The organism is Chloroflexia bacterium SDU3-3 (assembly GCA_009268125.1).
GTDB lineage: Bacteria > Chloroflexota > Chloroflexia > Chloroflexales > Roseiflexaceae > SDU3-3.
This window is the reverse complement of record WBOU01000008.1, coordinates 1-57,671: the sequence shown is the minus strand read 5'-3', so window position 1 is coordinate 57,671 and position 57,671 is coordinate 1. Positions and strand designations below refer to the sequence as shown.

The window sequence follows — 57,671 nt, the reverse complement described above, 5'->3', positions numbered from 1 at the left end:
TGGCAGTGGTATGTGTTTGGTGAGTGGATGCCCTGCGCGGGCGGCGCCGAGGGGCCAGCCCCTCGGAACCCCGCCAGGGGGCTACGCCCCCTTGGAACCTCCAATTTTGAGCGTTCCTCTGCTGAAAACTGGCAACTGGTGTTTGTGCATATGGCCATCAAAACCTTAGCGGCACCTTTGCCGCATGGGTCAGGTGGATAAGATTCCGATCTCGGGTGCTGCGCATGGCCTGGCACCCGAGATGGTGTAGTTTGTTACTTCCAGATACCTTGCCCAAATGGGATGGGAAGATTCCCTCGTTTCCCTTCGCGTCTTCGCGCCTTCGTGGTATTCGTTCTCTTGCGTTCTTGGTGATGAATTAACCCTGCCAGGCGCTGCGCCAGCCTGCGCTGCGCGCCACCAGCACGCGCAGCAGCACCAGCGCCGCCACGGCGATCACCGCCAGCACCACGAAGGCTGGGCCAAACGAGCCGCCCTGCTGCTTGGCGATGCCCAGCAGGTTGGGCAGCATGAACCCGCCCACACCGCCGACCGCGCCGACCACGCCGGTGGCCACGCCGATCTGGGCCTGGAAGCGCTGCGGCACCAGCTGGAACACCGAGCCGTTGCCCATGCCCAGGCAGCCGACGCCCACCACCAGCAGGCCCACCATCAGCGCCAGCGGCGGCAGGCTGGATGCGGCCAAGTAGGCCGCCGCGATGCCCACCAGCAGCACGGTGAGCAGCCGCACGCCGCCCACGCGGTCGGCCACGTAGCCGCCCACCGGGCGCAGGCCGCTGCCCACAAACGAGATCAGCGCGGTGTAGAGGCCGGCCTGCACCGCATCGACGCCGTACTGATCGTGGAAGAAGGTGGGCAGGAAGGTGCCCAGGCCCACGTAGCCGCCAAACGTCACGCTGTAGAGCAGGCAGAACCACCACATGTCGCTGGAGCGCAGCGACTCCAGGTAGGTGCGCAGCGGCAGGCCGCGCCCGCCGTCGGGCTTGTCCTTGGCCATCAGGGCGAAGGCCACCAGCACTAGGGCCAGCGGGATCATGGCCAGGCCCAGCACGCCGTGCCAGCCGGTGTAGGGCGCGATGCGCGGGGCGAACAGGTTGGCCAGCACCGTGCCGCTGTTGCCTGCGGCGGCGATGCCCATCACCAGGCCCTGGCGGCCCGCCGGGTACCAGCGGCTGGCCAGCGGCAGCGCCACCGAGAACGACGCGCCCGCCGTGCCCAGCAGCAGGCCGATGGCCAGCAGCTGCGGCAGCGAGGTGCCAAACATCCAGCCCGCCCCCAGCGGCACAAACAGCACCAGCAGCATGATGATGCCCACGCGCTTGCCGCCGTAGGTGTCGCTCAGCAGGCCCAGCGGGATGCGCAGCAGCGAGCCGCTGAGCGTGGGGATGGCAACCATCAGGCCCTTCTGCGCGGGGCTGAGGCCAAGATCCTGCGAGATAAACACCCCGAGCGCGCCGAGCAGCACCCAGAGCATGAAGCACAGGTCGAAGTGCAGAAACGAGGCGATCAGCGTGGGCAGGTGGCCTTCCTTGGCGCGGGCGATGGGCGCAGTTGTTGCGATCTCCATGACGGGTTTCCTCCATGGCGGGGCCGCGCCGTGGCGGGGTGCCACGCGCTGCGGCGGGGGGTGGATAACAGGGAGACGTAGGCCGAGGGGGCGGGCGCACAGGGCCGCGCGCCGCGACGGGCGCAGCCCCAGGCGATCTTCAGCTGCGCCGCTGAAGCCAGCACAGAGCATGGCTGAGAAGGGCGGGCCTTCTCAGCAATAGGGAAGCTCTAGGTGAGAGAAAAGGTGGGCGCTAGGCGCTGCGCAGCTCGCGGCGAACCTCGCGGGGCGAGCAGTGGTAGATCTGGCGGAACGCGGTGCTGAAGTGGGTCACGCTCACATAGCCGAGCGACGTGGCGATGGTCGAGACCGGCAGGGCCGTCTCGGCCAGCAGGAAGTTGGCCTCGCTGAGCCGCATGAGGTTGAAGAAGCGCAGCGGCGAGAGGCCAGTGTAGGTCAGAAAATCACGCTGGAGCTGGCGCGGGCTGACGCTCAGCGACTCGGCGATCTTGGCGATGTTCATGGGGTTGGCCATGCACTCGGCCATCACCGATTGGGCGCGCTCGACCCGCCGCCGCTGCTCCTCGTCGACCCGGCGGGGGGTGGCGAACTGCAGCCGGGCCAGCACATCCACCAGCAGCGCCGCCTGGTTGGCCAGCGCCGCCTCGGGCACCGGGTCGCGCTCGGTGAGCGCGATCATCTGGCGCAGCACGTGCAGCAGCTGCGGCGGGGCGTGCTGCAGGTAGAATCCCCCGCCGCCCAGCGGCGCGGCGTTCAGCTCGGCAAACTGCGGGTGGGTGAGCAGAAAGCTGCGCCAGCTGGCGTGCGACCATGTCACATCCACCACATCCGAGCTAGTGCCAGGCAGCCAGGATGCGCGGGCCGGATCTTTCAGCGGGCCGCTCCAGCAGATCGTGTTCGGCGCGAGCGTCGAGCGCTGCTGCTGGTAGGTGAGATAGCGCGTGCCGCCCAGCGTGATGCGCATGCGCCAGTGGTTCCAGGGCGTCAGCTCGGGTAGAATGGCGTGCTGATCGAAGCGCTGGATCCGCTCGATGCGCATCCCGCTGCACAGCTGCACCAGCGTGGTGTTGATCTGGTGATCATTATGACGAAAGCGAGCCATGGTCGTATTTCACGTGAAACGCTGCGAGGCGCAGGGCCGCTGGCGACCTAGACCTCCAGATACCCGATATCAAGAACAAGCGTCCCGGAACCTTCACCCGCCGCGTGGATCTCGATCAGCGAGCCGCTGGCGATCTCTTCGACGATAGCGAGCGAGATGTGGATAGCGCTGTTGGGCGCGATGGGGAAGTAGCGCATCAGCTTGCCGTCGCGCAGCACCGAGATATTGACCAGGCCCGATACCGTGCTGCCCGCCCGGAAGTAGAGCATGCCAGCGGTGCGGCCCTTCGGCACGCGGTAGCGGAGATCAAGCGGCGTGGGGCTGGCGAGGCCGCGCCCCTCGAAGGTGACGATGGCCTGCAGCAGCACCGGGGTGCCCTCGCTCATGAATGCGCCCATGTGAACACTTTCTTTCCTCAGAGCGCTGCGGGGCGGCGCTGCCACCGCAGGCTCTGGCGGCCTAGCTCGCCGAGCAGGGCGCGGGTCTTGCTCCACCCGTGCGCCGCACCACAGCAAGCATATGGAAGATCTGGTGTGAGTCCGGTCCGAGGCTTCATTGCGTGGCCGCTGCCGTAGCGGGGGTCGCTGGGAGGGGCTGGGCAGGTCAGTGTTTGCGCCCTGCACCTTAGACATTTTATCCTAATATCTAGCCCTCTTGCGATATCTAGAGTATATCACACCTTTCCAACACTCGGACAGGCAGAACACCATTGTACGTTTCTTACAACCGATATATGCTGTTAAAGTGCGGCAAACATGTCGCTTTTTCGAAGGTTGGGGGCATACCGCCACAGCTACACCGCGCTGCGATGGCCTAGACACCCACCTCGGCGGACTCGTCGATCAGGATGGAGATCTCGCCATCTGCCGCCAGCGATACCGAGAAGGCGCGCACCGCGCAGCTGCCGTTGGCGGTCTCGCCAGTGCGCAGGTCGAACTTCCAGCCGTGCAGCGGGCAGATCACCGTCTCGCCGCCCACCAGGCCATCGGCAAGCGGCCCGCCGCGATGCGGGCAGACCGCATCCACCGCGTAGACCTGGCCCGAGCGGGTGTGGAACACCGCGATCTTGCGGCCATCTAGATCAAATGTACGGCCCTCGCCCGCAGGTATTTGTGCAATAGATCCAATAGTGTGGACTTGCGGTATCGACATTACAGGCTCCCTTCATGCGCGGCCACCAGCGGGATGGTGGAGGCAAACTGGTTTGCGGTCTTGGGGCGGTGGGCCTCCAGCCAGGGATCGGTGTAGGCATCCACCGAGTGCTGCATCGCCGCATCCAGCCGCTCGGCAATGCCCTCGGCATCATCCACCACCACGGCGCGGATCTTGGCGATGCCCACGCGCTCGACAAAGCCGTAGGTGCGCTCAAGGTACTTGGCGTTCTCGCGGTAGTACTGGATAAAGCGCCCGGCATACTTCAGCACATCGGCGTGGGTCTCCACGGTGCACAGCAGGTCGCCCTTGCGCACATGCGCGCCGCCCGCGCCGCCCACGTACAGCTCCCAGCGCCCGCCCTCGATCGCCACCGCGCCGACATCCTTTATATAGGCCTCGGAGCAGTTGCGCGGGCAGCCGGTGGTGCCCATCTTGATCTTGGCCGGGCTTTCCAGGCCGTGGAAGCGCTGCTCGATCTCCTTGGCCAGGCCCATGCTGTCGCCCAGGCCGTAGCGGCAGAAGTCGGTGCCGACGCAGCTCTTGCAGGTGCGGAACGACTTGGCGTAGGCGTAGCCCGAGGGCATGCCTAGGTCGGCCCAGACATTCGGCAGGTCGTCCTTGCGGATGCCCAGCAGGTCGATGCGCTGCCCGCCGGTGAGCTTGACCAGCGGCACCTGGTACTTCTCGGCCACCTCGGCGATCCGGCGCAGGTCGGCGGGCGTGGTGACGCCGCCGGGCATCTGGGGCACCACCGAGAAGGTGCCATCGCGCTGGATGTTGCCGTGCACGCGGTCGTTGATGAAGCGGGCGTCGCGCTCATCCTCGTACTCGGCCCCCCAGATCGTCTTGAGCAGCGAGGCCAGGCCGGGCTTGCTGGCCGGATCTTCGAGGCCGCCAGCCAGCGTGGCGAACACGGCGGAGACCGAGCGCAGGCCGCGCGCGGTGATCGCCTCGACCAGCTCGGGCTTGGCCAGCGGCACGCCGGGCACGTAGTAGTGCGCCGAGGGATCCTCGACCATCTCGCCCTCGCAGAAGTGCTCGACCAGCTTGGCCACATTGGATTTACACGAGCCGCAGCCCATGCCTGCGCGGGTGGCGTCCATCACGGCCTTGGGGCTGCGCTTGCCCGCCAGCACGCAGGCGCGGATCGCGCCCTTGCTCACGCCGTTGCAGTTGCAGATCTGGGTGTCGTCGGGCAGGTCGCCCACGCTCTGCTGGGCCGCCTGGCCCAGGTCGAACAGCAGCGCCGCGCGGTCCTCGGGCAGCGGCGTCTCGCGGTCGAACATCTGCATCAGGCTGCCGGCCTTGGCCGTGTCGCCCAGAAGGATGGCCCCGGCCAGCCGGTTCTCGCGGATGATCAGCTTCTTGTAGCGCCCGCGCCGTGGCTCGGAGAACTGCACCACCTCGTCGCGGTCGTCGCGCGGCTCGACCACGCCCATGGAGGCCAGCTCCACGCCCATCACCTTGAGCTTGGTGGCCAGCTTGGAGCCGAGGTAGGCGGCCTGCGGGTTGCGGCCTGTCAGGTGCTCGGCCAGCACCTTGGCCTGCTCCCACAGCGGCGCGACCAGGCCGTAGACCACGCTGCGGTGCTGCACGCACTCGCCCACGGCGAAGATCCGCGAGTCGCTGGTGCGCAGCTGGTCATCCACCATAATCGCACGGTCGACCATCAGCCCGGCATCCTTGGCCAGATCGACATTCGGGCGGATGCCAGCCGAGATCACCACCATATCGCAGGCCAGCTTGCTGCCATCTTTGAAGGCCAGGCCCTCGATCCGCTCCTTGCCCAGCAGCTTCTCGGTGGCCACGCCCACATGCACGTGGATGCCCATCTGCTCCATGCTGTACTTGAGCATGGTGCCAGAGGACATGTCGAGCTGCTGGTTCATCAGGTAGGGCATGATCTGAATGACGTGCACATCGCAGCCGTAGGTGGTGAGGCCGCGCGCCGCCTCCAGGCCCAGCAGGCCGCCGCCGATCACCACGGCGCTGCGGCTCTCCTGCGCCCACTCGGCGATGCGGGTGCAGTCGTCGATGGTGCGGAACACGAACGCGCCGGGCTTGAGCTTGCCATCCGGCGTGCGCAGGCCATCCATGGGCGGCACGAAGGGGCTGCTGCCGGTGGCGATCAGCAGCTGGTCGTAGGGAACCTGGGTCTTATCGGCCAGCTCCACCGTGCGGGTGGCGCGGTGGATGGCGGTGGCGCGCACCCCGGCCAGCAGGCGCACCTGGTTGGTCTCGTACCACTCCAGCGGGTTGAGGAAGATCTCCTCGGAGCGCTGGGTGCCGTTCAGCACGTTGGAGAGCAGGATGCGGTTGTAGTTGCCATACGGCTCGTCGCCGATCATCGTGATCTCGAATATATCGTTGCCGCCGCGCGCCACGATCTCCTCGACGGCGCGAGCGCCCGCCATACCATTGCCGATCACCACAAGCTGTTTTTTCTGCATCATACCTTTCCTTTCTATGCACTCACGCTCGAACTATCGTCAGGCAAGGTCAGCTTCTCAACGCGCACCGCGCAGACTTTGAACTCGGGCATACGCGATATGGGGTCGAGCGCGGGGCTGGTGAGCAGGTTGATGCTGCCCGCGCCGCCCCAGTGAAATGGTGCGAACACCGTATCCATGCGGATGTCGGGGCTGAGCCGCGCGCGCAGGGTGGCGCGGCCACGGCTGCTGGCCACCACCACCAGGTCGCCGCTGGCGATGCCCAGGCTGGCGGCCAGCGCGGGGTGCAGCTCGACAAAGGGCTGCGGCTCGGCCTTGGCCAGCGCGGCGATCCGGCGGGTCTGCGCGCCCGACTGGTACTGGGCCATCACCCGCCCGGTGGTAAGGATGAGCGGGAAGGCGGCGGATGGCTCCTCGGCGGCGGGGCGGTGCTCGACCGCGTGGAAGCGGGCCAGGCCGTCGTCGGTGGCGAAGCGGTCGAAAAACAGGCGGGGCGTGCCGGGGTGGTCGGGGGCGGGGCAGGGCCAGAACACGCCGTCCTCGGCGGCGATGCGCTGGTAGGTGATGCCGCTATAGTCGGCCACGCCGCCAGCGCTGGCGGCCCGCAGCTCGTGGAAGATCGCCTCTGGCTCGTGGGGGAACATGTCGCCGCAGCCCAGGGCCGCCGCCAGCGCCGCGATGATCTCGGTGTCGGTGCGCACGCCCTCGGGCGGGCGGCAGGCGGCCTGGCGCAGCAGCACGCGGCCCTCTAGGTTGGTCATGGTGCCGGTCTCCTCGGCCCACTGGGCGGTGGGCAGCACCACATCGGCCATGGCGGCGGTCTCGGAGAGCACCATGTCGGCCACCACCAGCATGTCGAGCGACTCCAGCCGCTGGCGGATGTGTCCCGCGTTGGGTGCCGAGACCACGATGTTCGAGCCGAAGACCAGCAGCGCGCGCACGCCGCCCGGCCCCAGCGCATCGAGCAGCTCGTAGGCCGAGCGGCCCGGCGGCGGCAGCAGCTCGGGGTCGGTGCCCCAGACGCGGGCGACGTGGGCACGGTGCGCGGGGTTGGCCAGGCTACGGTAGCCCGGCAGCTGGTCGGCCTTCTGGCCGTGCTCGCGCCCGCCCTGGCCGTTGCCCTGGCCGGTGAGGCAGCCGTAGCCGCACAGCGGGCGGCCCGCCTTGCCCAGCGCCAGCGCCAGGTTGATGTAGGACAGCACCGTGTCCACGCCCTTGCTCTGCTGCTCGGGGCCGCGCGCGGTGAGCACCATGGCCGTGCTGGCCTCGCCCAGGATGTGGGCGGCCTGCTCCAGCTGGCGCACCGGCACGCCGGTCAGGCGCTCGACGCGCTCGGGCCAGTACGCGCCGACCACGCGGCGCAGCTCGGCGAAGCCGCTGGTGCGCCCGGCGATAAAGGCCTCGTCGACGAGGCCGTCGCGCAGGGCGATGTGCAGCAGGCCGTGGGCCAGGGCGATGTCGCTGCCGGGGGTGAGCTGGATGTGCAGCGTGGCCTTCTTGGCGGTAGGCGTGGCGCGCGGGTCGACCACGATCAGCCGCCCGCCGCGCTGGAGCTGGGCGTCGAAGTACTGCATCACCGGCGGCATGGTGGCGGCGGCGTTGCTGCCGATCAGCAGGATGGCATCGGTATGGGCGATATCAGCCAGCGGGAAGGGTAGGCCGCGATCCATGCCCAGGGCGCGGATGGAGGCCGCAGCGGCGGAGGACATGCAGAAGCGACCGTTGTAGTCGATGTTCGGCGTGCGCAGCGCCACCCGCGCGAACTTGCCGAGCAGGTAGGCCTTCTCGTTGGTCAGGCCACCGCCGCCGAACACGCCCACCGCCTGCTGGCCGTGGTGCTGCTGGGTGGACAGCAGCCCTGCCGACACGCGGGCCAGCGCCTCTTCCCAGCTGGCAGGGCGCAGGGGGCCGCCCTTGGCATCGCGCACCAAGGGCGTGGTGATGCGGTCGGGGTGATCGAGCAGGTCGGCGGATGTCCAGCCCTTCTGGCAGAGGCCGCCGTTGTTGGTGGGGAACATGCGCGGCGCGACCGTGATCGAGCCGACATGGGGGGCAAGCTCCATCCCACACTGAAGCGCGCAGTACGGGCAGTGAGTCGCAGTCATGGCGTTGTCCATGGCTTGGGCCAGCGTGCCGCCGCCGCGTGGGCGGGGCGCGATATGGCCTAGTGCTGCGGTTGGGCGCTGCGACGCGCTGGGGATGCTGCCCTAGCATTGGGGTGGGTGGAGCAGGGCTACTGTAGCAGGCGTGGGCGGGGCAAGATCGGCGGCATTGTGGCGCGGCGCATCCTGGCGGCATGCGGCGCGGCCAGCCATGTCGCAAAATCGAAACTCGGGGTCCGAGGTCGGGTGGAAAAATCGGGCGCAGGGCCGATACGGGCGCAGATGACACTTTTGTTAACCCTATTATCAAACCTCTATTTTTTTGCTACCATCCCGTTTTAATAGCTGCAGAAACTTTCACAATGAATAGCCGGTACGTTCTACCACAAAGGATCGCGCCATGACGGCCCACGACCAAGCTGTCCCTGATCTGCCGCAGATCAGCCGTAGGGTGTTCCTCCGCCGGGTCGGCGCATCATTGGCTGGCGTCGCAGCCGCCGGGCTGCCCTTCGCCAGCACCCAGGCGGCCCCAGCCGCATCGCTTCCGATCGCTGTAATTGTTCCCGAATCACCTCGTGTTGTTGGAATCGGCACGCAGCTGCTGCGCGGGATGTCCGCTGCCAGCCCCGAGCTTGCGATCACCCCGTTCACCTACCAGCGGCCCACGCAGGCCCTCGGGGCCGCCCGCGAGGCCGCCGCATCCGGCCAGTTTGCCGCCGTCGTCGGCATGCTGAGCCACCACCACGCCGCCGACATCGGCCCCGCGCTGCAGGCCAGCGGGGTGCCGCTGATCGTGGCCGACATGGGGGCCAACATGCCCCGGCCCGGCCAGGATGCGCCCTACGTGCTGCGCAGCTCGCTGGGCATGTGGCAGGCCGCATGGGCCTTGGGCAGCCACGCCGCCCGCACCCAGGGCCGCGAGGCCATCGTGGCCAGCAGCCTGTACGAGAGCGGCTACGACCTGCTGTTCGCCTTCCGCCAGGGCTTCGAGCAGGCGGGCGGCACAATCGTGGCCAGCCACGTGACCCACGTGGCCGGGCAGGATGGCCTGGGCGCGCTGTACGAGCGCGTGCGCGCCGAGCGCCCATCCCTGGTGGCGGCCTTCTACTCGGGCAGCGAGGCCGAGGCGTTCGTGGCTGGCTACCGCGAGGCCGGGCTGGCCACCCCGCTGGTGGGGCTCGCCCCGCTGGCCGAGGCCGCCGCGCTACCCGCAGGCACGCTCACCGCCGCCACGTGGTCGCCCGACCTAGCCAGCGGCGGGGCGGCCCAGTTCCAGCGGGCCTACCAGGCCGCCCACGGCCATGCCCCCGACGCCTACGCCGCGCTGGGCTACGACACCGCCAAGCTGCTGGCCCACGCCCGCCGCCAGGGCGGCGCGCTACGCGACAGCCTGGCCAGCATATGGCTGACCGGCGCACGCGGGCCGCTGGCGCTGGCCCACCAGGGCGCGGCTGGCACGCTGCCGATCTTTCTGCGCGCCACCGACGGCGTGCACACCACCACCATCGGCCAGCTGGCCGCACCCGCCGAGGCCGCCGTGGCCCAGGCGCTCGCGGGCATCGGGGCCAAAACCGGCTGGCTCGGCGCATACCTCTCCCTCTAGCAAACAAACGAATACACGCGCTGCTGCGGAACACTGCCCCAGCGGCGCGTGCAAAGGCGCACCGCTATGAGCACACCAGCATTCACCCTGCGGCCCATCGTATCAGGCGACACGCCCTTTCTGCAGCAGCTCTACGCCAGCACCCGCGATGATCTAGCGCTGGTGCCGCACTGGACTGAGCAGCAGAAGCAGCTGTTCTGCCACATGCAGTTCAGCGCCCAGCACCATCACTACATGCAGCACTTCCCCCACGCCAGCTATAGCGTCGTGGAGGTGGGCGGGCAGCCGGTGGGGCGCTGGTATGTGGACCCGCGCGACGGCGCGCTGCACGTGCTGGATGTGGCCCTCCTGCCCGCGTGGCGCAGGCGCGGCATCGGCGGGCAGCTGATGCGCGGCCTGATGGATACGGCGGCGGCCAACGGCATGCGAGTGAGCCTGTATGTCTACGCCGAGGGCAACCCGGCGCGGCGCTTCTACCGGCGGCTGGGCTTTGTAGAGGGGAAGCTAGACGGCATGCACATGTTTATGGACTGGGCACCGCAGGAGAAGGAGTAGTAATATGGCAACCCCCTATATCGGCGAGATCCGCATGTTCGCAGGCAGCTTCGCCCCCGCCGGGTGGGCGTTCTGCGACGGCAGACTGCTTGCGATCTCGGAGAACGACGCCCTGTTTAACCTGATCGGCACTACCTACGGCGGCGATGGGCAGAGCACCTTCGCCCTGCCCGACCTGCGCGGGCGCGCGCCGGTGCACTTTGGCACGCTGAGCGGCGGGCAGACTTACATCATCGGCCAGCAGGCCGGAGTAGAGCAAGTCACCCTGATCACCACGCAGATCCCCGCGCACACCCACGCGCCCCAGGCCACCACCAACAACGGCGATACCGACTCGCCCGAGGGCGCGCGCTGGGCGCGCGTGACCAACAACCCGCCCTACCGCGACCAGGACCCCAACGTGACCATGGGCACAGCGGGCACGGCGATCAGCGGCAGCGTGGGCGGCTCGCAGCCGCACGACAATATGCAGCCCTACCTGACGATCAGCTTCATCATCTCGCTGTACGGCATCTTCCCAAGCCAGACATAGGCGCACGAAAGGACCACCACGATGTCCGACCAATTCCTTGGCGAGATCCGCATGTTCGCTGGGAACTTTGCCCCAGTGGGCTGGGCCTTCTGCAATGGCCAACTGATGCCGATCTCGCAAAATACTGCCTTATTTTCGCTGCTGGGCACCTACTACGGCGGCGATGGCAAGAGCACCTTCGCCCTGCCCAACCTAATCGGGAACGTGCCCATCCACCAGGGCCAGGGGCCGGGCCTCTCAGAGCACTATCTCGGCGAGGCGAGCGGCACAGAGAGCGTCACGCTGCTAACAAGCGAGATACCCGCCCACACCCACACTACCCAGGCGCAGTCAAATCCTGGCGGGGTCAACTCGCCCACCAATATGGCGTGGGCGGCCCAGCGCAGCGCGGCAAACTACATCAGCAGCGCAAACGTGAACATGGCCGCCGACGCGCTGGCGCTCGCCGGCGGCTTCCAGCCCCATAACAACATGCAGCCATACCTTGTGGTGACCTTCATCATCGCGCTGCAGGGCATCTTCCCGCCACGAGGCTAGCCGCCAACAAGGAGCAAACCGATGTCCGAGCCATATCTCGCCGAGATCCGCGTGGTCTCGTTTAACTTTCCGCCAAAGGGCTGGGCCTTCTGCAACGGCCAGCTGCTGTCGATCAACCAGAACCAGGCGCTGTTCTCGCTGCTGGGCACCACCTACGGCGGCAATGGCCAGACCACCTTCGCCCTGCCCGACTTCCGAGGCCGTGTGCCGATGCACTTTGGCAACAGCTGGACGCTGGGCCAGCGCGCTGGCGAGGAGTTCCACACGGTCACGCTGCCCGAGATGCCGACGCACAGCCACCAGCTGCGGGCATCCAGCGCGCCCGCCGACACGCGGGTGCCCACCAACAACTACTGGGCCAGCATGAGCGGGGCTTACAGCACCGGCGCGGCCAACACCCTGATGCGCAGCAACGACATCGGCAGCACCGGCGGATCGCAGCCCCATGAGAATCGCATGCCATTCCTAACCGTTACGTTCATCATCGCCCTTCAGGGGATCTTCCCGTCGCAGAGCTAGCACCATATGGATAAAACGCTCACCATCGGCGTGCTGACGCCGCCAACCGCAAGATCGCCGATCGGCGAACGGGTGCTTGCTGGCATCCGCAGCCTGGGCGCGCAGATCGACCACGCCGAGCTGCCGCCGGGGCACGCCCCCGCCGTGCAGCATGCCGAGCGTCTGCTGGCGCATGGCGGTGCCGACATCCTGGTGGGCGTGCTGCACGCCGGCCTCACCGCCGAGGTGGCCGAGATCTGCCAGCGGCACGGGCGGCTGCTGATCGCCATCTCGCTGGGCGAGAATATCGCCCGCTACCCCGAGCTGCACCCATACTGCTTCCAGATCACGCTGGGCCTGTGGCAGGGCCAGTGGGCGCTGGGCAGCTGGGCGGCGCAGAAGCTCGGGCGGCGCTGCGCCAGCGTGCTGGATTTCTACCACAGCGGGTACGACGCCTGCGCCGCCTTCCAGACGGCCTTCGCGCAGGCGGGCGGCAGCGCGCAGGGCACCCTGCTGGTGCACACGCCAACCGGCGGCTGGGATGCCGACCAGGCCCGCCGCATGATCGCCAGCGCCAGCCCCGACATGATCTACGCGGGGCTGCGCGGCGGTGCCGCGCGCGACTTCCTGCGCTTCTACGCCGAAGAGGAGCTGAGCATCCCGCTGGTCGGCACGCCGAGCCTGGCGCTGGCCGCCCGCTCGCTCGGCATCGCCGCCGCCACCGCCGCAGGCTGGCCCGCCGAGTGCGAGCCGTGGGCTGCGCTCGGGCAGCAGGCCGCCCAGCTGGTGACGATCGGCATGGCGGCGGCGGATGGCGACCCTCAGCAGATCCAGCAGATCGGGCTGGCCATGGCGGAAGCGCGCTGGGAAGGCCCGCTGGGGCAGGCGCGCATGGAGCCGCGCACCCAGTGCGCCGAGCCGCCGCTGCTGCTCTGGGCGGGCAATGATGCGCACCAGCGGCTCGCTGGGCCAGCCGAGGTATCAGCTGCCCTGGCCGAGCTGCGCGACGGCCCGCGCTCGGGATGGCTGGATAGCTACGAGAGCTTCGAGAACTAGTCGTTGCCCACCGGCCACCCCACGGCGCGGGCGGCCACACTACAAAAGGTACTCATTGGGAAGGGCTGGCCATTCCAGCCCGAAAGGCATGTATGCGCAGACAATTCACTTTGTCGCTGGTGACTCTGCTATCGCTGCTCTCACACGTTATTCCGCCCACCGCCCAGCCGGTACAGGCCCAGCCAGCCACGGTCGCCGCCACACCCGCGCGCAGCCCGATCATCGCGGCGGGCGGCGGCTACCAGATCGTCAACGCCGACCACACCGCCCAGTTCGCGGCGGATGGTCTTGACTTTATCCCCCGCCACGGCGGCACGACGTGGTCGTGGCGGCTGGGCGCGGTGCGCTCCGGCGCGGGCGAGGCGCTCGCGGGCGTCAGCACGCGCCCGGTGGCCCCGAGGCCGCTAGACACCACCACCGTGGGCTACGACCGCGGCGGCATTGTCGAGCAGTATGTGGCCCGCCAGCGCACGGTCGAGCAGCAGTTTGTGCTGCCCGCCCCCCTGGCGCTGGGCGGCGACGACCTCGTGATCGAGGGCAGCGTGGCCAGCGCAGGCGCGTTCGCCACCACCAGCGGCGGCTGGCGCTGGGCCGACCCCAGCGGCGGCGTGAGCCTGGGCCAGGTGTATGTCTACGACGCCACGGGCGCGAGCATCCCGGCCAGCTTCGACGTGCAGGCCGACCGCACCACGCTGCGCGTGGACGGCGCGGCGCTGGCCCAGGCCGCCTACCCTGTGACCATCGACCCGCAGATCGGCACCGACGACGTGCGCCTGAGCACCATGGGCACCGACGGCGATGTGAACACCCAGGCGCTCGCACCCGCCATCGCCTACAACAGCACCGCCAAGGAGTACCTGGTGGTCTGGTCGGGCGACCCCACCGACACGGGCAGCGACGAGCAGCTGCAGATCTGGGGCCAGCGCGTAGATGCCGTGAGCGGCGCGCCGATCGGGGGCGACTTCCTGATCGGCTACAATGGCACCCTGGACGATGTGAACTATGACGCCCGCGACCCCTCGGTGGCCTACAACCCGGCGACGAACCAGTACCTGGTGGTCTGGTCGGGCACGCGCATCTTCTGGAGCGCCTTCGGCACACAGGAGCCGGAGATCTACGGCCAGCTGGTGAGCGCCAACGGCACGCTCAGCGGCAGCATGACCCGATACTCGCAGATGGATGACGCCGCACAAGATGGCACCGACGCCCGCTACCCCGACGTGGCCTACAACTCGATCAGCGGCGAGTACCTGATCGCATGGGCGGGCCAAGAGGTCTTTCTGGATGACGAGATCTACATCCAGCGCGTCACAAGCGCCGGAGTCGAGACCGGCACCAACGATCAGCAGATCAGCCTGATGGGCAACCCCGCCGCGCCAGACCCCAGCGTCTTCTTCGCCGACAAGCCAAAGATCGCCGTGGACACCATCACTGGCTCATCTCTGGTGGTGTGGGCGGGCGACGACCTGGACACCAGCGGATCGCTGATCACCGAAATCTACAGCCAGCTCCTCACCTCCGCCGGGGCCGAGACCGGCACCGACGACCAGCAGATCAGCATGATGGGCAGCTCGGCCATCGATGGGTTTACCGCCGTCGACCCCGATGTGGCCTTCAACTCGACCACCGGGTCATACTTCGTCGTGTGGTCAGGCGAGGACACCGGCACCGACGGCGAGTTCGAGATCTACGGCCAGCGGCTCTCGAACGCTGGGGCCGAGGTTGGCACCGACGACATGCGGCTCAGCTTCGCAGGCAGTACGGGCAACACCACCTACCAGGCAAAAGATCCGACGCTGGCCTACAACCCCACGGCCAACGAGTACCTCGTGACCTGGAGCGGCGACGACTCGCTCAACACCACGCGGGCCGACGGCACCAGCGACAACCTGATCGACAACGATACCGAGATCCTCGGCAAACGCCTGAGCGCCACGGGGGCGACGGTGGAGGACACCTTCCGCATCAGCACCATGGGCAACATCGGCAGCACAGCCGGCAATGCCCTAGCCCCCGCCGTGGCCTACAGCGAGGCCAGCAACAACAGCTACTATACCGTCTGGCAGGGCAGCGACAACCCAACCCTAACAGATGTGGAGATCTATGGACAGCAGGTCGCGCCATGGGCCGACCTCCAGGTCAGCATCGCAAAGACCGGCACCGGACTGCCGGGCAGCGCGGCCAGCTACACCATCACCTACAGCAACGCCGGGCCAGACCCCATCCCCGGTGTGCGGATCATGGCCACGCTGCCTGCCACGCTCACCTCGCCCAGCTACACATCCAGCCCCACGGTGGGCACGGTGGCAGGCGCGCCCTACACCTTTGACATCGGCTCGCTGGCATCCGGCGCGAGCGGCACGATCACGATCAACGCCACGATCTCGCCCTCGGCCAGCGCAGGCACCGCCGTGACCGTGGCCCCCACGATCGGCGCGACCTCGCTGTACAAGGAGCTGGACACCGCCAACAACACCGCCAGCGCCACCATCACCGTGGTTGCCCCCGAGCTGCAGACCGTCACCACCATCACCACCGCCACGGGCGGCGTGGATGCGGGCGACAGCGTGCGCTACCAGATCCGCGTCAGCCACACCACCAACAGCAACGCCGGCGCCTACAATGTGGATGTGAGCGACACATTCCCTGCATCGCTCCAGAACTTCACGCTGGTGAGCGCGATCGTCAGCGACGGGGCGACCAGCACCAATGTGAGCGGCAACTTCTCGCTCGGCGGCGGCGCGCTGAGCACCACCGGCGCGATCAACCTGCTGCAGGATACCAATGGCAGCAACGACCAAGTGCTGACGGTGATCGTGCAGGGCAAGGTGAGCGACAGCATCGCCCCCGGCGCAACTATCAGCAACAGCGCCACCGCCACCTGGGAGAACAGCCTGGGCAACCAGGCCGCCAACTACACTTCTACCGGCAACGCGCCAAATATCACCGCAGCCACGGCCTTCAGCCTGAGCAAGAGCGTGAGCACCGCCACCGCCAAGATCGGCAACACGGTCACCTATGAGCTGAGCATCACGATGATGGAGGGCACCACCAGCAACCTCAGCATTGTGGACACCCTGCCCGCAGGCGTGACCTACAACACTGGCTCCTCGGCAGTCAGCGCAAACGGCATGACGATCGCGACGATCATCGTCTCGCGGGTCGGCCAGACGCTGACGTTCAGCACGGCCAGCGTCACCAACCCCGGTAATGTCGATAACGCATCGGCGACCGACACGGACACCTTCACGATCAGCTACAGCGTGACGGTGAACAACGGCCTGGCCGACGGGGCCACGCTGGTGAACGACGCCGACGGCAGCGCCACCGGTGTGACCGCCGACAACAACAACACCGCCACCATCACCGTCTCGAACGACGCGCCGACGGTGAGCGGCAGCAGCGCCGCCAACGTGGCCAACCCCCAGAATGGCGACACCACCTACGACTTCACCGTGACCTACAGCGATGACGCCGCGATCAGCGCGGCCACGCTGGGCAACGGCGATGTGCTGGTGACCGGCTCCAGCAGCTTCAGCCAGGCCGCGACGCTGGTGAGCTTCACGCCTACCGGAAACGGCTCGCCGCGCACCGCCACCTACCGCATCACGCCACCCGGCGGCGCGTGGGACGATGCCGACAACGGCACCTACACCATCAGCGTGGTCGCAAACGAGGTCGGCGATGTCGGCACGCGCTTCGTGGCGGCGGGCGATGTCACCACCTTCTCGGTGTTTATCGATGTGACCCCGCCCGACACCACCATCGACAGCCAGCCAACCAACCCGACCAACAACCCTAGCGCCACCTTCACCTTTAGTGGCAGCGACAATGTCACACCCGCAGGAAGCCTAACGTTTATGTGCTCACTGGATGGCGCTGCCGCCACCAGCTGCACCAGCCCACAAAACTACCCCGTCCTGGCCAATGGCAGCCACACCTTCACGGTCTACGCCGTGGACGGCCTGGGCAATGCCGACCCGACGCCCGCCAGCTCCAGCTGGACGATCGACACCACCGCGCCCGACACCACCATCGTCAGCGGCCCGCCCGCGCTGGTCAGCAGCTCCAGCGCCACGTTTGACTTCAGCGCCACCGAGACCGCCACCTTCCAGTGCAGCCTGGACGGCGGGGTCTACGCCACCTGCACCGATCCGGTCACCTTCAGCGGCCTGAGCGACGGCAGCCACACCTTCAGCGTGCGCGCCATCGACACGGCGGGCAACACCGACCCGACGCCCGCCACCTACAGCTGGACGGTCGACACCACCGCGCCGGATACCACCATCGATAGCCAGCCCGCCAACCCGACCACCAGCACCAGCGCCAGCTTCAGCTTCAGCGCGAACGAGACCGCCACCTTCGAGTGCAAGCTGGATAGTGGGGCCTACGCCGCCTGCACCAGCCCGCAGAGCTACACCGGCCTGAGCGAGGGCAGCCACACCTTCAGCGTGCGCGCTACCGATGCGGCGGGCAATGTCGACCCCACCCCGGCCACCTACACCTGGGTGATCGACACCACTGCGCCGGACACGACCATCGACAGCCAGCCGACTAACCCGACCAATAGCACCAGCGCCACCTTCACCTTTAGCGGCAGCGACAATGTGACGCCCGCCGCCAGCCTGAGCTTCATGTGCTCGCTGGATGGTGCTGCCGCCACCAGCTGCACCAGCCCGCAGAGCTACCCCAGCCTGGCCAACGGCAGCCACACCTTCACGGTCTACGCCGTGGACGGCCTGGGCAACGCCGACGCGACGCCCGCCAGCTACAGCTGGACGGTCGACACCACCGCCCCCGATACGACCATCGTCAGCGGCCCGCCCGCGCTGGCCAGCAGCGCCAGCGCCACGTTTGACTTCAGCGCCACCGAGACCGCCACCTTCCAGTGCAGGCTGGATGGCGGACCCTACGCCGCCTGCTCCGACCCGGTCACCTTCGCAAGCCTGAGCGATGGCGCTCACACCCTGAGTGTGTTCGCTGTGGATGCGGCGAGCAATGTCGACCCCACCCCGGCCACCTACGCCTGGACGGTCGACACCACCGCGCCCGACACCACCATCGACAGCCAGCCCGCCAACCCCAGCAACAGCACCAGCGCCACGTTCGACTTTAGCGCGAGCGAGAGCGCCACCTTCGAGTGCAAGCTGGATGGCGAGGCCTACGCCGCCTGCACCAGCCCACAGAGCTACACCGGCCTGGCCGATGGCAGCCACACTTTCAGCGTGCGCGCTACCGATGCGGCGGGCAATCTCGACCCCACCCCGGCCAGCTACACCTGGCTGATCGATGCGAGCGCACCGGACACCACGATCGATAGCCAGCCCGCCAACCCCAGCAACAGCGCCAGCGCCACGTTCGACTTTAGCGCGAACGAGACCGCCACCTTCGAGTGCAAGCTGGATAGCGGGGCCTACGCCGCCTGCACCAGCCCGCAGAGCTACACTGGCCTGAGCGAGGGCAGCCATACCTTCAGCGTGCGCGCCACCGACACGACCGGCAATGTTGACCCCACCCCGGCCAGCTACACCTGGACGGTCGACACCATCGCGCCGACCGTGACCTTCGCGCAGGCCCCGGCCCAGGCCGACCCGACCGGCAGCGCGCCGATCAGCTTCCTGGCCACCTTCAGCGAGCCGGTGACCGGATTCATCACCAAGAGCATCGACCTGAGCGCCAGCACCGCGCCTGGCCCGCTGGCGGCCACCATCACCGAGATCGCACCCAACGACGGCACCACCTACAGCGTCACCGTGAGCGGCATGACCGGCGGCGGCGATGTGGTGGCCGCGCTGAACCCAGGGGCGGCAAGCGACGCGGCGGGCAACTTCAGCGGCGCGCCTGCCCCCGCCGACACAACCGTGACCTTCGACCCGGTCGCGCCGGTCGTCACAGGCGTGATCCGCCTGGATGCCGACCCGACCAACGCGGCGAGCGTGCAGTTCCAGGTCACCTTCGCCAAGGCCGTGACGGGCGTGGACGCGGGCGACTTCGCCCTAACCGTGTCCAGCATCACCGGCGCGAGCGTGACCGGCGTGAGCGGCAGTGGCACCACCTACACCGTGACGGTGGGCACTGGCACGGGCGACGGCACGCTGCGTCTGGATGTGCTGGCCAACGGCAGCATCGCCGATTCGGCGGGCAACCCGCTGGCGGCGGGCTACACCGCTGGCGAGCACTACACCCTGGATCGCACCGCCCCGGCGACCACGCTGGCCCTGGCGGCTGGCCAGCTGCCCACCACGCTGCTCGCGCCGGTGGAGTTCACCGCCGTGTTCGGCGAGCCGGTGAGCGGGCTAGACGCATCCGATGTCGACCTGAGCGCCAGCACCGCGCCTGGCACGCTGGTGGCCGCCGTCACCGAGATCGCACCCAACGACGGCACCACCTACCGCATCAGCGTGAGCGGCATGGCCGACACGGGCAAGGTCGCTATCGCCCTGCCTGCGGGCGCGGCGGTGGATGCGGCAACCAACGCCAGCGCGGCATCCGCCGTGGCCAGCGTGGACTACGTCAACCCCGACGGCGATGAGGATGCCGACCATGTGAAGAACAGCGCCGAGGATCTGAACGCCGACCACAACCCCGCCAACGACGACACCGATGGCGACGGCATCCCCAACTACCTGGATGCCGATGACGACGGCGACGGCATCCCCACCATCGACGAGGACACCAACGGCGATGGCGACCCGACCAACGATATCGGCAGCAGCGGCAAGCCCGCCTACCTCGAAGGGGTGTTCCGCACCTTCCTGCCGCTGGTGATGACCGCCGCAGCCGACCTGATGCCCGACCTGGTGGTGCAGGAGATCCGCGTGGCCAGCGGCGCGGTGGAGGTGGTGGTGAAGAACCAGGGCGACGGCCCGGTCAACGATCCGTTCTGGGTCGACCTCTACGTCAGCCCGACCACACCGCCCACCAAGGTCAACCAGATCTGGCAGACCCAGGGCGGCGGCGGGGCGGCCTGGGGCGTCACCGGCACGGCGCTGCCGCTTGCGCCGGGGGCAACCCTGACTCTGCGGGTGGGCGACGCCTACTTCCGCGCCGACATGAGCGAGCTGCCCGTCAGCCTGCCCGCAGGCACCGCGCTCTACGCCCAGGCCGACTCGGCCAACACCGAGACGACCTACGGCGCAGTGCTGGAGCGCCACGAGCGCGACGGCGGCCCGTACAACAACATCGCCTCGGCCAGCGTGCCCGCCAGCACAGCGCTGGGCAGCGCGCCGCGCGCAGCCGCTGGCGCGGCGGTGACCGCCCTGCCCAAGCGACCGGCCAAGTAGCAGCTACGCCATCGCCCTGGCCGCGCGCCAGGGCGATGGCCCCAGCGACACCAGCGCAACAGCGAGGAGCGAGACATATGCCAGACAACCAGCGGGCATGGGGAAGATGGATCGGCGGCGGCGCCATCGCGGCGGCGGCCCTGATCGCCCTGTGCGCCCAGCCGGCGGGCGCGCAGGATCTGCCGCCCCGCCCCACCGCCGAGGCCACGGCGGCACCAACCGCCGCGCCCACAGCCCGCCCCAGCACCACCGCCAAGCCCAGCCGCGAGCACCGCACCGCCGTGCCTGCGGGCGGGCGCATCACCGGCACCGTGATCGACGCCACCACCGGCGCACCCGCGTCGGGCGTGGTGGTCGACCTCGGCGGCATCCTGATGCTCTCCGACGCCAACGGCAGCTACGACCGCAGCGGCCTGCCGCCCGGCACCTACCAGGTGCGCCTGGTGCTGCGCGACGACCAGGGCAGCGCCGACCAGCCGCCGATCGACATCGCCCTCACATCCGGCGCGACGGTGGTGCAGCATCTCAGCTTCCACCAGCCGCGCTAAGCCCCGGCGCTGGCGCATGGGGCAGGCCCATGCGCCAGCGCAGCCCGCTGCTTGGGCCTTTCTCCCCATTCTAGTCGTACAAACTATCTAAAGCCTTCATCTGATCGAGATAAAACCACCCCCAGAAATCTAGCACCTCGGGCTATAGCACCAGACTCCCCGGCTCGCATACACTAGCCTCATATCCCACAGACACGCCAACGGCACGATGGTACCGCGAGATATTTAGGCAAAGTAGCCTACAGCGGCCCTGCTCCACGCTGCTCACACCCCTACGGCTGGGTTGAGAACACTCGGTGTCACGCCGAATGATGAAGGGTTTCGCATGGAACGTGCTGCTGCCTTCGATTTCGACCTTGCCCCAGCGGTTCGCGACATACTGGCGCAGGATGCGGTGCCGATGCTGATCGGCGGCGAGTGGCTGGGCGCGGCCTCGGGCAGGGCCTTCCCCACCTACAACCCCGCCAGCGGCGCGGTGCTGGCCCATATCGCCGAGGGCGACGCCCAAGACATCGACCGCGCGGTTGCAGCGGCCCGCGACGCCTTCGAGCGCGGCCCCTGGCCCGCCATGTCGCCCGCCGAGCGCGGCGAGACCCTCTGGCGGCTGGCCGACCTGATCGAGCGCGACGCGGCCATCTTCGGCCAGCTTGAGACCCTGGACAACGGGCGGCCCTACAGCCTGACCATGGGCCGCGACGCCCGCAGCAACGCCCGCCACTTCCGCTACCACGCGGGCATGGCCACCAAGATCACCGGCCAGAGCATCCCCGTCTCGGTCCCCGGCCAGTTCGTCTACACCCGCCGCGAGCCGATGGGTGTCTGCGGCGCGATCATCCCCTGGAACTTCCCCCTGAACATGGCCACCTGGAAGACCGCCCCCGCGCTGGCGGCGGGCAACACCGTGGTGCTTAAGCCCGCCGAGCAGACCCCGCTCACCACGCTGCACCTGGGCCGCCTTGCCCTGGAGGCCGGAATCCCCCCCGGCGTGCTGAACGTGGTGCCCGGCTACGGCCACACCGCCGGGGCCGCGCTAGTGGCCCACCGTGGCGTCGACAAGGTGGCCTTCACCGGCTCCACCGAGGTGGGCCGCAGGATCATGCAGGCCGCCGCAGGCAACCTCAAGCGCGTCTCGCTGGAGCTGGGCGGCAAGTCGCCCAACGTGATCTTCGCCGACGCCGACATCCCCACCGCCGCCCGCCAGGCCGTCTGGGCCATTCTGGTGAACTCGGGCCAGAACTGCTGCGCCGGGTCGCGCCTGTTCGTGCAGCGCGCCGTCTACGACCAGGTGATGGACGAGCTGGTGAAGGCCATGCGCGAGGTGCGCGTGGGCGTCGGCTTCGACCCGCAGTCCCAGATCGGCCCGCTGATCTCGCAGGAGCAGCTGGCCCGCGTGGCGGGCTACGTGCGCGCCGGGCAGGACGCGGGCGCGCAGCTGCTGGCGGGCGGCGGACGCCCCGAGGGCGTGCCCGACGGCGGCTACTTCCTGGCCCCCACCGTGTTCGGCGGCGCGACCGACGACATGGCCGTGGTGCGCGAGGAGATCTTCGGCCCGGTGCTGGCCGCCCTGGTCTTCGACGAGTTTGACGAGGTGGTGGCCCGCGCCAACGACACGCCCTACGGCCTGGCATCCGGCGTGTGGACCAGCGACATGGCCAAGGCCCACCGCTTCGCCGCCGCGATCAAGGCGGGCACCGTGTGGGTCAACGGCTACAACCTGTGGGATCCGGCGGTGCCCTTCGGGGGCTACAAAGAGAGCGGCTATGGCCGCGAGCTGGGCGAGGCCGTCTACGAGCTCTACACCCAGACCAAGACCGTCTGGATGGGCATCGGCTAGCGGCGCAGCCAGGCCACGACCGCCGGGCGCGCCGCGCAGGCACCAACGTATCCAACCCTAACCCAAGGACGATCATGAACGAGCAGCTCCCCAACTTCATCAACGGCACCTGGCAGCCCTCCAGCGCCACCGCGCTGCTGGATGTGCGCAACCCCGCGACCGCCGAGATCCTGGCCAGGGTGCCGCTCTCGCCTGCGGCGGAGGTGGACGCCGCCGCGCAGGCCGCGCAGGCGGCCTTCCAGGAGTGGCGGCGCACCCCAGTGACCGACCGCATCCAGTACCTGTTCAAGCTCAAGGCGCTGCTTGAGGCCAATATCGACGACATCGCCCGCACCATCACCATGGAGTGCGGCAAGACCTACGGCGAGAGCGTGGCCGAGCTGCGGCGCGGGATCGAGAACGTGGAGACCGCCTGCGGCATGCCCAAGCTCATCCAGGGCTACAACAACGAGGACATCGCGCGCGGCATCGACGAGCACATGTTCCGCCAGCCGCTGGGCGTGGTCGCCGCGATCACCCCGTTCAACTTCCCCGGCATGATCCCGCTGTGGTTCCTGCCCTACGCCGTGGCCTGCGGCAACTGCTTCATCCTCAAGCCCTCCGAGAAGGTGCCGCTCACCAGCCAGAAGCTCTGGGGCCTGATCGAGCAGCTCGGCCTGCCGCCTGGGGTGCTCCAGCTGGTCAACGGCGGGCGCGAGACCGTGGACGCCCTGCTCGACCACCCGCTGGTGCGGGCGATCAGCTTTGTCGGCTCCACGCCCGTGGCCAAGTACGTCTACAGCCGCGCCACCGCCAATGGCAAGCGCGCCCAGTGCCAGGGCGGCGCGAAGAACCCCGTGGTGGTGATGCCCGACGCCGACATGGACATGACCACCCGCATCCTGGCCGACTCGGCCTTTGGCTGCGCGGGCCAGCGCTGCCTGGCCGCCTCGGTGGCGATCACGGTGGGCGCGGCCCGCGAGCTGTTTGTCGAGCGCATCGCCGAGGCGGCGGCCACCCGCAAGGTGGGCTATGGCCTGGATGCGGGCGTGGAGATGGGGCCGGTGATCAGCGCCGAGAGCAGGCAGCGCATCGAGGGCCTGATCGCCAAGGGCGCTGCCGAGGGCGCGGAGCTGCTGGTGGATGGCCGGGGCCGCGCGGCCAGCGGCTACGAGGGCGGCTCGTTCGTGTTCCCCACCATCCTCGACCGCGTCGACCCCGCCAGCGAGATCGCGGCCACCGAGATCTTCGGCCCGGTGCTCAGCATCATCCACGCCGACACGATCGAGCGCGCCGTGGAGATCGTCAACGCCCGCCGCTTCGGCAACATGGCCTGCATCTTCACCGCCAGCGGCGCGGCGGCCCGCCAGTTCCGCAGCGAGGCCAGCGCGGGCAATATCGGCATCAACGTGGGCGTGGCCGCGCCCATGGCCTTCTTCCCCTTCTCCGGCTGGGGCGAGAGCTTCTTCGGCGACCTGCACGCCCAGAGCCACCACGGTGTGGAGTTCTACACCGAGACCAAGGTGGTGGTCGAGCGCTGGCCCAAGGAGTGGAGCCGCCAGTTCTAGCACTGCGAGGAGCGCTATGGAAAATGGTGTCGCGGTCGATCTTCGCGCGGTGAGCAAGCGGTTTGGCGATGCGCTCGCGGTCGATAATCTCTCGCTCCAGATCGGCAACGGCGAGTTCTTCTCGCTGCTCGGCCCCTCTGGCTGCGGCAAGACCACCACGCTGCGCATGGTCGCCGGGTTCGAGCTGCCCAGCGAGGGCGAGATCATCATCGCTGGCGAGTCGGTGGGGGCCAAGCCGCCCTACCGCCGCCACGTCAACACGGTGTTCCAGAACTACGCGCTCTTCCCGCATATGACGGTGGCGCAAAACGTGGGCTTCGGCCTGCGCATGCAGCGCGCGCCCAAGAGCGAGGTGGGCAAGTGGGTGAAGGACGCGCTGCAGATGGTGCGGCTGGAGCAGTACGCCGACCGCTACCCCAAGCAGCTCTCGGGCGGGCAGCAGCAGCGCGTGGCCCTGGCCCGCGCCCTGATCAACCGGCCCGCCGTGCTGCTGCTGGATGAGCCGCTGGGCGCGCTCGACCAGAAGCTGCGCAAGGAGCTGCAGCTGGAGCTGCGCGGCCTCCAGGAGCGCCTGGGCGTCACCTTCGTGTTCGTCACCCACGATCAGGAGGAGGCGCTCACCATGTCCGACCGCATCGGCGTGATGTCGGGCGGCAAGCTGCTGCAGGTGGGCACGCCCAGCGAGATCTACGAGCGCCCCAGCTGCCACTTCGTGGCCGACTTCATCGGCGAGACCAACTTCCTGCGCGGCGATGTGCTGGCCTGCGACGGCGGGCGCGCCACCGTGCGCGTGAACGGCGACCTGGTGGTGCAGGGCCTGGCGGCCCGGCCCATGGATGTGGGCTGCGCCGCCACGGTCTCGGTGCGCCCCGAGAAGGCGCTGCTGTGCGACGAGCGCCCCGCCAACACGCCCAACGTGTTCCCTGTGATGGTCTCGCGCGTGGTCTACATCGGGTCCGACACCCGCATCCACGTGCACATGGGCGGCGAGCAGCGCTTCACCGTGCTGGAGGCCAACACCCGCTCGGTGGCCAGCGCCGAGGAGCGCTTCGCCCAGGGCAAGCCCGCCTACCTCACCTGGCCCGCCGAGAGCGCGCTGGTGTTCGCCGAGTAGCCCATCCCGCACACCCCGACCGCCGACCGCCGACGCGATGACGCAGGGCACCCGACCCCGCGCCCCGCGTCGTTTCTGTACGCGGCCCTGGCGCACCGAGAGAGAAGGGAGAACGCACGATGGCCCTAGCCCCCCCGACCGATCTGCACCAGGCGCTGCGCGAGAGCCGCCGCAGGCAGCGCTGGGCCGTCTCGGGCCTGCTGCTGCCCACGCTGCTCTGGCTGGTGGTGTTCTTCACCATCCCGCTGGCGGTGATCGTGATCTACAGCTTCCTCACCCCCGGCCAGCTCGGCGGGGTCGAGTGGCGCTTCACGCTCGACAACTACGCCACGCTGTTCACCAAAGAGCTGTATGTGAGCGCCTACCTGCGCTCGCTGGCCATCGGCCTGCTCACCACGCTGTTCTGCGCGCTGCTGGCCTACCCGCTGGCCCTGGGCATCGTGCTCTCGCCACCGCGCCGCCGCGCCCTGCTGCTGTTCCTAGTGCTCATCCCGTTCTGGACCAACTTCCTGGTGCGCACCTACGCCTGGATGATCATCCTCAGCAACAACGGCCTGCTCAACACGCTGTTCCAGTCGCTGGGGCTGCCCCGCCAGACTATGCTGAACACGCCCTGGGCCGTGCTGCTGGGCCTGGTCTACGGCCAGCTGCCCTTCATGGTGCTGCCGATCTACGCCTCGCTTGAGCGCTTCGACTTCACCCTGATGGAGGCCGCCGCCGACCTAGGGGCCGACCAAGCCCAGGCCTTCGGCAGCGTGATGCTGCCGCTGACCATGCCCGGCGTGGCCGCTGGCGCGGTGCTGGTGTTCATCCCCACCGTCGGCCAGTTCGTCGTCTCCGATCTGCTGGGCGGCGCGAAGGTGGACCTGCTGGGCAACCTGTTCCAGCGCCTCTTCACCCGATCCAACCCGCCCAACTGGCCGCTTGGCTCGGCCATGTCGCTCGTCTTTATGCTGGTGCTCACAGCGGCGGTGGTGTTCTACTTCCGCACCACCACGGAGGAAGATCGATGATGGAAGCAACTGCGCAGACCCAGGCCAAGCCGCGCGCCCAGACCGCCGCCCGCCACGAGCGCAGGCAGATCGGCGCGCGCTGGCTGCTGGATGGCCATATCTGGCTGATGATGGCCTTCCTCTACGCGCCGATCGCGGTGCTGGTGCTGTTCTCCTTCACCACCGACTCGTTCGGGGTGCGCTGGACGGGCTTCACCTTCGACTGGTACGCCAAGCTGCTAGATGACGCCCGCCTGATCACCGCCACGCTCAACTCGCTCAAGGTTGCCGCGATCTCCACCTTCTTCTCCACCGTGCTGGGCACGCTGGGCGCGCTGGCGCTGGAGCGCTTTCGCTTCCCTGGCCGCGCCGCCGTGGACGGCCTGATCTACATGCCGATCATCATCCCCGAGATCGTGATGGGCCTGTCGCTGCTGGCCTTTTTCTCGTGCGTGTTCGACATCATCGAGTTTTTCACCGGCATGAAGCTGAAGATGAGCATGGTCACGGTGGTGCTCGCGCACATCACCTTCAGCATCTCGTTCGTGGTGGTGGTGGTGCGGGCCAGCCTGCGCGGCTTCGATAGGCGGCTGGAGGAGGCCGCCGCCGACCTGGGGGCTGGCCCCTGGCGCACGTTCTGGAACATCACCTTCCCGCTCATCCTGCCCGGTATCATCGGCGGGGCGCTGCTGGCCTTCACGCTCTCGCTCGATGACTTTATCATCAGCTTCTTCACATCCGGCCCGGGCAACCCGCTGCTGCCCACCGAGGTCTACGCCTCGGTCAAGCGGGCGATCACGCCCAAGATCAACGCGATCAGCACGATCATGCTGGTGGTCTCGATCTCGCTGATCGGCCTCTCGCAGCTGCTCCAGCGCAAGCGCACATAGCACCCGGCTGGGTCAAAATGAGGTTCGACCGGGTCAGAATCAACCTCGACCGCTGCAAAATGAGGTTCGACCGGGTCAGAATCAACCTCGACCACTGCAAAATGAGGTTCGACCGGGTCAGAATCAACCTCGACCACTGCAAAATGAGGTTCGACCGGGTCAGAATCAACCTCGACCACTGCAAAATGAGGTTCGACCGGGTCAGAATCAACCTCGACCATAACGACGGATAAGGCACATGGATTCTCTCTAGTTTTGAGGAGCGCCCTGCTATGAGGAAGATGCAGTATCTGGGGGTGGTTGGGGCGGCGCTAGCGCTGCTGACAGCGTGCGGCGGGCAGGGCCAGGCGGGCAGCAGCGCCACCAGCGCGCCCGCGCCCGCCGCCACCCAGGCGGCGGCGCCCACCGCCGATGGCAGCGCCACCGCCCCCGACCAGGCCCCCGGCAGCCTCGCGGTCGACCCCGCCAAGCTCAGCAAGGAGCTGCACATCTACAACTGGGCCGACTACCTCGACCCGGCGGTGCTCGAAGATTTCCAGAAAGAATACGGCGTCGCCGTCACATCCGAGTCGTTCGACAACAACGAGGACATGATCGCCAAGATCAGCCCGGGCAGCTCGGGCTACGACATCGTCTTCCCCTCCGACTACGCCATCGACATCATGGCCAAGGGCGGGCTGCTGGCCAAGCTCGACAAGTCGCTGCTGCCCAACCTCGCGAACATCAAGGCCGACAACCTCGACCTCTACTACGACAAGGGCAATGTCTACTCGCTGCCCTACAACATGGGCATGACTGGCCTGGCCTACGACAGCAGCAAGTTCGACGCGCCGGTGGATAGCTGGGCCGCCGTGTTCGACCCGGCCCAACTGGAGAAGATCAAGGGCCAGTTCACCATGCTGGACGACGAGCGCGAGACGCCGGGCGCGGCGCTCAAGTACCTGGGCCTCTCGCTCAACAACACCAACCCCGCCGATCTGAAGAAGGCCGAGGATCTGCTGAAGGCCCAGAAGCCCGATGTCTCGGCCTACGACAGCAGCAACGTGAGCCGCAAGCTGGCCAGCGGCGAGATCATCATCGGCCACATCTACAGCTACAACGCGCTCCAGGCCCGACTGGGGCTGGATGGCAGCTTCTCGGGCAACCCCAACATCACCTTCGTGGCCCCCAAGGAGGGCTGCACGATCTGGCAGGACAACATGGCCATCGTGGCCGACTCGCCCAACCAGTACACCGCGCACGTCTTTCTCAACTACCTGATGCGCCCCGACGTGGCCGCCAAGAACGCCACCTTCATCCTGGGCGTCACGCCCAACGCCGCCGCCGAGCCGCTGCTGCCCCCGACGCTTCAGGACGCCTACAAGCAGGGCTTCGCCCCCACCGAGGAGATGATGAAGCGGCTGGAGTGGATCGAGCGCAACGACCAGACCAAGGCATTCACCGACCTGTGGACCGCCGTCAAGGGCGAGTAGGTTTTCACCACCAAGACTCCAAGACACCAAGGAACAACGGGAACCGCTAACCACGAAGGCGCGAAGACGCGAAGAGGAAAAACGAACCAATAACCACCAAGACACCAAGACACCAAGGAACAACAAAAGACCTTCGTGCCTTCGTGTCTTCGTGGTAAAAAGAGCGGTCCTCCACCACAACCCGACAGGAGCACAACCATGACCAAATACATCCAGCTCGCCACCGAGCTGCCCGGGCCGCGCAGCCAGCAGCTGCTGGCGCGACGCGACGCGGCGGTGCCCGGCGGGCTATTCAAGGCCACCCCGCTGGCGATCGAGCGCGGCAGCGGCGCGCTGGTGTGGGACGCCGACGGCAACCAGCTGCTCGACCTGGTGAGCGGCATCGGCACGCTGGCCGTGGGCCACTGCCCGCCCGAGGTGGTGGCCGCCATCCAGGCCCAGGCCGCCAGGCTCATCCACACATCCGCGCTGGTGGGCACCTACGACCCCTACATCGAGCTGTGCGAGAAGCTGAACGAGGCCGCGCCGATCAGCGGGCCGTGCAAGACGCTGCTGGGCAACAGCGGGGCCGAGGGCGTGGAGAACGCGATCAAGATCGCCCGCGCCGCCACCGGGCGCAGCGCCGTGATCGCCTTCGAGGGCGGCTACCACGGGCGCACCCTGCTCACGCTCTCGCTCACCAGCAAGGCCGCCTTCAAGAAGTCGTTCGGCCCCTTCGCCCCCGAGGTCTACCGCGCGCCCTACCCCTACGCCTACCAGTGCCTCTCGGGCAAGGTGGCCCGCGCGGCGGGCGCGCCCGAGAGCCACGAGCAGGAGGTACAGCGCAGCGTGGACTACTGCTACGAGCAGCTGGAGCGCGTGCTGCTGGCCCACGTGGGGCCGGAGAACGTGGCCGCGATCATCATCGAGCCGGTGCTGGGCGAGGGCGGCTTCGTGCCCTGCCCGCCCGCGTTCATGCAGCGGCTGCGCGCCCTGTGCGACCGCATCGGGGCCATCCTGATCGCGGATGAGGTGCAGGCGGGCTTCGGGCGCACCGGCACGCTGTTCGCCATGGAGCAGATGGGCGCGGAGCCGGACATCCTGGTGAGCGCCAAGAGCCTGGGCGCGGGCATGCCCATCGCCGCCACCACCGGGCGGGCGCACCTGATGGACGCGCCGCACGTGGGCGGGGTGGGCGGCACCTACGGCGGCAACCCGCTGGCCTGCGTGGCCGCGCTAGAGGTCTTCAAGATGATCGAGCGCGACGGCCTGCTGCAGCGCGCCACAGAGATCGGCCAGCAGATCATGGCCCGCGCCGCCGCGTGGCAGCGCGAGATCGGCCTGGTGGGCGACGTGCGCGGCCTGGGCGCGATGGTCGGCATCGAGCTGGTGGCCGACCGCGCCGCCCGCACCCCGGCAGTGGAGCCGACCGCCGCCACGCTGGCCTGGGCCATGCGCCACGGCGTGCTGGCCATGCGCGCCGGGCTGTATACCAACTGCATCCGCCTGCTGCCGCCCCTGGTCATCACCGACGAGCAGCTGCACGAGGGCCTGGATGTGCTGGAGGAGGGCCTGCGCACCGCCGACGCCGAGCGGGCGGCGTAAGGGAGAAACAGCGTACTGCCATGCGCTTGCAGAAAGCTCTACATTCGCAGGGCGTAGCCCTTTTCCTTGTTTGCCAGGTCGTTCGGCCATAGGCCGAACGACCTGGCAAACAAAAAGATGAAGTTCCTTGCTGCCGCAGGCATTTCGCCCATCTTCGCTTAGGTCGATATTGGTTGCACAAGCGTTGTGGGTGCGTGCTTTGCGCGGGCGGCGACGAAGGGCCAGCCCCTCGTGACCCCACGAGGGGGCATCACCCCCTTCAAGCCCCCAATTTTGGGCGTTCCGATGCCATTGGCTGGCCGCAGGTGTTCGTGATTATGGCCATCAAAACACCAGCAACACCTTCGCCGCATGGGAACGGTGGGTGGGGAACAACTTACAAACCAGCCCTCGTGAATTACCCACAAGAAAGCTGTACATTCGCAGCGCGAAGCCCGTGTCAATCGTTTATCCAATGTCTCGGCCATAGGCCGAGACATTGGATAAACAAAAAAAGAAACTCCCTGCTGCCGCAGGCGTTTAGCGCATCTTCGACAAGGCACACCAGCGCCGCCCAGCTTGCCCCCGCGCCCGAAAGCGCATATAGTAGCCGCGCGGCCAACGCGACAACCTGCCGCACACAACCCAATCGAGCACACCATGATAACCATCACCAACACCCGCCCCGAGCACTTCGCCCAGCTGGAGGAGCTGCAGAAGATCTGCTACCCCTCGCTCGCCGCCGACGAGCTGCTGCGCGTTGAGCACCTGGCCCGCCACCACCAGATCTTCCCCGAGGGCCAGCACGTGGCCCTGGATGGCGACCGCGCCGTGGGCATGAGCGCCACCTTCCGCATCGACATCGACTTCGCCCACCCCGACCACTCGTTCGCCGAGATCATGGGCTACGGCTTCTTTAGCAACCACGACCCGGCAGGCCCCTACCTCTACGGGGCCGACATGTGCGCCCACCCCGACTTCCGGCGGCGCGGCATCGCATCCGGCCTCTACGACGCCCGCAAGCAGCTCATCCGCAGCCTGGGCATGCGCGGCATGGTCGCAGGCGGCATGATCCCCGGCTTCCGCCACCACCGCGACCGCATGACCGTGGAGGAGTACGTGGCCCAGGTGGCGCGCGGCGAGCTGACCGACCCCACGCTCACGCCGCAGCTGCGCAACGGCTTCGTGGTGCGTGGCGTGCTCCACGAGTACCTGCACGACGCCGAGCTAGGCAACGACGCGTCGCTGATCGTCTGGGAGAACCCCGACCTGGTGGCGGCGTGATGGCCATGTTCCCGATCATCGAGGTCTCCGGCGGCCCACGCGAGCGCGGACGCCAGTACGGCCAGCAGGCCGCCGCGCTGGTGCGCCGCAGCGTGGCCAGCTACGCGCGGCTGTTCGCCTTCACGCGCGGGGTGGACTGGCGGCAGGCCCACGGCGAGGCCCTGCGCTACCTGCCCGTGATCGAGCGGCACGCCCCCGACATCGCCGAGGAGATGCGCGGCATCGCCGAGGGCGCGGGCCTGCCCTTCGAGTCGGTGCTGGCGCTCAACTGCCGCACCGAGCTGATCGCGGGCGTGCGCGCCGAGCGGCCCCACGCCCTGTTCGAACAGGCCGTGGCCGCCAACCGCGCGCTGGGCGCGCAGCCCGTGGGCGAGTGCACCGCCGCCGCCGCCCTGCCCGAGGCCACGGCGGGCGGCGCGGCCCTGCTGGCCCAGACATGGGACTGGTACGGCGAGCAGCGCGCCGCCTGCGTGGTGCTGCGCATCGCCGCCCCCGGCGAGCCGGTGGTGGCCACCGTCACCGAGGCCGGGATCGTGGCCAAGCTGGGCATGAACAGCGCCGGGCTGGCTGTGAGCCTCAACATCCTCTACACCGACCAGGACGGCCTGGAGCCGGGGGTGCCCGTCCACATCCAGCTGCGCCGCATGCTCCAGCGCCGCAGCGTGGCCGAGGCCGCCGCGCTGCCCCGCGAGGCCTGCGCCGGGGCCTCCTCGTGCATCACGGCGGTGGATGCGGCGGGCGGCGGGGTGTGCATGGAGATCTCGCCGGGCGGCGTGAGCGCGGTAGCGCCCAGCGCGGGGCTGCTGGCCCACAGCAACCACTGCCTGTGCCCGCCCGCCCTGGGCAGCGAGCGCCCCATCGCCGAGGGCGCGAGCACGGTGCCACGCTACGAGCGCGCCATGGCCCTGCTGCACGCGGCCCACGGCCAGATCGGCGTGGCGCACATGCAGGCTATCCTGCGCGACCACGACGCCGACCCGCTGTGCATCTGCCGCCACCCCGACCCGGCCTCGCCCCTGGCCTACCAGCCCGAGAGCGTGCTGGGCGCGGTGATGGACGTCTCCTCCGGCGAGCTGCACCTGGCCCCCGACATCCCCTGCCTCGTCCCCTTCGAGCGACTGCGCCTGCTGTAGCGCGCCGCACGCGGCCTGCGGGTGGGGGCAGCCCGCCCGCAGGCCGTGGATTTGCCTCGCAAGAGGTAGTAGCCAAATGGGAGGGGAGGGTGTAGAATGGGGGAGAGAAAAGGAAGATATCCCAAACACATCAAATACACACTAAGGGGATTTCACTATGCAGAAATGGGAATACTGCGAGCTTGAAGTGTCTATTGGAGGGCCATTAACTGGAGTCAAAGGCACAGTATGGCTATTTAAGCCTAATGGCAAACACGTCCAAATGAACGGAAACTATGGTGAGCTATGTGCTAAGCTTGGAGAAGAAGGGTGGGAATTAACAGCATCAAGCGCACGTATTGAAACAGGTTTGGGAAGCAAGCACAAAATTAATTATATGTTTAAGCGTCCGATTTCATAAGCAAACAAAGCAGGATATAGCTCTTATGAATAAGACATTTATCAATACTTACCTTGTAACATTAATGTTCATCATATCTTCTTGCGGCAGCCAGGCAAACACCACTGAAATATTGGTCACGCCTACAAAGGTCAAAGACCTAAGATTCTACGCCTCACAAACTAACAATCTCCCAAAGTATTTTCACCTAAAAGATGAAAGCATGCCCTGGAGAATATACCCCAATATACCACACACCAATAATGTTTATTATCATGAAATTATAATGGGCGATGACCCATCAAATGAGGTTGGCCATATTTCTATATTCATATATGATGATACATCCCTTTTGGAAGAAGCATATGAAGCTGTTCGGAGTGAAGCTGAACTATATAAAGAGGTCGAACCTCTCGATATAGGAGAAAAAGGAAGTAAATCTGGCCCAATCCCTAGCTTTAATGCAAGTGATGTATTATTCCAAAAATGCTCAACTATAATTCATATCAGTATCCATGGTGATAGAGTTCAACTCATTACCGACTATGCGCATGATCTTCTGAATAGCATCGAACCAGTAATATGCTCTCCTTAGTCTGATTACCACAATTCATCAAACATCAACATTTTAACTTATAATATAAATATGGTGATTATATGGCACGTTTACCTATAGAAATTGTAGATATAAGCCGTTCCATTCCAGAAGCGCTAGAACAAACTATACAGCTTGCAAACTCTATTCAAGAAGAGTTTTTATTTACTTACCTCCCAAATGATGAAGAACACTACTTTTATCCTTATGATTTCGCAAAATTAAATACAAATGATTTTTTTGAAACCATAAATAAAATCAGACACAGCTTAAGGGGTTATCATCCCTATATAATACCTATAGTTAATTCATTCATTAGTGGGTCAAGGCTCACAAATCTTTTTGGCAGTCACAAGGCCGACCAAGGCATTGCCTTCTTTACAATAAATGGGGTATTTGGAGATATCATACCTTCAGACAGGATACATTGTTATATATTATACTACCTTGCAAGATATTCTTTAAGCTTTGTAGCACCAAAACACAATAATCATGACGAAACCAGATCATGTGTTTTTGATCGTAAAATATCTAAATTAGATATTTTAAAAAGCATGAAAAATCGAGCTTTTTGCGATGATTGCAGAAAATCTCTCATAAAAGACGACAATATTATTACATCTAAACAAATATCAGCACTGGATTCCTTATTTTCAACAACAAAAACCCTCCTAGATCACGGGTATACTATCACAAACACTCCGCACCAACAATCTAATATTGTAATAACTACAAACAATAACCAACATAAACTACAAATAAGCACCAATAACATAATAAAAATTATCGAATCAAAACAGAGAAGGCTTAATATACTTAACATCAACAAATCCATACACGGGTACGATACGCCGCCTCATGTTATCATGGAAATAGAAGACTTAGAAAAAGAAATAAAAGATCTACTGTAAAATAACTCACAGGGTCATATTTCACAGCCTATCAAAAAAATCAAAACCCCCAAAGAAATTTACATTCAAAAATCTATTTCTATTTACCCAACAAAGAGTCCCGCCACCATGTATCAAAACAAAATCACCACACCTTTGCCTGACAGGCAACATCGTACGACCAGCAATGGGGCCGCACCGCCGCGAGCATCGCTGCGATGCACCTCCTGAACTGCCGGCGCAAGCATAAATCAACGCATTAACACCGCCCACACCGCCCCTCCGCGATGTGGGCGGTGTGGGCGGTGTGGGCGGGCATAAAGCCCGCCCCTACGGTGCGCGGGACAATACCCGCAGCGCGGTGCGGTTTGCATCGCTGCATGCGCCCCGCGCTGCCACCGAGCGCTACACCCACATCGCCCGCCAGCCATGATCGCCGCCCCACCCCACCCGCCCGGCCCATGCGGCGAAGGTACCGCTCGCCCACACTGGCCATAATCACCAACACCAGCCGCCAGCGGACAGCATAGGAACGCTCAAAATTGAGGGTTCGAAGGGGGCATCGCCCCATCGCGGGGTTGCTAGGGCTGGCCCCGAGCCGCCGCCCGCGCAGGGCACGCACCAACCAAACAAAAACAACCATCCTCATCGAGGCCGCAATCGGTCGGCCCGACCCCACTCCGGTACGAAAACTCCCGCAGACGTGCTACCATATGGGCGGATCAGCTTCTAGGAATAATCTCTATGCACCAAGACAAGATCACCGCCATCTTCGACCGACAGGCAGCATCGTACGACCAGCAGTGGGGCAGGATCGCCGCGATCAGCGAGGCGCTGCACCTGCTGAGCGGCGCGGTGCTGGCGGGGCTACCGGCGCGGGCGCGCATCCTCTGCGTGGGCGCGGGCACGGGCAGCGAGATCCTGGCGCTAGCCCAGCGCTTCCCCGAGTGGCGCTTTGTGGCCGTGGAGCCATCCGCCGCCATGGGCGAGGTGCTGCTGCGCCGCGCCGAGGAGCGCGGCATCGCGGGGCGCTGCGCCCTGCACGCGGGCTACCTCGACACCCTCCCGCCCGGCGAGCCGTTCGACGCCGCCACCGCCATCCTCGTCTCGCAGTTCATCCTCGACCGCGCCGCCCGCTCGCAGTTTTTCCAGGGCATCGCCGCGCGGCTGCGCCCCGGCGGCACCCTGGTGAGCGCCGACCTGGCGGGCCAGCTCGACGGGGCCGACGCCGACGACCTGCTGGACCTCTGGCGACGCGTGATGTCCGGCGGCGACGCGCCCGCCGACCCAGCGGCGGTGGAGCGCATGCGCCAGGCCTACCGCAGCGATGTGGCCGTGCTGCCGCCCGAGCAGGTCGCCCAGATCATCGCGGGCGGCGGATTCGCGCCGCCGGTGCGCTTCTTCCAGGCCGGGCTGATGCACGCCTGGTGGGCCAGGCGGCCCTGACGGCGAGCGCCCACGACAACCCTTCACCACAAAGGGCGATGCTTTTCGCTGCGGGCGGGCATAAAGCCCGCCCCTACAGTGCGCGGGGCAATGCCCACATCGCCTGTCAGCCATAATTGCTGCTCTACCTTACCCACCCAGCCCATGCGGCGAAGGCGTCGCTGGTGTTTTGATGGCCATATGCATAAACACCAGCCGCCAGCAAGCGGCATCGGAACGCCCAAAATTGGGGGTTCCAAGGGGACAACGCCCCCTGGTGGGGTTCCGAGGGGCTAGCCCCTAGCCGCCGCCCACACAGGGCACACACCAACCATAAAACAGAACCCATTTTCATCGAAGCCGCAGCAGGTCGGGCCGACAGCGCAACGCTGCAAGCATTGCCTACGGTCGGCCCGACGCACCCCAGCGCGCCGCGCCTGCGCGCCGCAGAGCATAATAGGGCCAAAAACGCCCTCTTATACTGCTACACTCGCAGCGAGCACACCGCAGAGAAAAAGGAGCGACCCATGCAGCCACACCCCACGCTCGAAGCGATCTACGAGAGCTGGCGCGGCCACAACCAGAAGCTGCGCGACGCCATCGCCCCGCTCACCAGCCAGCAGCTCGACCTGCAGCCCGCCCCGCACATGTGGCCAGTCGGCCAGCTGGCCCAGCACATCATCGCGGTGCGCGCCGGGTGGTTCGGCGCCACCCTCCAGGAGGCCGACGCAGCCATGGAGGACTACATGAACTGGGGCCAGCGCGGCTCGCCCGAGCGCAGCGGCGCGGAGCTGGCCCGCGCCCTCGACGAGACCTTCGCCTTCATCGAGGAGCGCATGCGGCGCTGGACGCCCGAGGAGTGCGCCCAGACCTTCCCCGACGAGATGGACGGCCAGATCACCATGGTCTCGCGCGCGTGGGTGATCTACCACGTGCTGGAGCACGACCTGCACCACGGCGGCGAGATCTCGCTCATCCTGGGGGCGAACCGCATCCCGAGCATCGACCTGTGAGCGAGATCGGCGCGTGGGCGGCGCGGGCGGCTATACGCTGCGGTGCTATACTCTAGCATTAGCTTTCGCCCTACCCAACGAGGCTCTATGCTTACACGCATCGCCGCCAGCCGCCCCCGCGCGCTGATCTTCGTCCTTGTCCTAGCTCTTGGCTACCCCTACGCGACCGCTGTCGGCATCTGGAGCGGCTGGCTCCAGCCATCGACCCTACCCTTCCCCATGCGCGTCGGGTTCAATATCATCTTCCAGCTGGGCCTGCTCGCGCTACTCGACGGCATCCTGCGCGGGCAGCGGCGCTCGTGGCGGGATCTGGGCCTCGGCTTCTCGTGGCTCGATGTACTGCACGGCCTAGGTCTATGGATAGGCAGCTACCTCCTGTCCGCGCTGGTCTATACCATCGCGTGGTACCTCTCGCTCGCCATCACCGGGCAGCCCCTGGTGCTGCGCCCCAGCAACCTGGAGTGGCTGCACGACGGTCCGTTTGTGATGCTGCTGATCTACACGCTGACGAACCCCTTCTTCGAGGAGCTGATCGTACGCGCGTATGCGATGACCGAGCTTTCCGACATGAGGCTGCCCAGCGACCTGATCGTGCTGCTGAGCGTGCTGGTGCAGACGGGCTACCACATCTACCAGGGCGTGCCCAGCATGCTCCTGCTCAGCAGCACGTTCCTCCTGTTCGCCCTGTACTACGCCGCCACGCGCCGCGCGCTGCCGATCGTCATCGCCCACCTGTGCCTCGATCTCTTCGGGCTGCTCTCCTATCGGTAGGCCGCTGGTAGGCCTACCCAGCCTGGGCGTGGCCGCGCGCGTACTGGCGCGGCGAGCGGCCCAGCACGCGCTTGAACGCCGCGCTGAACGCGCTCTCCGACTCATAGCCGAGCGCGAGGGCGATCGCGCCCACCGGATCGGCGGTGGTGGCCAGCAGATCGGCGGCCCGCAGCATGCGCCAGTAGATCAGGTACTCCATCGCGGGCTTGCCCACCCTGCGCCGGAACTTCTCGGCGAAGCTCGACCGCGACATGCCCGCCACACGCGCCAGCTCATGCAGCGTCCACGGGTGCGCCGGGGCCTCGTGCATGGCGTGGAGCGCGCGCCCGAGCTGCGGGTCGGCCAGGGCGAACAGCCAGCCGACCCGCTCGCCGCCGTCGCTCAGGTGGAGGCGCAGGGCCTGCACCAGCATGGAGTAGGCCAGCTGCTGCGCGATCAGCACGCTGCCGGGCTGGGGGAAGCGCAGCTCGTGCATCAGGTGCTCCAGCGCCCAGCGCAGCGCCGCGCGGTCGGCCTCGCTGCGCAGGTGCACAATCGGCGGCAGCAGGCCGAACAGCACATCGGCGTGGTGGCCCTCGATCAGAAAGTGGCCGCCCACCGTAAAGCACGCGCCGCCGCCGTCGATGGTGGAGATATCGCCGTTTCTCGTCTGCTCGATATTCAGCGATGCGACGCTGACCGGCGGCAGGGCCAGGTCGCTCGTCAGGGTGAAGGGCATGCCGCGCAGCAGCAGCAGGCAGTCGCCCGCCTGCGCGTGCACCGGCGCTGGCTCGCCATCCACCACCAGCCATAGCTCGCCCGAGACCACCATGTAGCACTTCACGCCCGCGTGCTGCGGGAAGCGCACCGAGAACGCCCCGCCGTGGTCGAAGCCCCGGACGGTGTAGGTGTGTGGCCGCAGCAGCGACAGCACATCGGAGAGCGGGTCCATCTCTTTCTCCTCGTCTTCTGGACGTTCGCGATAGTATTTTGGATTATGGAGCATAGACCGTCCAGCGTCAAGCGGCTATACTCACGCCATGGCGGCGGAGCATCGCCGCACAACACGAGGAGAAGAGGAACCATGAGCACAGAGAGCATGCTGCCGCTGGCCTTTCGTGCGCTGGCCGTCGAGGACGCGGGCGGGCCGATCATCGCCCAGGAGCGGCGTATCGAGCGGCTGGCCGAGGACGAGGTGCTGGTGCGGGTCGACTACGCCTCGATCAACGCTATGGACGCCGGACTGGCGCGCAGGAACCTGTTTCAGCTGCCAGCGCCCTACGTGCTGGGATTCGACTTCAGCGGCGAGGTGGCGGCGCTGGGCGCGCACAACCCGCTGGGGCTACAGGTGGGCGACCAGGTGTTTGGCGCAAACGAGCGCGGCGGGGGCTTCGGGCAGTATATAGCCGTCAAAAATAAGGCCGAGCGCATCGCGAAGCGCGGCCTCATACCCGCGCGCGAGGCCAGCACCTACGGCATCGCCTTCCTGACCGCCTACGAGTCGCTGATGATCGCGACGGACATCGGGCGGCACCGTGGCAAGTGGATCTACGTGGCCGGGGCGGGCGGCGGCGTGGGGCATTTCGCCGCCCAGATCGCCAAGCTCCACGGCCTGCGCGTGATCGGCAGCGCTGGCAAGCCCGAGACGCTCGGCCTGCTGCGCGAGATCGGGCTGGACGCCGTGATCGACTACACGCAGCAGGATGTGGTGGCCGAGGTGCGGCGCATCACCGGCGGCGGGGCCGCCGTGGTGTACGACTCGACCTACCGCCAGGCCTCCTACGAGCAGAGCGTGGCGACCATCGCCTCGGGCGGCGAGTACATCCGGCTCGCGTCCGACTACCAGCTCCGCCAGTTCGGGCTAGAGGATCTGAGCGAAGTGATATATGCGCGCGGCGCGACGCTCACCATCGCCGACCTGGGGCGCTACAGCAGCGACCCGCAGTTCATCGCGCGGATGCCGCTGGTGGCCCAGGGCTACGAGCGCGCGGTCGAGTGGTACGCGTCCGGCGCGCTCAGGCCGATCATCACAAAGGCGGTGCCCTTCGACGCGGCGGCGCTGGACGAAGCCCTGGCCGACTTCGGCGGCGGCAAGATCAACGTGGGCAAGGTGGTGGTCGAGGTGCGCGGCTGAGTCGGCGAGGAACTCCAGCTCTCGCGCGTGCGTCTATGCTAGAGGGCAGCATAGACGCAGCACCGCGCCGCCGCCAATGCTGCAGGTCCAAACTGCAAAGAGAGAGGCCATGAAACTGCTCACCGCCTACCCCGCCATCGCCATGGCCGCCCTGGTCGTGGTGCTCACCTCGGCGTGCGCCGCCACGCCCAGCGCTGCAGGCTCCCCCGCCAGTGCCACGCCGGGCGAACCCAGCGCCTCACCCGCACCCGACCCGAGCGCCCTGCCCTTCGAGACCTTCCGCGAAACCACGTTCTCCAGCTTTGTGAAGAACACCTACCCCGACTTCCTGCTGGCCGCCATCCGCTCGGAGCAGGAGTGGGACGCGATCTTCCACCCCGCGCCAGTGATGGGCAAGCAGCAGGCATTCGCGCCAGAAACCTCGCTGTACAAGGACCGCATGATCCTGCTCATCCGCCGCGTCGCGCCCGCCGTGGCCAACGACAGCACCTTCACGGTCGAGTCGGTGAGCCGCGATGGCGACCGCCTGACCGTGCGCTACCAGTACACCGAGCCATCGCCCGCCGCCAGCGCGCAGTACAGCGCCTCTGTCGGCATCATCATCCCCAGCGCCGACTACGCCGACGCCACGTTTATCGAGAACGGCAAGGATGTGGGCAAGCTCGACATCAAGGGGCAGGTGCTGAAATAGATCGCATCGCCCCAAGGCCTGCGGGTCGCACACCCGCAGGCTTTTTTGTGCCCACGCATGGGGTAAAATACCGATAGCGTCCCAGTTTCAGCCCATGCCGATCGCGACAAGGGGAGCGAGGAAACCATTTGACCACCCTGCGCCGCATCACCATCGGAGCAGAGCAGTACCAGTGGCATATCAAGCCACTGGATGAGCGGCATATCCTGCTGCGGGTGTGGGGCGCGCACACGCCGCGCCACGAGCCGCTGGGCGTGCGGCTGCGCTTCGACGACCCGTGGGCAAACTTTGGCCCGATCATCACCGCGCCCCCCGAGCGCCGGGGCGAGCTGTTCCAGCTGCGGCCCGCCACGCCCGCCCTGGTGCGCCAGGTGATCGAGGCCGCGCTGCGCGAGGGCTGGCAGCCCAGCGGCCCGACCCGCCGCTTCGACTGGGGCGAGGGCGGCGCGCTGCTGCCGCTGGAGGAGTAGCGCTGCGCCACGCACATACGCCCATGAGAGAAATAAGGAGCTACCCATGAGCTGGGCGACTTTCGCCAAAGAGGCCCTGCGGCGCGGCGAGACCGTGCAGATCCGCCCGCGCGGCCACTCCATGACCGGCAAGGTCAACGACGGCGACCGCGTGACGGTCGCGCCCTGCGACGCCGACGCGCTCCAGGTGGGCGACATCGTGCTGGTGCGCGTGCACGGCACCGACTACCTGCACCTGGTCAAGGCCGTCGGCCAGGGCCGCTTCCTGATCGGCAACAACCGAGGCGGCACCAACGGCTGGGTCGGGCGCAACGCCATCTACGGCATCGCCGTGAAGGTGGAGCGGGGGTAGGCAGACCGATTTACCACGAAGACGCGAAGGCGCGAAGGGTTCAAAACATATATCATAGCGGCAGTATGTATTTCGCAGCACAGGAGTGCATATGTCGATCAAAAAGTATCTCAAGCCCTTTGCTCATAGCTCTAAGCACGCCAAAAAAACCAGTGAGAAGCTTATCTCCGATGGGCCGAAAAATGTCGTTCGGGCATCCAAGGCAACGCGGCGACGCATCATCCGAACAATGCGTCCAGTACAAAACATACCTCATGCAGTAGCCGATTTGATCACTCCGGTTGTCAACGCAGCTGTCGAAAATATGACCAGCCGCTTTGAAAAGACCGTTGAGAAGCGCATCAAGAAAGCGCTCGATGAGCTGCCGCAGTACATCGAGCAAGCAACAAAAGACCGCGAGGGAACCGCGCTTACACAGATCATGCAGCAGGTCGAAAAAGGTGTCAGGGCGCGGATAAACGACATGCTGGCCGATATCGCGCCGCAGATCGAGCGCAAGGTCGAGCAGCGCATCCGGCAGGCCGCCAGCGAACTACGCGAGCAGGCCGAGATCGAGCTAGCGCGGCGGCAGCAGGGCATCCTGCTCATCACCATAGGCATGATCTTCGGCGCGCTGGCCGCGCTGCTCGTCAGCTTCGCGCTGGCCTACGTGCTCATCACGGTGCTGCTGTGGCCCATGTGGGCCGGTTTCCTGCTGCTGGGCGTGCTGTTCGCGCTGGCGTGTGGGCTGCTTATTGGCTATGGAAGGGCGGCGCTGGCGCGGCCACCTGTGGCATAATACCCCATATTCACATGCCATCGCGGAGAGAGGAAACCATGACCCACCGCCGCATCCAGGTGCGCGGCATCGCCGCCAGCGGCCTGCCCATCCAGGCCTTCTACTACGACAACGCGGGCGACGCCGACGAGATCGAGCGCATCTACCAGCTCGACTTCCACGCGTGGCAGGATGGCGACTGGGACGCGCTGGGCCAGATCTACCGCGCGCTGCCGGGGGCGCTGCCCGAGGGCGGCGACCTGCCCCGCTGGTTCGGCGACGACGAGGGCCACGCGCCCTTCCTGGCGGCCTCGGTCGAGACCCACGGCATCATGGTCTACGGCGCGCTCCCGCCCGAGCAGTGGGAGCGGTGGCAGGCGGCCTTCCACCAGCGGCTGGCCGCGTCGCAGCTGCCTCTCTACACCTACCAGGGTGGTGAGGGCTAAGCTGGGCATGGGAACCCATTCTACCGCGCCGACATCGCGAAGAGCTTCCGAAGCGCACCGAGGTGCTGGTGGTGCGGTAAATAGAAATGATCTGCAATGGAAGTAGAGGCTATAAGCAATGGCCAATTATGACGATCTGCGCGATGCTATCGTGGATGACGATGCCGACCTCGTGAAAAGCATGCTGGATGCGGGGGCCTATGCCAGCGCCTGCGATGAGGAGGGCACCAGCCTGCTCCACTGGGCTGTACAGGAGGCCAGCGGCGAGATTGTCGAGCTGCTGGTGGAAGCTGGGGCGGACGTCAATGAGCCGTGCTACCCAACCCACCTGGCCAATGCCTGCGGCGACGGCAACCTGCCGATGGTGCAGACCCTGGTGGACCTCGGCGCGGCGCTTGATCTGGGCGCACCGCTGCACACCGCCGCAGCCTATGGGCATGACCATATCGTCGGCTATCTGCTCGACCAAGGTGCCGATGTGAACGGGCGCGATCACGAAGGCAGAACGCCGCTCTTCTTCGCCGCCATGCATGGCGACGAACTGGTGGCGCGGGTGCTGCTTGCGCGTGGCGCAGACCGCGAGGCCCGCGACTATGACGGGCGGCGCTCGGTGGATGAGGCGCGCGATGCTGAGGCGGAATCGCCGAACAGCTACGCATCGCTGATCGCCCTGCTCGGCTGAGCGCCGCCGTTCGCGCGGCAGCGCCTACTGGCCTGCCGCGCTGGCCAGTAGGTGGCGCTCCAGATCGTCGAGGATCAGATTGGCACCGGTGATCGTCCAGCCGCCCACCCACACATCAAACGAGACATTCACCACGCGCCCGCTCTTCACGGCCTTCAGCTGCGCCCACAGCGGGCTGCCGCTCAGCTCTGCCAGCGTCGAGTTCTGCGCGTCGGCCTGCACCACCAGTAGCACATCGCCATCGACCGCCGCCAGCTCCTCGACCGAGATCTCGCGGCTGCTCTCGTCGGCATCCTGCCCAGCGGGGCGGCGCACCCCGGCGTCCTCCAGCACGCTACCCGCGAAGATCTGCCGCTCGTAGATCACGATCCGCCCTGGGTCGAAGCGGGCCAGCGAGACCTCGGGCGCGGGCGAGAGCTGGGCGAGCCGTGCCTTGATGGACGCCGCCCGCGCCTCGTATGCGTCGAGCATGCCCTGGGCCTGGGCGGTCTTGTTTAGGGCGTCGGCGTAGGCCAGAAACTGGCCCTTCCAGCCGCCCAGCGCCTTCTGATCCACGATCACGGTCGGCGCTATGGCCGAAAGCTCTTTGTAGATCGCCTCGTGCCAGGTGGTGCGGCCCAGGATCAGGTCGGGCTTGAGCCGCACGATCGTCTCCAAATCGGGCTGCTTGTTGTCGCCCAGCCACGCGATCTCGGCAAGCATCCGCTGGTCGAGGTAGGGCGGGAAGGCAGCCTGCGCGCCCGAGGCCGAGCCGACCCAGTTTGCCGCGCCCACCGGCGTGATGCCTAGCGCCAGCACGTCGTCCATCGCGTCGAGCACCACCACGCGCTGCGGGTGCGCGGGCACCTCGCTCTTGCCCAGGGCGTGCGTGACCATTCTGGTGGCGGCCTCGGCGGTGGGCGCGGGCGTGGCCGTGGGCACGGGCGTGGCCGTGGCTGTGGAAAGCGGCGTGGCCGCGGGCGCGGGCGTGGGCAGCGCGGCGCTGGTACCGCATGCGGATAGCAGAGCGAGCGTAACGATAGGCAGCAGCACGCTGCGGTAGAGGCTTTTCACACGTGGCTCCTAGCAAAAACAGAGAATGGCGCAAATCGCCGCATACTGTATGCGAATAAAAACAGTTTGTCAATCAAATACTACCTTAATATCAACCTAACTAAGTACCACCACCTGCGCTCTTTTACCAAAATAGCATCGGGAAGCCCCAAAAAGCAGCGCGCGGCGCTCCCCAGCCGCACGCGCACGCGCGCATTTGATATGCGCCGCCCCAGGTGCTACAATCGCGCCCGACAGCATTCTGAGAGGGCAACGCACCATGGCAACACCACCGAACCAGCAGACCTACACCGTCGAGCCGAGCTACCGCAAGGCCAGCCTGATCGGCGCGTGGGTGGGCGTGGCCTGCGCGCTGCTACTGGTGCTGGGCGTGTTCGCCCTGGGCGCGCGCAGCGGCGTGCTCACCACGTGGACCAGCTACCTGCTGCCGAGCGGCCTGTTTCTGGTGTTCGCCGCCAGCACGCTGTGGGGCAGCACCTACCGCCTGCGCGACACCCGCCTGCAGGTGTCGGCGCGCGGCATCACCTACACCGCCCCAGGGTTGTGCATCGACGCGCCGTGGGAGGCCATCGAGCGCATCGAGGAGCCGACGCGGCAGGCTACCTGCATCGTTGGGAAGGGCGCAGATGCGAAGCTGGCACCCTGGATGCAGATCGTGAAGGCTGTGGCCACCGCCAGCCGCGAGGTCGACCGCCGCATCCCACTATATATGTTCGGCTGGGATGCCCACAGCCCGCTCTGCCGCGAGGTCTCCCGCCGCGTCCCGCATCTCTTGATTGAGGGGTAGGCAATCACCTATGTCCACTTCGCCAGAGCCGCACACCTACGCCGTCGGCCCACGCTACTGCAAAATGCTGCTGTTCAGCGCCATACCCCTGTCGCTGGCCATGGCGATTTTCGCCCTCGTACTGATCGCTCGCGATCAGTGCGGCCCCGGCGTGGCGCTGCTGGCCGTGTGGCTCGCCGCCGCATGGGGCAACCTCGCCGCGCTGCGCCGCACCGTGCTGCGCGTGACGGCGGAGGGCATCGCCTTCAACAGGCCGGGGCTGGCGCTGGAGGCCGCATGGGCCGACGCCGAGCGCATCGACGAGCGCTACCGCCAGCACAGCCTGCTGCTGCGGCGCGGCGCGGCCACGCACATGGGCATGTGGACGCGTATGCTGCGCGCCACATCCACATCCTACCGCGAGGTCGACCGCCGCATCCCGCTATATATGTTCGACTGGGACGCCCACAGCCCGCTCTACCGCGATATAGTCCTCCACGCACCGCACTTGCTGCCGTCGGCACCTCTTGGCCAGCATTAATCTCGAATACACGCCATTCTTGATCAATCACATCAAAAATCACCACCTCCTGCACTTTTTATCGTTCAGCCCAAAAACATATCCCCCGCCCAATTCCCTTCTTTTCAAAAGAAAAAAGCCGCTATCGGACAAAATGCCGATCTTTAATCTGGACAAATACATCCTGCGATAGATGATCGCGCGGCGGCGCGGTGCTATGCTGGCCGGGTGCAAAATCCTAACAGCAGAACGAGGAACCCATGAACGACTACGCCGCGTGGTTCCGCACCCAGCTGCGCTCTAGCGCCGACGGCCTGATCTGGGGCATCTACCAGCTCAGCGCCCAGCAGCGCTACCACGCCCCGCCCCAGCCCGAGTACTTCGGCGCGTGGCCAGCGGCCCGCCACCTCTGGCACGTTGCCAGCTACGAGCGCGACCTAGCGCTGCCCTCCATGCGCCAGTGGCTCGGCGCGCCCATGCCCGCCGCCGACGCCTGGAAGGACAGCGATGAGACGTGGGAGCTTGCCGCCGCGCAGCCTTTTGAGCAGCTGGTCGAGGCCTTCCAGACCGTGCGCGGCGAGCAGATCGCGCTGCTGGATGAGCTGGCCGACGCCGACTGGGAGACGCCGCGCGCGACGCTGTGGGGCGAGCGACCGCTGCGCATGGTGGTCAGCAAAACCTTCCAGCACACCTACGAGCACGCCGACACCATCCTGCGCATGGGTATATGGCTGCGCGATGTGTGGATGAACGACTAGGCGCGCCCAACGATCACAGCAGCCATACCAAACGATCATGCCCGCTGTTGCCATGGATTCATTATGGCAACAGCGGGCATGGCACGCTCGGCTACTCCCGGCTAAACTCCTGGATCTCACCCAGGCCCTGGATGTACTGCCACACGCTCAGGTCGGGCGGCTCCAGATGGAGCTGTGTAATGATCGCGGTGATCTGGGCGCGGTGCTCGGCGGAGTGGGTGATGGCCTGCACGATCAGGCTGGCCATGCGAAACTGCAGCGGCGGGCGCGGCGGGAGCTGGCGCACCAGCGCGCCCTCGCCTGCGTCAAGCGCCATCCGAAGGATCGCGTCGCTGGCCCAGCTCGCCACCTCCTTGAGCTGCGCGAAGTCGAGCGGCTGCCCCGCAACAAGCGGGTTCGGCGGCAGCCCGCCCGTGCTGCGCTCCACATAGCCCGCCTCGGCGCTCAGGATGTGCCACAGCGTATCGCGGATGGAGCCGTAGCCGCCCAGCACCGCGCTGTCGAGCTGCTCGTCGCTCAGGCGCTCGCAGAACTCCAGCAGCCGAAGGTTGGCCCAGGCATTGTGCGCAAAAAAAGCCGCCAGCACCTCCGCCTGCATGGCCTTTTGGTCGCTCATATCGCTCTCCCCTCTGCTATCACGAGATCGCCACGTTTGGCAGTATGAAGAGCATATGCCTCACCACCGCCCAGCGCAATACATCGCACAGCCCTTTTCTCCCATTGACAGATGCGCTACGATACAAGCAGACAGAGCAACACCCCATACACTGCCTCTTTCCAGTATCAAAATAAAACCTAACTATCTTAGAAATCCCCTATGCGCATCACCATCACCGAAAGCGGCATCCAGTTTGCCCACTACCCCTTCCAGCCCGCCTCGGTCTACCCCGACGGCCTGCTGGCCTGGGCCGACGTGCGCGAGGTGGTCATCCAGGCCTTCCCGCCCGAGGTGCGCACGCGCCAGGGCGAGGTGCTGTTCGTGGAGAAGGCCAGCGAGGCCGAGCTGGTCGACGCGGCGCTGCAGCGCGGCCTGCCCTGTGTGCGCCGCGTCGACGTGTGGTCGCTGCTGCTCGACCCCTTCCTCGACACCGAATTTGACGACGCGGTCAAGGCTGGCACGGCCCGCACCCTGGCTGAGTGCGGCATCGCCCCCGACGAGCAGGAGGCCATCCGCGCGCGGTTCTCGGCGCTGATGATCAGCTACAACTTCGACACCATGCTGTGGGAGTGGGTGCACCTGGGGCTGTACGACCTGCTGTACGCCTGCGATCTGGCGGCGGCAGGCGGCCTGCGCTGCGGCCCGCCAGGCGACATGGCCGCGATCTACTGGGATGCGATGCGGCTGGCCGAGTGCGGGAAGGTGATCGACTAGCACGCCGCAGGATGTATGGTGGCGTGCAGTCCACACGTCACCCTAACGAAAAGGATCACCGATGAAACTCCTGCTCTTCAGCGATCTCCACGCCGACCGCAATGCGGCGCGGGCGCTCTGCGCGCTGGCAGCGCGGGCCGATCTGGCCATCGGCGCTGGCGACTTCGCCAACGCGGGGCGCGGCTCGCCCCGCGCTTGGTAGTGTGCGACCACATCCACGCCAGCGCGGGCCAGCGCGCGCGCATCGGGGCCACGCCGGTGGTGAACGTAGGCCCGGCTGGGCTGCTGTGGGATCTGTAGCGCATAGCCATCAGCAAATCTCTTTTCTCCCCTTCGCGCCTTCGTGGTATTCGTCCCTTTCTCCCCTTCGCGCCTTCGTGGTATTCGTCCCTTTCTCCCCTTGGTGCCTTGGAGTCTTGGTGGTAAATAGTCTTTGGCGCATGAAGAACGCAGAGGCTCTACCTTCGCGTTCGGTAGTAGCGAAAGGCAGGTGCCGTGGCGTAAAATACCAGCGTACTCGCATCGGGAGCAGAAGGGGCGACCATGACCGCACTGAAGACGATCCAGATCGGCAGCCAGACCGTTGCCTACTACGAGAGCGCCGGAGACGGCCCGACAGTCGTGCTCATCCACGGCAACTCCTCATCGGGCCGCGCATTCCAGCGCCAGCTCGAAAGCCCGCTGGGCCAAGCCTACCACCTAGTCGCCATCGATCTGCCCGGCCTCGGCGACTCGCAGCCGGTCCCCGAGCCGGAGAGCGTGCTCGGGCTGCGCGGCTGGGCCGATGTGGTGGTGAAGACCGTGGCCGCACTGGGGCTTGAGTCGCCGGTACTGGTCGGGTGGAGCCTCGGCGGGCATATCGCCCTAGAGGCGACGACCATGCTCCCCAACCTACGGGGCGTGCTGATCTTCGGCACGCCCCCTATCGCCTTCCCGCCCGCGATGGAGCAGGCCTTCCTGCCGCACCCGGCCATGGCCTCATCCTTCAACGCCGAACTTTCCGACGAGGAGATGCGCGCCTATGTGGCGGCCTTCTTCAGGCCGGGGGTGGCCGAGCTGCCCGAAAACTTCATTGAGGACATCCGGCGCTCCAGCGGCCAGGCCCGCGCCGCCGTCGCAGGCAGCATCCGCCCGGATGGCTACACCGACGAGGTGTCCATCGTCGGCGGCCTCACGGTGCCGCTGGCGGTCATTCACGGCGAGCAGGAGCAGTTGATCAGCGGCGCGTACATCGCCGGGCTGACCATGCCCACGCTGTGGCGCGGGCAGATTCAGATCATTGGGGAGGCTGGGCACGCGCCGCAGTGGGAGCAGCCGGAGCAGTTTAACGCGCTGCTGGATGCGTTTGTCAGGGAGTGCAACCAGTAGGCAGCGGCGACACGGAAAAGAGAACCTCACCACAACGAACAACGCGCGAGGTGGGGTTCTCCTGGAGCATCATATACGCTCGAAGATCGAGTCCGCAACCCGAGGCCCACACGCCCATATAATCGCGCTCTCATAGCGAGAAAGGCGTGTAGACCCAAAATGTCGATGACCACAAACTCGCCAGATGGCAAGCACCTACCTATAGCTACAAAAAACGCCATCCAGCTCTGGTCGCTGGATGGCATTCAGCGACCCTAACGCTCAAGCCGAATAAACGCCAGAGCAGGGAACACCGCCATGCCCGAGTCCTACTTCATCCATGGCCGCCCGCTGGCCTGCCACCACTGCGCGGGCGAGCAGTTCACCCATCGCAACGCCGAGCTGACCCCGGCGCTCCAGCAGATCTTCGGCCACGCGTGGGGACAGCCCAGCGCCGACATCTACATCTGCGCGCGCTGCGGCTTCGCGCACTGGTTTATCCCGCAGGAGGAGGGCGTGCCAACCGAGGCCGATGATGTAAGCGAAGAGAGCGAGTGCTTGGAGTGTGGGGCAGTTATCCCCGCAGGCAAGATCGCGTGCCCACAGTGCGGCTGGACCTACCAGACCACCGGGGCCGAGGAGCCATAGCCAGAGTCGGAATGCCGCCTGCACGCGCCAATGGAGCCAAGCCGCCCCGGTGAGCTGTGTGCAGCACCAAAATAGATGCGAGTCATGCTTGACAAAATATAATAAGTGTACATATAATATATACACTTATTATATAACAGCAAGGCTCTTTTCTCATGAACGAAACCACCACTTGGAGCACCACCTACAGCCAGAAGATCGCAGCGCAGCCAGAAGCTATCTGGGCACTGCTCAGCGACGTCGCGACATGGAAGCTGTGGAACGCGGGCGTGGGCAATGTCGAGATCGCGGGCACGTTCGCTTCTGGCACGTGGTTCGCGATGACTCTCCCAGACGGCGAGCTCATCCGCAGCCAGCTGATCGAGGTGCAGCACGCCCGCCACTTCACCGACGAGACCTGGATGGGCGAGACGGCGGTGCGGGTCGAGCACCGCATCGAGGCGCTGCCCGCTGGCGGCTGCCAGGTGAGCTTCGCCGCCCAGGCGCAGGGGCCAAATGCCGCCGAGGCAGGCGCGGGGGCCAGCGCCGACTTCCCCGAGGTGCTGGCCGCGCTCGCGGCGTATATCGAGCAGGGAGAGCTGCGATGAACGGCTGGCTTGGGGTGGTCTCGCAGGCCCATGTGCAGCGCGGCGTCGCCGGGGGATTCGGCCAGGTGTGCCACGGCAAGGCTGCCCCGCTCCGCCGGATGCAGCAGGGCGATGTGCTGATATACTACTCCCCAACGGTCGAGCTGGGCGGACAGCCGCTCAAGGCCTTCACGGCGCTGGGCTTGGTTGAAGACGATACGATCTTCTCATTCGACATGGGAGGTGGCTTTGTGCCGTTCCGCAGACACGTGCGCTACGAGCATGTGCGCACCGTGCCGCTCGATGCGGTGAAGGGCACGCTCGACCTGTGCGCCTCGCCAAGCTGGGGCATAGCCCTGCGCCGAGGGCTGCTGCCGCTGAGCAAGGCCGACCTGCATACCATCGCCAGCGCGATGGGCGTCGATCTCACAGCGCCGAGGTTCACCACATGAAGAAGCCGCTGCCCACCCAGTTCAGCGGGCCATTCGCCAGCCCAGGGTTCCTGCTGTGGCGGGTGGCCAACGCATGGCAGCGCGAGCAGCGCGCCGCGCTCCAGCCCTTTGGAATCACCCACACCCAGTTTGTGGCCTTGGCCGTGGCCACCTGGTTTAGCCACGACGAGCCGCTAACCCAGGTGCGGCTGGCCCAGCTCACCGGCAGCGACCCGATGACGATCTCGCAGGTGGTGCGCGCGCTAGAGGCGGCGGGCCACTTCACGCGCGAGGACCACCCCACCGACACGCGCGCCAAGGTCATCGCCGTCTCGGCGGCGGGGCGCGAGCTGGCGGCGCGGGCGGTGCAGGCGGTCGAGGCCGCCGACGCCGCGTTCTTTCAGGCCCTGGGCGGCGATCAGGCGCTGCTGCTGGGCATGTTCCAGCGGCTGCTCGGCGGCGGGCAGCCGCCCATGGAAGAAACTACCCCTGCTGATGATGGGTGATAAAGGAGCATGACTATGCGATTCAACCCGCCCGAGTGGCACCTGCGCGAGCGCTGCCCCTGCTGCACTGGCCAGGGCGAGCTGCTATTCATCGCCTGCCCGGCGTGCGGCGGGGTGCTGCTGGTGTGCGACGAGATCGGGCTGGTGTACCCCGCCGCAAGCAGCGTAGGTGCATGGACTGGCCTCTCGTGGCTGGAGGACGACCGCTGCCCAAGCTGCGACAAGGTGCGGCTGGCCGATTTCCCGCCCGCCTCATCCGACCAGATCCTGGCGCTCGGCATCCAGTATGGCGAGTACGTGTAGGCGGCAGAACCTGTCGCAAACCCGCAGGCCACACGTCGGGGCGGGCGCGGTATCATGCGGGCACCGGACAGCCGCACCACCCGCGAGGCCATATGAGCAAGCCCACCAGCGCCCCGTTCGTCACCCACGCCCTGCCCGCCCACTACGACCACCTCGCCCCCGACGGGTCGGAGATCCGGCTGCTGGGGCAGACCGCCGCAGGCAACATGACCCACTGCACGCTCCCAGCTGGCGCGATCTCGCAGGCCGTAGCCCACCGTACCGTGGAGGAGATCTGGTACTGCCTGGGCGGCAGCGGCGCGATCTGGCGCAGCAGCGCGGGCGGCGAGGCCATCACCGAGCTGCAGCCCGGCGTCAGCGTCACCATCCCGCTGGGCACGCGCTTCCAGTTCCGCAGCGGCGCGGCCCCGCTGCACTTGCTGATCGTCACCATGCCGCCCTGGCCGGGGGCGGGCGAGGCCATGCCCGTGGCGGGCGTGTGGGACGCCGAGCGCCCCAGCGCCCGCGAGCCAGCGGCGCTGCCCACGCCCAGCGAGCTTGCCGCCTAGCGGCCATCCAAAAAATTGCGGATGTTTTCCAGCACCTTGGCCGTCAGGCGCTCGCGCGACTCCGCCGTGCTGCCCGCCGTGCGATCCCACAGGATGACGTTGGGGAATGCGCCGAACACATCGGCGTAGCCGACCGCGCCATCCTCGTCGAAGATCGCGTAGCCCCGGCCCTGGGCAGCCCACGCGCAGAACGCATCTGGGTCGAAGGTCGGCCCCAGCGAGGTGTTGACCAGCACCGCGCCGGGGCGCAGCAGGGCCAGCTCGCCCGCGCCCAGCAGCCGCGTGTGCTTGGGCAGGTGGGTCGTGACCACATCCGCCGCCGCCAGCAGCTCATCCAGCGCGGCGTAGCGCGCGCCGCCGCCCTCCAGCTCGGGCTTGGGCGTACGGCTGTGGTAGAGGATGCGCATCCCAAAGCCCTGCGCCGCCCGCGCCACCAGCCGCCCCGTCGCGCCGAAGCCCACCACGCCCATGGTTCTACCCGCCAGCTCGGTGGGCCGCTCGCCCCACTGGCGCGGGCCAATGCCCTTGTACAGGCAAATAAGCTGGGCCAGGATGAACTCGGCCACACCCTCGTCGCCGTAGTCGCGCACGCCGCGCACATCCACCCCACACCCGCGCGCCGCCGCGATGTCCACATTGGCCGCCTCGGGGCTGTACAGGCTACAGCACATGCCGATGTAGCGCAGCCCCTCGGCGCGGCGGATGACCTCGGCGGGCACGGCGGTGCGCCAGCTCACCAGAGCGCAGTCGGCACCCTGGATGCGGCGCAGCAGCTCCCCCTCGGATGCGGGCGAGTCGGCGTAGGTGATCAGTGGTCGGGATGAGAGGCGCTGGAGCGCGGCGTAGCCCTCATCGGTCAGTCCGGTCGCATCCAGGCAGACGATCTGCTCAAACGGCATCGGTGGGGTCTCCTTGCGCCCAGGGCGGGCGTCGGGGGCATGCTAGCACAGGTGGGGGGAAACATGCCCCCTGGGGAAGCGAATCATCGCTTCCCCAGGGGCATAAAGCTACGTTCTCTACGGATGGACGTAGGTACGATCTTACTGTGATCATGGCCCAGAGCTTCTTGCCCATGGCCACGGCCTTCTGCACCACCCAGTCGATGGCCTTCTTGATCGGGGCCTGCACTTGCTCGATGATGCCCTGCACCTTCTTCGAGATGCTGCCGAAGCCCAGCAGGTCCGCCAGGAACGAGATCACCGCCGTGGCCAGCGACTGCTCGATGAAGTTGGCCACCCCGCCGATATTGCCCGCCGCAATCGCGCTGATCGAGCTGAAGATCGGGTTCATCAGCGAGGTCAAGTGCGCCGCATTGGTCGCGAACCACGTCACCACCCGGATGATGCCCTGCACCACCTTGATAAACGCCCCCACTGGCCCGCCTTAGAGCGCTCGCGGGGCGCCGGAGGCCCAACGGCCCGCTATTGTAGGGTTTGGTGAAAGAAGAGTCAATGCCCAACGAGGTGGAAGGGAAATGCGGGAAGAAACGAGGAAGGATGGCTACTCAAAGATATCAAACAGCCGCCAGTCGCACGCGGCGATCTCGAACAGGTCGGTCAGCAGTAGAGAGTGGTAAGCAGACCTGCCCATCCAGGATAAAAAGCCGCCCTGCCTCATCAACCAGGACGACACGGTGGCCGTTCCAGCATCCCGCAATCGGGCGCTCAGGCTTCTCCTCGGCCATCGCTAGCTCCCAGCGGGGCGTTCGTCGGCTCGCATCAATTCGGTCAACAAGGATGTGGAAGCGCGGCGCGCCACTCGTGCTGGTGCGATCATTGATCCTAATCCCGCCGAAGCGCTGCAGGAAGCCCTGTGCAACCGAAAACACCTGCCAATCGCACCGCTCAAGGCTTTAGCAGGCTGAATATCCGCCATATCAGGAAATAATATTGGTTATAATTATCCTCTCAACCTGAGGTTATTACGTTCATCTATACGCCGATATATCCATGTCATTCCATCATCACTAACAAGAGTCCCATTAATCGAAATAGACTCCAGCCCTGATAACTGATCGATAAGTGTTAGAGAATCATCGTTTACAAGAGTACTCGTAAGATCCAGGTTCCTTAAGTTCTGCAAACCTACGATATATTTTAAGCCACTACTAGTTATATTAGTGTTTCTAAGCCATATTGATCTCAAGCCATTCATTTTACCTATCACAAGGAGATCTTCATCACTAATAGAACCGCCAGTTATACATAATCTGGTCAGCTTCGGTAGAATATACAGGCTCTCCCAAAAATGATAATCCGCTTGAATATTTTGTAAATATAAAGTATCAACAGAACCTAAATTAGACCATGATTGGTTATTAATATTCTTAATCTCACTGTCTTTCAGCCAAATTGTTTTCAGCTTAGAAAACCGAGATATCTCATCAATAGCGATACTTGCCTCAATGCAACTCAACCGCAACTCACGCATACTAACTGAACTGATATATCTCAGTCCACGGCCATACACTTTTGTACCATCAAGAAAAAGACGATAAAACTTATTCCCTTGCAGGCCTTGAAGGCCCTCATCTGTAATGTTTGTATTCTCAAGACCTAATACATTAAGGCTTTTCATATTCCCTAAAGTATATAAGCCATTATTGCTTATATTTGTCCTTGCCATCCATATAGTAGACAGAAACGAAGACTGCATCAATGCAGACAGGCCCTGATCGGTTACATGTGTCGCCTCAATATTTAGGCATTCCAAATTTGGTATCGTAGCAATAACTGCAATCCCTCGATCCCCTATAGAACGACCACTCACATCTAGTGACTGTAATGTCGGGTGATTATACAAAACCTCAAGAGTATCATCATCTATATACTCATCACTAAGATCAAGGTGCTCAATATTTTCTAATTCATCATACCAAGACATACCATTCTCCAAAATATATAATCAGAAACTAAAAATTATATTCCTAATGTACATAGCTTCTACCCATGTAATAACGAAGCCAGCTCTTGGCCCATCACTATAAGCTGGGCTTCAACTGCTTTCTCGCTTTCTGGATCCAATGGAGTAATACTTACAGGTGCCTTTCCAGTAGCTCCGGGATTTGGTAGAGTATCAAGATTTTTTCCTGAAGCCAAGTGCTCAACACACCGGCCACAAACAGTATTCTGAGAAACACCAATTATAACAGTTGAACCCTTTGCTACTGCACCTTGCTTACGTATATGATCACGCAGTAAAATCTCTTCATGACTTGCGCCACTAGGTGGCGTATTACTAATAGCAGGGTTAGGGTTAATCACAGAATAACCATTCGACGAAAGAATAGCAGTAAGGTTCTGGTAAAATACATTTACCAGTCGAACTATAGATTCAGTGTCTAGGATATTTTTATTATCCAGACCAATTTCATTTAATGATGCGAGTGAATACACCTTATCATCAGCACCAGTATAGACACCAAGTGCAAAACCTGCACCAGCTTGCCAGAGTTGACCTTTCAGCCACTCTTCATCTTTAGGCATACTCCTTGAAGGAACCTCTTTCATCGACGACTTCCTACGTCGCTTCTCGCTATTTGATAGATCGCTATTATCAATAGATTCGATTTTCTGACTGTATTGATCAAACTCTGCACCATTTAGGCTTGTCAAAACACTATTAATAACTGCTTTATTAATAGACCCAAAAGCCTGAACCTGATAGGCATTTGCTTCTCGTGCCAGCTTCGCTGTTTTGTAGGCAGCAACCAACTGATCGATAACCTTCTTTACCAAGCTGACATCAAACCCTCTGGATGCTTTAGATGCAACAGAGAAAAGCCGCGCCATGATAACAGCTAGATCATCAAGGGTTGCTGGCGTATCCAGCTTTGAAGGATCTATTGTTGGCTTTTGCTCATTAGACTTACCAGCCTGAGAGCTTTGCTTATCTGTAGATAGCTCGGTCTGAGCCTCAGATAAAACCGTCGCACCAATACGCTGTGCATCTTCTAAATCCTTCTTAGCTTCAGCGTTGCTATCCAAGTTTGGTATAGTCGACCGCAGATGGCTCAGAATCTCATTTAAGGTACCAACCTTACTCGCCACCATCACCACTGGAACACCATTATGTACTTCAACCCAGGTGTGATGAGGTTCTTTTGCAGCCTCAAACGGAATAGATTCGCCAAGTTTCCCTTCTACAACGCCACCCTCCTGCCCAGGCTTGGTGGGGTCGCCGTCCTTCGCCGGGTCGCCGTTCTTCGCATCCGTGCCCTTGCCGATGCCCTTGATCATGGCCCAGAGCTTCTTGCCCATGGCCACGGCCTTCTGCACCACCCAGTCGATGGCCTTCTTGATCGGGGCCTGGACCTTCTCGATGATGCCCTGGACCTTCTTGGAGATGCCACCCAGCCCCAGCAGGTCGGCCAGGAACGAGATCACCGTCGGCAAGGCCGTGGCCAGCGACTGCTCGATGAAGTTGGCCGCGCCGCCGATGTTGCCCGCCGCGATCGCGCTGATCGAGCTGAAGATCGAGTTCATGAGCGAGGCCAAGCGCGCCGCGTTGTTCGCGAACCACGTCACCACCCGGATGATGCCCTGCACCGCCTTGATGAACGCGCCCGCTGGCCCGCCCAGGATGCCTACCAGCCACTCGATCCCCGCCTTGATCACCTGCCCGATCACCATCTCTTTGATCTGGTCGATCACCATCGCCTTCAGGTCGCCCACCTGATCCTGGATGTAGGCCCACAGCCCCGCCAGGCCCTCGGTGCGGATGATCTGGAAGATCTCCCAGCCCTTCTCCAGTGCGCCCACGATCTCCTCGCCGTTCGGCCCCAGCGATTTGACCACCTGCCCGCGCACCTGCGGGTACGTCAGCCCCAGGATCTGCAGCACCATGTTGAAGATCCCCGCCAGGTCGAAGGCCTTGGGCAGCTGGATCCCGCTCGCCGAGAGCGTCCCGGTCAGCCAGCTGATCAGCCCCGCCTGCAGGTGCGTGCCGATGTTTGCGCCAAACTGGTGCAGGCCCTGGCCCACCGCGCTCAGCAGGTTGCCCAGGAAGCCGATCGGGTCCTGGAGGATGGCCCCGATCGCCGCCGCGCCGTTGCGCAGCACGCCCTCCAGCATCGCCCGCAGCTCCTGGATCGTCTTGATCACCCCGCCGATCATGTCCCCGGCCTTGGCCAGCAGCCCCTTCGACGCCGCCTTCATCGCGTCCAGCTCGCTGTCCAGCGCCTGCACCTGCTCGGTGTACTGCTGCGCCAGGTGGTCCACCAGCTCCTGCTGCTTGGCGTCGATCGTCTGCTCGAGGCTATCGAACTTGCCCTGGGCCTCGCCCGCCACCTCCTCGGCCAGCTTGCGCAGCTCGGCGGGCTGCTTGGCCACCTCGTCCGCGATCCGCTTCCGCCCGCGCTCCACCGCTGCGTGGGCCTTGCCCAGCTGCGTCCCCACGATCCCCGCCACCTGCGCCAGCACCGTGTCCATCTCGGCGAGGTAGCGGTCGCGCC

The 57,671-nt window shown here is 65.5% G+C and carries 52 protein-coding genes and 2 pseudogenes; 41 read left to right on the top strand and 13 right to left on the bottom strand.

Annotated features, from left to right (window positions below; genetic code table 11):
- Positions 1–358: 358 nt before the first annotated feature.
- The 6 genes from F8S13_14825 to F8S13_14800 all read right to left on the bottom strand — a co-directional run bounded on the left by F8S13_14825 (position 359) and on the right by F8S13_14800 (position 8,391).
- Positions 359–1,567, bottom strand: a complete 1,209-nt coding sequence (locus tag F8S13_14825) for a NarK/NasA family nitrate transporter (GenBank protein KAB8142262.1) — start codon at positions 1,565–1,567, stop codon at positions 359–361.
- 232 nt (positions 1,568–1,799) lie between these two features.
- Positions 1,800–2,669 carry a helix-turn-helix transcriptional regulator gene (locus F8S13_14820; protein ID KAB8142261.1) on the bottom strand — a complete coding sequence of 290 codons (870 nt, stop codon included), beginning with the start codon at positions 2,667–2,669 and terminating at the stop codon, positions 1,800–1,802.
- 47 nt (positions 2,670–2,716) lie between these two features.
- The gene (locus tag F8S13_14815; protein KAB8142260.1) at positions 2,717–3,067 is read right to left on the bottom strand and encodes a molybdopterin oxidoreductase; all 351 of its coding nucleotides are present in this window, start codon (positions 3,065–3,067) and stop codon (positions 2,717–2,719) included.
- 415 nt (positions 3,068–3,482) lie between these two features.
- Positions 3,483–3,821 carry a nitrite reductase small subunit NirD gene (gene nirD / locus F8S13_14810; GenBank protein ID KAB8142259.1) on the bottom strand — a complete coding sequence of 113 codons (339 nt, stop codon included), beginning with the start codon at positions 3,819–3,821 and terminating at the stop codon, positions 3,483–3,485.
- A complete protein-coding gene (locus F8S13_14805; protein ID KAB8142258.1) occupies positions 3,821–6,277 on the bottom strand; it encodes an NAD(P)/FAD-dependent oxidoreductase in 2,457 nt (818 codons plus the stop codon). Before F8S13_14805 ends, nirD begins: the two co-directional genes overlap by 1 nt.
- 11 nt (positions 6,278–6,288) lie before the next feature.
- A complete protein-coding gene (locus F8S13_14800; protein ID KAB8142257.1) occupies positions 6,289–8,391 on the bottom strand; it encodes a molybdopterin oxidoreductase family protein in 2,103 nt (700 codons plus the stop codon).
- Between the two features lie 385 nt (positions 8,392–8,776).
- Here F8S13_14800 and F8S13_14795 point away from each other — a divergent pair, with 385 nt between their 5' ends.
- From F8S13_14795 to F8S13_14685, 23 genes are all read left to right on the top strand, one after another.
- Positions 8,777–9,979 carry an ABC transporter substrate-binding protein gene (locus tag F8S13_14795; protein ID KAB8142256.1) on the top strand — a complete coding sequence of 401 codons (1,203 nt, stop codon included), beginning with the start codon at positions 8,777–8,779 and terminating at the stop codon, positions 9,977–9,979.
- 66 nt (positions 9,980–10,045) lie between these two features.
- The gene (locus tag F8S13_14790; protein KAB8142255.1) at positions 10,046–10,534 is read left to right on the top strand and encodes a GNAT family N-acetyltransferase; all 489 of its coding nucleotides are present in this window, start codon (positions 10,046–10,048) and stop codon (positions 10,532–10,534) included.
- Between the two features lie 4 nt (positions 10,535–10,538).
- On the top strand, positions 10,539–11,066 hold the full coding sequence (locus tag F8S13_14785; GenBank protein KAB8142254.1) for a phage tail protein: 528 nt from the start codon (positions 10,539–10,541) through the stop codon (positions 11,064–11,066).
- A 21-nt stretch (positions 11,067–11,087) separates the two neighbouring features.
- Positions 11,088–11,603, top strand: a complete 516-nt coding sequence (locus tag F8S13_14780) for a phage tail protein (GenBank protein KAB8142253.1) — start codon at positions 11,088–11,090, stop codon at positions 11,601–11,603.
- A gap of 21 nt (positions 11,604–11,624) precedes the next feature.
- Complete coding sequence (locus F8S13_14775; GenBank protein ID KAB8142252.1) at positions 11,625–12,122, top strand: phage tail protein; 498 nt, start codon at positions 11,625–11,627, stop codon at positions 12,120–12,122.
- Positions 12,123–12,128: 6 nt separating this feature from the next.
- Positions 12,129–13,157 carry an ABC transporter substrate-binding protein gene (locus F8S13_14770; GenBank protein ID KAB8142251.1) on the top strand — a complete coding sequence of 343 codons (1,029 nt, stop codon included), beginning with the start codon at positions 12,129–12,131 and terminating at the stop codon, positions 13,155–13,157.
- A gap of 92 nt (positions 13,158–13,249) precedes the next feature.
- Positions 13,250–20,440 carry an isopeptide-forming domain-containing fimbrial protein gene (locus F8S13_14765; GenBank protein KAB8142250.1) on the top strand — a complete coding sequence of 2,397 codons (7,191 nt, stop codon included), beginning with the start codon at positions 13,250–13,252 and terminating at the stop codon, positions 20,438–20,440.
- Positions 20,441–20,475: 35 nt separating this feature from the next.
- Positions 20,476–20,988: a carboxypeptidase regulatory-like domain-containing protein gene (locus F8S13_14760; GenBank protein ID KAB8142249.1), complete on the top strand. Its 513-nt coding sequence runs from the start codon at positions 20,476–20,478 to the stop codon at positions 20,986–20,988.
- Between the two features lie 325 nt (positions 20,989–21,313).
- A complete protein-coding gene (locus F8S13_14755; protein KAB8142248.1) occupies positions 21,314–22,822 on the top strand; it encodes an aldehyde dehydrogenase family protein in 1,509 nt (502 codons plus the stop codon).
- 74 nt (positions 22,823–22,896) lie between these two features.
- Complete coding sequence (locus F8S13_14750; GenBank protein ID KAB8142247.1) at positions 22,897–24,369, top strand: CoA-acylating methylmalonate-semialdehyde dehydrogenase; 1,473 nt, start codon at positions 22,897–22,899, stop codon at positions 24,367–24,369.
- A gap of 16 nt (positions 24,370–24,385) precedes the next feature.
- Positions 24,386–25,483 carry an ABC transporter ATP-binding protein gene (locus tag F8S13_14745; protein ID KAB8142246.1) on the top strand — a complete coding sequence of 366 codons (1,098 nt, stop codon included), beginning with the start codon at positions 24,386–24,388 and terminating at the stop codon, positions 25,481–25,483.
- 119 nt (positions 25,484–25,602) lie between these two features.
- Positions 25,603–26,496 carry an ABC transporter permease gene (locus F8S13_14740; GenBank protein KAB8142245.1) on the top strand — a complete coding sequence of 298 codons (894 nt, stop codon included), beginning with the start codon at positions 25,603–25,605 and terminating at the stop codon, positions 26,494–26,496.
- Positions 26,496–27,365 carry an ABC transporter permease gene (locus F8S13_14735; GenBank protein KAB8142244.1) on the top strand — a complete coding sequence of 290 codons (870 nt, stop codon included), beginning with the start codon at positions 26,496–26,498 and terminating at the stop codon, positions 27,363–27,365. Before F8S13_14740 ends, F8S13_14735 begins: the two co-directional genes overlap by 1 nt.
- A gap of 281 nt (positions 27,366–27,646) precedes the next feature.
- Positions 27,647–28,837 (top strand): spermidine/putrescine ABC transporter substrate-binding protein, encoded by a 1,191-nt coding sequence (locus F8S13_14730; protein KAB8142430.1) that lies wholly within the window; start codon positions 27,647–27,649, stop codon positions 28,835–28,837.
- 198 nt (positions 28,838–29,035) lie between these two features.
- A complete protein-coding gene (locus F8S13_14725) occupies positions 29,036–30,421 on the top strand; it encodes an aspartate aminotransferase family protein (protein KAB8142243.1) in 1,386 nt (461 codons plus the stop codon).
- Between the two features lie 639 nt (positions 30,422–31,060).
- Positions 31,061–31,684, top strand: a complete 624-nt coding sequence (locus F8S13_14720; protein KAB8142242.1) for a GNAT family N-acetyltransferase — start codon at positions 31,061–31,063, stop codon at positions 31,682–31,684.
- Between the two features lie 5 nt (positions 31,685–31,689).
- Positions 31,690–32,817, top strand: coding sequence for a peptidase C45 (locus F8S13_14715; GenBank protein ID KAB8142429.1), 1,128 nt, complete (start codon positions 31,690–31,692; stop codon positions 32,815–32,817).
- 157 nt (positions 32,818–32,974) lie between these two features.
- Entirely contained in the window at positions 32,975–33,217 is a 243-nt protein-coding gene (locus F8S13_14710) for a hypothetical protein (protein KAB8142241.1), read from the top strand.
- Between the two features lie 25 nt (positions 33,218–33,242).
- Positions 33,243–33,791, top strand: a complete 549-nt coding sequence (locus F8S13_14705) for a hypothetical protein (GenBank protein ID KAB8142240.1) — start codon at positions 33,243–33,245, stop codon at positions 33,789–33,791.
- Positions 33,792–33,853: 62 nt separating this feature from the next.
- The gene (locus tag F8S13_14700) at positions 33,854–34,702 is read left to right on the top strand and encodes a hypothetical protein (GenBank protein KAB8142239.1); all 849 of its coding nucleotides are present in this window, start codon (positions 33,854–33,856) and stop codon (positions 34,700–34,702) included.
- 723 nt (positions 34,703–35,425) lie between these two features.
- Entirely contained in the window at positions 35,426–36,127 is a 702-nt protein-coding gene (locus F8S13_14695; protein ID KAB8142238.1) for a class I SAM-dependent methyltransferase, read from the top strand.
- Between the two features lie 506 nt (positions 36,128–36,633).
- Positions 36,634–37,119 (top strand): DinB family protein, encoded by a 486-nt coding sequence (locus F8S13_14690; protein KAB8142237.1) that lies wholly within the window; start codon positions 36,634–36,636, stop codon positions 37,117–37,119.
- 87 nt (positions 37,120–37,206) lie between these two features.
- Positions 37,207–37,890 (top strand): CPBP family intramembrane metalloprotease, encoded by a 684-nt coding sequence (locus F8S13_14685; protein ID KAB8142236.1) that lies wholly within the window; start codon positions 37,207–37,209, stop codon positions 37,888–37,890.
- Positions 37,891–37,903: 13 nt separating this feature from the next.
- Here F8S13_14685 and F8S13_14680 read toward each other — a convergent pair whose 3' ends face one another.
- On the bottom strand, positions 37,904–38,821 hold the full coding sequence (locus tag F8S13_14680; GenBank protein ID KAB8142235.1) for an AraC family transcriptional regulator: 918 nt from the start codon (positions 38,819–38,821) through the stop codon (positions 37,904–37,906).
- Positions 38,822–38,866: 45 nt separating this feature from the next.
- Here F8S13_14680 and F8S13_14675 point away from each other — a divergent pair, with 45 nt between their 5' ends.
- From F8S13_14675 to F8S13_14645, 7 genes are all read left to right on the top strand, one after another.
- The gene (locus tag F8S13_14675; GenBank protein KAB8142234.1) at positions 38,867–40,003 is read left to right on the top strand and encodes a zinc-binding alcohol dehydrogenase family protein; all 1,137 of its coding nucleotides are present in this window, start codon (positions 38,867–38,869) and stop codon (positions 40,001–40,003) included.
- A gap of 109 nt (positions 40,004–40,112) precedes the next feature.
- Complete coding sequence (locus F8S13_14670) at positions 40,113–40,694, top strand: hypothetical protein (protein KAB8142233.1); 582 nt, start codon at positions 40,113–40,115, stop codon at positions 40,692–40,694.
- Positions 40,695–40,822: 128 nt separating this feature from the next.
- Positions 40,823–41,164, top strand: a complete 342-nt coding sequence (locus tag F8S13_14665) for a hypothetical protein (protein KAB8142232.1) — start codon at positions 40,823–40,825, stop codon at positions 41,162–41,164.
- A gap of 46 nt (positions 41,165–41,210) precedes the next feature.
- The gene (locus F8S13_14660; GenBank protein ID KAB8142231.1) at positions 41,211–41,516 is read left to right on the top strand and encodes a S24 family peptidase; all 306 of its coding nucleotides are present in this window, start codon (positions 41,211–41,213) and stop codon (positions 41,514–41,516) included.
- A 91-nt stretch (positions 41,517–41,607) separates the two neighbouring features.
- Positions 41,608–42,294 carry a phage holin family protein gene (locus tag F8S13_14655; GenBank protein ID KAB8142230.1) on the top strand — a complete coding sequence of 229 codons (687 nt, stop codon included), beginning with the start codon at positions 41,608–41,610 and terminating at the stop codon, positions 42,292–42,294.
- A 38-nt stretch (positions 42,295–42,332) separates the two neighbouring features.
- Entirely contained in the window at positions 42,333–42,719 is a 387-nt protein-coding gene (locus F8S13_14650; GenBank protein KAB8142229.1) for a hypothetical protein, read from the top strand.
- A 118-nt stretch (positions 42,720–42,837) separates the two neighbouring features.
- Positions 42,838–43,401 (top strand): hypothetical protein, encoded by a 564-nt coding sequence (locus F8S13_14645; protein ID KAB8142228.1) that lies wholly within the window; start codon positions 42,838–42,840, stop codon positions 43,399–43,401.
- Positions 43,402–43,425: 24 nt separating this feature from the next.
- Here F8S13_14645 and F8S13_14640 read toward each other — a convergent pair whose 3' ends face one another.
- Positions 43,426–44,277: an iron-siderophore ABC transporter substrate-binding protein gene (locus tag F8S13_14640; protein KAB8142227.1), complete on the bottom strand. Its 852-nt coding sequence runs from the start codon at positions 44,275–44,277 to the stop codon at positions 43,426–43,428.
- A gap of 436 nt (positions 44,278–44,713) precedes the next feature.
- Between F8S13_14640 and F8S13_14635 the strand changes: the two genes are divergently transcribed.
- The 3 genes from F8S13_14635 (at position 44,714) to F8S13_14625 (ending at position 46,498) form a co-directional block, all read left to right on the top strand.
- Positions 44,714–45,241 (top strand): hypothetical protein, encoded by a 528-nt coding sequence (locus F8S13_14635; GenBank protein ID KAB8142226.1) that lies wholly within the window; start codon positions 44,714–44,716, stop codon positions 45,239–45,241.
- Between the two features lie 10 nt (positions 45,242–45,251).
- On the top strand, positions 45,252–45,761 hold the full coding sequence (locus F8S13_14630) for a hypothetical protein (protein ID KAB8142225.1): 510 nt from the start codon (positions 45,252–45,254) through the stop codon (positions 45,759–45,761).
- A 239-nt stretch (positions 45,762–46,000) separates the two neighbouring features.
- Complete coding sequence (locus tag F8S13_14625) at positions 46,001–46,498, top strand: DinB family protein (GenBank protein KAB8142224.1); 498 nt, start codon at positions 46,001–46,003, stop codon at positions 46,496–46,498.
- Positions 46,499–46,589: 91 nt separating this feature from the next.
- Here F8S13_14625 and F8S13_14620 read toward each other — a convergent pair whose 3' ends face one another.
- A complete protein-coding gene (locus tag F8S13_14620; protein ID KAB8142223.1) occupies positions 46,590–47,114 on the bottom strand; it encodes a hypothetical protein in 525 nt (174 codons plus the stop codon).
- A 201-nt stretch (positions 47,115–47,315) separates the two neighbouring features.
- Here F8S13_14620 and F8S13_14615 point away from each other — a divergent pair, with 201 nt between their 5' ends.
- The 8 genes and pseudogenes from F8S13_14615 (at position 47,316) to F8S13_14580 (ending at position 52,132) form a co-directional block, all read left to right on the top strand.
- Positions 47,316–47,870: a hypothetical protein gene (locus F8S13_14615; protein ID KAB8142222.1), complete on the top strand. Its 555-nt coding sequence runs from the start codon at positions 47,316–47,318 to the stop codon at positions 47,868–47,870.
- A gap of 543 nt (positions 47,871–48,413) precedes the next feature.
- Entirely contained in the window at positions 48,414–49,238 is an 825-nt protein-coding gene (locus F8S13_14610; protein KAB8142221.1) for an alpha/beta hydrolase, read from the top strand.
- Positions 49,239–49,535: 297 nt separating this feature from the next.
- Positions 49,536–49,865, top strand: a complete 330-nt coding sequence (locus F8S13_14605; GenBank protein ID KAB8142220.1) for a hypothetical protein — start codon at positions 49,536–49,538, stop codon at positions 49,863–49,865.
- Positions 49,866–50,020: 155 nt separating this feature from the next.
- A complete protein-coding gene (locus tag F8S13_14600; protein ID KAB8142219.1) occupies positions 50,021–50,452 on the top strand; it encodes a polyketide cyclase in 432 nt (143 codons plus the stop codon).
- Positions 50,449–50,883 carry an EVE domain-containing protein gene (locus F8S13_14595; GenBank protein ID KAB8142218.1) on the top strand — a complete coding sequence of 145 codons (435 nt, stop codon included), beginning with the start codon at positions 50,449–50,451 and terminating at the stop codon, positions 50,881–50,883. Before F8S13_14600 ends, F8S13_14595 begins: the two co-directional genes overlap by 4 nt.
- Positions 50,880–51,368, top strand: a complete 489-nt coding sequence (locus F8S13_14590) for a winged helix-turn-helix transcriptional regulator (protein KAB8142217.1) — start codon at positions 50,880–50,882, stop codon at positions 51,366–51,368. Before F8S13_14595 ends, F8S13_14590 begins: the two co-directional genes overlap by 4 nt.
- A gap of 15 nt (positions 51,369–51,383) precedes the next feature.
- Positions 51,384–51,671 (top strand): hypothetical protein, encoded by a 288-nt coding sequence (locus tag F8S13_14585; GenBank protein ID KAB8142216.1) that lies wholly within the window; start codon positions 51,384–51,386, stop codon positions 51,669–51,671.
- 92 nt (positions 51,672–51,763) lie between these two features.
- Positions 51,764–52,132 (top strand): annotated as a pseudogene (locus F8S13_14580) (cupin).
- Between the two features lie 83 nt (positions 52,133–52,215).
- Here F8S13_14580 and F8S13_14575 read toward each other — a convergent pair.
- From F8S13_14575 to F8S13_14560, 4 genes and pseudogenes are all read right to left on the bottom strand, one after another.
- Complete coding sequence (locus tag F8S13_14575; protein KAB8142215.1) at positions 52,216–53,118, bottom strand: dihydrofolate reductase; 903 nt, start codon at positions 53,116–53,118, stop codon at positions 52,216–52,218.
- On the bottom strand, positions 53,108–53,593 hold the full coding sequence (locus F8S13_14570; protein ID KAB8142214.1) for a hypothetical protein: 486 nt from the start codon (positions 53,591–53,593) through the stop codon (positions 53,108–53,110). The genes F8S13_14575 and F8S13_14570 overlap by 11 nt, the downstream gene beginning before the upstream one ends.
- A gap of 139 nt (positions 53,594–53,732) precedes the next feature.
- Positions 53,733–54,056: pseudogene (locus F8S13_14565) on the bottom strand (hypothetical protein).
- Positions 54,057–54,118: 62 nt separating this feature from the next.
- On the bottom strand, positions 54,119–55,102 hold the full coding sequence (locus tag F8S13_14560; protein ID KAB8142213.1) for a hypothetical protein: 984 nt from the start codon (positions 55,100–55,102) through the stop codon (positions 54,119–54,121).
- Positions 55,103–57,671: the final 2,569 nt, after the last annotated feature.

Coding starts and splice junctions, on each gene's coding strand:
- F8S13_14780 (KAB8142253.1), top strand. CDS start 11,088: ATGTCCGACCAATTCCTTGGCGAGATCCGCATGTTCGCTGGGAACTTT.
- F8S13_14795 (KAB8142256.1), top strand. CDS start 8,777: ATGACGGCCCACGACCAAGCTGTCCCTGATCTGCCGCAGATCAGCCGT.
- F8S13_14620 (KAB8142223.1), bottom strand. CDS start 47,114: ATGAGCGACCAAAAGGCCATGCAGGCGGAGGTGCTGGCGGCTTTTTTT.
- F8S13_14615 (KAB8142222.1), top strand. CDS start 47,316: ATGCGCATCACCATCACCGAAAGCGGCATCCAGTTTGCCCACTACCCC.
- F8S13_14725 (KAB8142243.1), top strand. CDS start 29,036: ATGACCAAATACATCCAGCTCGCCACCGAGCTGCCCGGGCCGCGCAGC.
- F8S13_14820 (KAB8142261.1), bottom strand. CDS start 2,669: ATGGCTCGCTTTCGTCATAATGATCACCAGATCAACACCACGCTGGTG.
- F8S13_14700 (KAB8142239.1), top strand. CDS start 33,854: ATGGCACGTTTACCTATAGAAATTGTAGATATAAGCCGTTCCATTCCA.
- F8S13_14825 (KAB8142262.1), bottom strand. CDS start 1,567: ATGGAGATCGCAACAACTGCGCCCATCGCCCGCGCCAAGGAAGGCCAC.
- F8S13_14765 (KAB8142250.1), top strand. CDS start 13,250: ATGCGCAGACAATTCACTTTGTCGCTGGTGACTCTGCTATCGCTGCTC.
- F8S13_14610 (KAB8142221.1), top strand. CDS start 48,414: ATGACCGCACTGAAGACGATCCAGATCGGCAGCCAGACCGTTGCCTAC.
- F8S13_14715 (KAB8142429.1), top strand. CDS start 31,690: ATGTTCCCGATCATCGAGGTCTCCGGCGGCCCACGCGAGCGCGGACGC.
- F8S13_14560 (KAB8142213.1), bottom strand. CDS start 55,102: ATGTCTTGGTATGATGAATTAGAAAATATTGAGCACCTTGATCTTAGT.
- F8S13_14575 (KAB8142215.1), bottom strand. CDS start 53,118: ATGCCGTTTGAGCAGATCGTCTGCCTGGATGCGACCGGACTGACCGAT.
- F8S13_14625 (KAB8142224.1), top strand. CDS start 46,001: ATGAACGACTACGCCGCGTGGTTCCGCACCCAGCTGCGCTCTAGCGCC.
- F8S13_14645 (KAB8142228.1), top strand. CDS start 42,838: ATGGCCAATTATGACGATCTGCGCGATGCTATCGTGGATGACGATGCC.
- F8S13_14595 (KAB8142218.1), top strand. CDS start 50,449: ATGAACGGCTGGCTTGGGGTGGTCTCGCAGGCCCATGTGCAGCGCGGC.
- F8S13_14695 (KAB8142238.1), top strand. CDS start 35,426: ATGCACCAAGACAAGATCACCGCCATCTTCGACCGACAGGCAGCATCG.
- F8S13_14605 (KAB8142220.1), top strand. CDS start 49,536: ATGCCCGAGTCCTACTTCATCCATGGCCGCCCGCTGGCCTGCCACCAC.
- F8S13_14730 (KAB8142430.1), top strand. CDS start 27,647: ATGCAGTATCTGGGGGTGGTTGGGGCGGCGCTAGCGCTGCTGACAGCG.
- F8S13_14760 (KAB8142249.1), top strand. CDS start 20,476: ATGGCCCCAGCGACACCAGCGCAACAGCGAGGAGCGAGACATATGCCA.
- F8S13_14650 (KAB8142229.1), top strand. CDS start 42,333: ATGACCCACCGCCGCATCCAGGTGCGCGGCATCGCCGCCAGCGGCCTG.
- F8S13_14655 (KAB8142230.1), top strand. CDS start 41,608: ATGTCGATCAAAAAGTATCTCAAGCCCTTTGCTCATAGCTCTAAGCAC.
- F8S13_14720 (KAB8142242.1), top strand. CDS start 31,061: ATGATAACCATCACCAACACCCGCCCCGAGCACTTCGCCCAGCTGGAG.
- F8S13_14775 (KAB8142252.1), top strand. CDS start 11,625: ATGTCCGAGCCATATCTCGCCGAGATCCGCGTGGTCTCGTTTAACTTT.
- F8S13_14740 (KAB8142245.1), top strand. CDS start 25,603: ATGGCCCTAGCCCCCCCGACCGATCTGCACCAGGCGCTGCGCGAGAGC.
- F8S13_14750 (KAB8142247.1), top strand. CDS start 22,897: ATGAACGAGCAGCTCCCCAACTTCATCAACGGCACCTGGCAGCCCTCC.
- F8S13_14805 (KAB8142258.1), bottom strand. CDS start 6,277: ATGATGCAGAAAAAACAGCTTGTGGTGATCGGCAATGGTATGGCGGGC.
- F8S13_14585 (KAB8142216.1), top strand. CDS start 51,384: ATGCGATTCAACCCGCCCGAGTGGCACCTGCGCGAGCGCTGCCCCTGC.
- F8S13_14735 (KAB8142244.1), top strand. CDS start 26,496: ATGGAAGCAACTGCGCAGACCCAGGCCAAGCCGCGCGCCCAGACCGCC.
- F8S13_14790 (KAB8142255.1), top strand. CDS start 10,046: ATGAGCACACCAGCATTCACCCTGCGGCCCATCGTATCAGGCGACACG.
- F8S13_14745 (KAB8142246.1), top strand. CDS start 24,386: ATGGAAAATGGTGTCGCGGTCGATCTTCGCGCGGTGAGCAAGCGGTTT.
- F8S13_14635 (KAB8142226.1), top strand. CDS start 44,714: ATGGCAACACCACCGAACCAGCAGACCTACACCGTCGAGCCGAGCTAC.
- F8S13_14630 (KAB8142225.1), top strand. CDS start 45,252: ATGTCCACTTCGCCAGAGCCGCACACCTACGCCGTCGGCCCACGCTAC.
- F8S13_14600 (KAB8142219.1), top strand. CDS start 50,021: ATGAACGAAACCACCACTTGGAGCACCACCTACAGCCAGAAGATCGCA.
- F8S13_14590 (KAB8142217.1), top strand. CDS start 50,880: ATGAAGAAGCCGCTGCCCACCCAGTTCAGCGGGCCATTCGCCAGCCCA.
- F8S13_14705 (KAB8142240.1), top strand. CDS start 33,243: ATGAATAAGACATTTATCAATACTTACCTTGTAACATTAATGTTCATC.
- F8S13_14755 (KAB8142248.1), top strand. CDS start 21,314: ATGGAACGTGCTGCTGCCTTCGATTTCGACCTTGCCCCAGCGGTTCGC.
- F8S13_14770 (KAB8142251.1), top strand. CDS start 12,129: ATGGATAAAACGCTCACCATCGGCGTGCTGACGCCGCCAACCGCAAGA.
- F8S13_14690 (KAB8142237.1), top strand. CDS start 36,634: ATGCAGCCACACCCCACGCTCGAAGCGATCTACGAGAGCTGGCGCGGC.
- F8S13_14800 (KAB8142257.1), bottom strand. CDS start 8,391: ATGGACAACGCCATGACTGCGACTCACTGCCCGTACTGCGCGCTTCAG.
- F8S13_14660 (KAB8142231.1), top strand. CDS start 41,211: ATGAGCTGGGCGACTTTCGCCAAAGAGGCCCTGCGGCGCGGCGAGACC.
- F8S13_14785 (KAB8142254.1), top strand. CDS start 10,539: ATGGCAACCCCCTATATCGGCGAGATCCGCATGTTCGCAGGCAGCTTC.
- F8S13_14680 (KAB8142235.1), bottom strand. CDS start 38,821: ATGGACCCGCTCTCCGATGTGCTGTCGCTGCTGCGGCCACACACCTAC.
- F8S13_14670 (KAB8142233.1), top strand. CDS start 40,113: ATGAAACTGCTCACCGCCTACCCCGCCATCGCCATGGCCGCCCTGGTC.
- F8S13_14685 (KAB8142236.1), top strand. CDS start 37,207: ATGCTTACACGCATCGCCGCCAGCCGCCCCCGCGCGCTGATCTTCGTC.
- nirD (KAB8142259.1), bottom strand. CDS start 3,821: ATGTCGATACCGCAAGTCCACACTATTGGATCTATTGCACAAATACCT.
- F8S13_14675 (KAB8142234.1), top strand. CDS start 38,867: ATGGAGCATAGACCGTCCAGCGTCAAGCGGCTATACTCACGCCATGGC.
- F8S13_14815 (KAB8142260.1), bottom strand. CDS start 3,067: ATGGGCGCATTCATGAGCGAGGGCACCCCGGTGCTGCTGCAGGCCATC.
- F8S13_14710 (KAB8142241.1), top strand. CDS start 32,975: ATGCAGAAATGGGAATACTGCGAGCTTGAAGTGTCTATTGGAGGGCCA.
- F8S13_14640 (KAB8142227.1), bottom strand. CDS start 44,277: ATGGTCACGCACGCCCTGGGCAAGAGCGAGGTGCCCGCGCACCCGCAG.